The organism is Hydrogenophaga sp. NFH-34 (assembly GCF_021401345.1).
In the GTDB taxonomy this organism is placed as follows: Bacteria; Pseudomonadota; Gammaproteobacteria; order Burkholderiales; family Burkholderiaceae_C; genus Hydrogenophaga; species Hydrogenophaga electricum.
On sequence record NZ_JACBGE010000011.1, the window covers coordinates 110,783 to 164,292 of the forward strand.

Below are 53,510 nucleotides of genomic sequence, written 5' to 3' on the forward strand. Positions count from 1 at the left end.
CTGTTCGGTACACGTGAAAGGCAAGTCAGCAGGTAGTCGTGATTCGTGATGATGACGCGAGCAGTCTTCAGCGAATCCTGGACCTTGTAGTAGGGGCAGTCGTCGAATGCCGGACAGTTTCGGCTGGTGCATGTCAAGGCGTTGTTGGCGATCTTGCGCCAAGTCGCATGGGGTAGTGCCTCGTCCAAAGAGTCCCGCACCCCGTCCCATTCGCCAGATTCAAGCCGGCGATGGAGTCGAACGACCTTCTCGCATTCTTGGGCGCCTTGCTCACTCTGGAACATGTCGTTGGCAACCTCCACCACGCTTTCGAGGCTCATCGGGCATGCATAGCGTTCGCGGCCCTTGGCCACGGCAACCGTGACCGACTTGATGGAAACACCTTCGTGAACGACCGAGGAAATTGCCTGGATTGCAGCAGGTATGTCTCGTGCCGCAAGCTGGTCCTGGAGGCTGGCCGTAGCCGTCGAGATGATCAGCACTCGGTCCTGCAGCGCGGCTGTGATGATGCCGGGCAGAAGGTAGCCCATGCTCTTGCCTGTTCCGGTGGGTGCGTCGATGATGCCTGCCGTTTCGCGTGCAAAGAGTGCCGCGGAACGCTTGATCATCTGCTTTTGCTGCTCCCGGGGCTTGAAGCCAGGCATCACGATCGGGAGCGCGGCATACGCCTTGGCGATGAAGCCGTTGATCAAGGTGGAATTGGTGGAGGTGTTGTGCTCGGACATGGTCATTCCCATGGTCCCAGCCAACCGGGGAAAATCAAGCTGGAGTGCTGTGAGTTTGGATCGGTCAATCACTCAGGCTCGCTTCGTCGCCTTCGAGGCCAAGGAAAGATGTCCAATCCCTCGTGAACGATGGAGCGCCCAAATTCGAGCGCTCAAAAGCGGAGCTAGTGGGGCTTGCTTTTGTCCACCAAGCGAGATGCTGACGGCGAGAGAATCAATCCAAGGGCAGATTGAATCCGCGATTGCGGGATGTGCACCCACCAGCATCAACGAACTTGACGGATCTGTCTTGAGCCAGGAGGCTGACGACAGCTTCGACGCTGACTCCATTTGCAACACCGATGAAATCGGGAAACGAACTGGAGCAAAAATGACCACATCTATCACCAAGATCGAGAAATCAATCCTCGATGAATTCAAGAGCGAGTCTCAGCATCTGCGTGAGCAGCCCGTGACCGACGCGATGCAAGAAGAGCTTGCGAAGATCTCGTTGCCCTTTCACCTGAAGTTCCAGGAGCTGGGTTACCAGTGGAACGAGAGCCTGCTGTTGCTGCGAAAGGCCTTCGACCACAAACCGCCCCGCAACAAGAAGCCGCAACCGCTTTCGGTCTTCGGATGAAGATCTCCGAGGCTCAAGCCCCTACCAACACTCAGCCCGCTTCAGCGGGCTTTCTCATGGGCTTCATGGGCTTTCCAGGTGTCCATGAGAAAGCCTGACGGCTACTCCTTTCACCATCACCCTTCTTGGGAAGAAAGGAACACACCATGAGCTTGAAAGAGCTTGCCATGGCTGTAGTGGACGCCAGTGAAAAGGGCGATCTCACTGCGGCAATTCAGGCACTCGGCGCTGAACTCAAGCGCCTTGAGCAGACGGGCGGGGACCAGGAAGAAGTCATTCAAATGGCCAGGCGAGCGTACTGCGACGATGACGACATCCAGATCGATGAAGACGCTGAGGTCAGTGAGACCGATGATGGTGCCTGGGTCTCGGCTTGGGTCTGGGTGTCCACCGAGGAAATGATGGACCCCTTCGCTCCCCGGATTGAGGACGTGATCTTTGATGAAGGCGGGGCTGGACCTTACACCCCGCCAGAAGATGACCCTTCGCTCGTGCAAGCCAGCGACTTGGAAATGGACGAGCCAGGCAAGTGGGACGAAGAAGCGTCCTGACAGCATCACCCGCCCCGCAAGGGGTCGGTGAACCCATGCGCGTTTTTGGCTCAGCGCTCATCGGCTCACCGCGGTGACCCTTTCTCAAACACTGCCACGTGCAGAAAGAAAGGAAGTCCATCATGTTCAAGCAAATCACCAGAGTGCTGGCCTTGGCTTTTGCCGCTGTCCTCATGGTCGGTTGCGCCGCACCCAACGGCTCTGCGCCTCGTCCCAGCATCCTGACCAGTGCGCAAGGCACTTCGACGGCCTACAAGGCTGCCCAGCAGATGCAACGGGTGGAAGAGGGCGTCGTCATCTCCGTGCGCGACATCACGATGATCGACCAGCCTGCTTCCATGGGGCAGAAGTTGGGCGGGACTCTCGGTGGAGCTGCTGGCTACTTCAGCGGCAAGCAGTTCACCAAGAACAAAACCGTCCAAGCGGTTCTCGCGGGCCTGGGCGGGATGGTTGGCGCCGAGTACGGTAAGCAAGCCACAGGAACCGTCGATGGTCAGGAAATCGTGATCCGCATCGACGGCTCGAAATACCAGCCCTCGCGTACGGTTGCCATCGCGCAGTCGAGCGCAGACGGTGTGCGGTTTCACAAGAACCAACGTGTCTTGATCATCGGTCAGGGCCGCGTTGCTCCGCTGTGAGCCGATTTCATCCCAATCCAACCCCTTCGGGGGTTTTCTTCTGATGGCAGCAGAAGAAAGCCCCTGTGGCTGTCCTTTTTTCACTCCCGCCAAATGCGGAGAAAGGACAAGCATGAAAATCACCAAGAAGTCGGTACTGGAACTCATGGCCAGCGGATACGTCCAGGCAACCATGGTCGGCGGGCAGTCCATCGAGGACTGGCTCCACATCGTCAGCATGGTCAAGAAGGACTTTCCGGACGCCAAGGAGTTCGACGACAAGATCGAGTTCGACTTCAGCAGACCGGGTGTGTGCCGCTGCATCCGCAAGCCTAAGGTCGCTCGCTTGCGCAAAGGCACTTTCAGGGCCAACTCCAAGACGTACTACTTCGAATGGGAAGGCAAGACAAGCTCGGGTGATGTCGCATCGCTCAAGCTGCTGGAGGACGGATCCGGCTTGGAGCTGGAAATGTTCAATGGCGCTCGCATGCAGTACAGGCCTTTGACTGCGGCAGCTTGATCATCGAGAGCTTCAACAGCATAAGCCCCCTCGGGGGCTTTCTCATGCCCGCTACCCGTTGGCAGCAGAAAGCCTCTGGCTTGCTTCATTTCAACCACGGCAATTGCCGGATGAAAAGGAAGCATCATGTCCAAAGTTCAATACCTGCGCGACTGCACTGCTGTGAAGGCCCAGCAGTTGGATCTGCGTGTTCACGCTGATTTCCTTATCGACGAGGATCTCGAAGAAGCCATCTTCGAGATGGTCCAAACGATTGGCGACAAGGGCCTGCGCATCACCATGCCCGTCAATGATGGCTTCAGGTTCGTGTGCAACGACACCGGTCAACCGATCGAGCAAGTCACTGACGTGGCCCTGGAAGTCACCTCATCGACCGTCGCCATGAGCGGGAAGCTCGAAGGCGACATCTGGATTCGCTCTCAAGAGATCGACATCCAGCAGGTCTTTGCCGATCTGCACCCTCTGCAACCGTATATCGGCCTGAACGCCAATGGCGAGATGGTGGATCTGGGAATGCACCGTGACTTCGAAGGTGCACGCTCAACTGCCTCCGTCGAGGTTGTCTATGCCGCCGACGAGGAAGAGGCCAAAAAGTGGCTTGAAAGCCTGGGAGAAATCCTGGGCGCGAAGGTCACCTACGGCTGATCTCTACAAAACCCCACCCCCCTCGCGGGGGTTTTTCACTGGATCCGTAGTGCTCGGAATCAGCGGCAAGCCCCTTTCTTACAACACCGCATATTGCGGAGAAGGGTATACGTCATGGACCAGTTGGAAATCGGGATCACTGGCTCGGGTTACGCCGATCTCATGAATCTCATCGCCATGAGTTCGTCCCATCCGGTTCTGGAGTTCAAGCGAACCAAAGGTGAACGGTCATGAGCAACCTACCGGATACAACCTATCCGCAAGGCTTTTACCTGGTGCTTGACATCCTCCCCCGCTTGAAGGCAGGGGGTTCCTACCACGCTCATCCCGGGGAGCCAGGAAGAGTCGCTTCGTTGGGTTCCTGCTTCGTTGAGCCTGCACCACCGGGGTGGTGTCTGACGTGCTCTCCACAGGCTATCCGGGCCTGCCCAGCCCTTCTAATGTTCTCGGCGGCGTTCTTGTCCGCCTGATCCGCGTGCCCGCAGCGAAGGCACTCGAACTTGTCTGGCGACTTCCGGTTCCCGGGATCGTTGTGACCGCATACGCTGCACGTGGTGCTCGTGTGGGCCGGATCCACGGCAACGACCAGACCCCCACGCCACTGGGCCTTGTATTCCAGGAGCGTGCGCAGCATGAACCAACCCTGGTCGAGGATGGCTTTGTTGCGCTGGCGAGGATTGACCTTCGCCGCGGTCATCACCTGGACCTTCAGGTCTTCGATGCAGACGACGCCGTAGTCGCGGGTCAAATGGTTCGACACCTTGTGCAGGAAGTCCGAGCGGGTGTTGGCCACGCGCTGGTGGCACTTGGCGAGGCGATACCTCGCTTTGGCCCGGTTCTTCGAACCCTTCTTCTTGCGAAGAAGACAGCGCTGGTAGTGTTTGAGCCGGTGTTCGGCCGTGCGGTAGGCGTTCAGCGTCTTGACCATCGCGCCGTCCTGCCCAAACAGCAGCGCCCAGTCCTTTCGCGCTCCCATGTCGATGCCGATCTCGCGCTGCTGCTCGCGGTGGACGGGGATAGCCACCTCTCGGGCCGTCTGGATGCTCACGTACCAGCGGCCCAGGCACTCGGTGACGGTGATGTTGCGGAGATCACCCAGCACGTTCCGGCTCTTGCGGTACCGCACCCATCCGACCTTGGGGATGTAGACACGGGCGTTGGGCTGATCCAGCTTGAACTGCTTTGGGTCGGGAAACCGCAGGCCTTGCCCGCGACCGCGTGCCTTGAACTTAGGAAAGGCGCCGCGGCCGGCGAAGAAGTTGGTGTAGGCCCGCTCCAGATCCTTGAGCGCCTGCTGTTGAGCATGAACCGGTGCGAGTTCCAGCCAGGCCGTCTCTGGTGCGTGACGCCATTCAGTGAGGGCGCGACACAGAGCCGCGTAGCCCAGCTTCTTCTCGCCTGCCTCGTGGCGTTCCTTCTGAAGCGACAACGCCCGGTTGTAGACGAAGCGGCATGCACCCGAGAAACGGCCCAGCAGGCGAGCCTGTCCACCATCGGGCATCAGCTCGAATTTGAAGGCTTGCAGGCGCTCACTGGACATTCATCCATGATATTGCCCAGCATTGAAAGTTCAAGTCGGGCTTCGCCCGGCGCTATCCTTCCCCGTCCTCAAGGACGGGGCTTGCCACGCACCGGGTCAAACCGATGGAATGAGGTTCTTCATCAGTGAGGACATCGACCATCGGAAGTTCGAGAGGGTTGCAGACCGAGCACTCAACGACCGCGTTGGCTGGGACTATTGGGTTGACCGCTGTCTCGGTCTCGATGTCACCGGATCGCCAGCCTGGGTGAACCTCGATTGGACGGACGCTTTCCTCCATAGCTGTGAAGTTTTCAGCGACTGAGGAAAAACCCTCGGAAAGAGAAGGCCGCTTCGGCGGGTTTTCCTCTGGGCCATATCTGATCCAGAGGAATGCCCAGCCCAGGCCAACCTGAAAGCCGCACGGTTCCAGCCGGCAATTGGGCACCGCGAGACGCCAGCGAAGGCGATCATCCGTTTACTGCCCCGCGCAGTACCCAGCCGCCTACCAGCCCCGCAATTGCGGAATAGGGCGGACACACATCTCAGCCTTCCCCAGGGCCTTCCTCCTGACACCCGCAGGTCAGCAGAAAGCCTCTCGGGCCGTCCTATTCATTTGAACCCAAACTGGGGAGAAAGGACGCATACATGACGATCAACATCGCTCACTTCTCGGACCTGCACTACTGCGCCGAGAACCTGAAGGAAGCCGATGCCTGCTTCAGTGCTGGCGTCACCGCTGCCATCTGCTCCGGCGTTGACTGCGCGATCATCACCGGAGACAGCACCGACCATGTGATGGACGCGCACTCGCCGGCCGTCAAAGCACTGGCAGAGCAAGTCCGCCGTCTGAGCGATCACTGCCCTGTTCTGATGCTGCAGGGTACTTTCAGCCACGAACCGCAGGGATTCCTGCGCATGCTCTCCATGGTGGATGGCAAGCACCCGATCTCGGTGGCCGATGGCATCAGCCAGTGGTCATTGCAAGGTGGCGCTTTCGTGCCCTACAACGAGGTATCGATTCCACGACTTCTGGTGAGCGCCATGCCCACGCTGAACAAGGCCCACATAGCGGCCCTGGTCGCGGATGTGGCTGATGAGGCATCCATCGAGGCTCGCGGGATCATCTCCCGGGTCATCCAGGGTTGGGCACCGCTGAACAGCCGGATGCGAGCGCAAGGTATCCCGACCGTGGTCCTGAGCCACGGGACGGTGTTCAACAGCGTATCGGAACACGGCGTTCCCATGGCGGGCAATGATCATGAGTTGGGTATCGATACCCTGTTCTCCGCCGGCGCCGATGCTGTCATGCTGGGGCACATCCACAAGCACCAGCACTGGAGCAATGACATGGCGTACCTCGCTCAGAGCGTGCGCCAGATCATCGCCTACGCTGGATCCATCGGCCGGTTCCATTACGGTGAGCAGGGCGACAAGGGCTGGCTCTTGTGGGAACTCGGCGGCTATGGTGCTCAGTTCGAACTGGTGCCAACGCCGTCTCGTCGCAACGTTGATTTCGTCTTCGAGGGGCCTCCCGACCTGGACGAGATCAAGCAGCGGATCGACGAGTGCGATGGTGCGCATGTACGCATCACGTACACGATCGACGAAGAGCATCGTCATGTCGTAGACCGGTCTGCCATCCGAAATCTGCTGGCTAACGCCGCAGAGGTGAAGATCGAGGGCAGAACGTGCATCGTCCAGCGACAGCGAGCCGCCGGGATCTCCCAGGGTTCTCTGGCCGAGAAGCTGGCCATTTGGGCTCGTGTGACGGAAACCCCGAACGTCAATGACCTTCAAGAGCGCCTGGAGATGATTTCTGCAGACGCCCCGGAAGTCGTCGCAGAGAAGTTGGCTGCAAGACTGAACGCTGCCTGAAGCAGCACCAAAGCCTTCCCTTCGGGGATGGCTTTCTGAAGCGATTGTCACGCTTCAGAAAGCCATAGGCCTATCCCTTCTATCAACCGTTTTTCGGAAGGGACATCATGCACAGATTGAACCTGAATGTTCTGGACAACCCGAGGGCCACCCTGTCCAGTGAAGCCGCGATGAGCAGCGATCTCCATTTCATCCGGGTCATCACGATGGATGGCGCAAAGGTCGCCAAGATCACTGCTTCTGACAACCAGGAACAGGATCTGGCCGTGGCAAAGCTCCTGGCTTCTTCGGCACGCCTCAAGCGTGCTCTCGAAGCGCTGGTCGCAAAGACGGACATGCTCATGGCCACCCGCGTCAAGGGATCGATGGAGTTCGCTCTTGCCGAGCAGCTTCTGTACGAGCTGGACAAGGTTCCCGGCATGAAGGCGATCTGCTGATCGACACCACAAACTTTGCCCCTTCGGGGGCTTCCTTCTGACCGACCAAATTTGGGCGCTGACAGAAGAAAGCCGCCTGGCTGTCCTCTTCACAACCCCGCAGATGCGGACAGAGGAAACATCATGAGCAACATCATCATCAAGGGCAACCTCGTCAACTCGGTCATCGTCGGCGGAAAGGTATTCGTCGATGGCGAAGCTGTCACCGAGAAGAAGGGTGACGCCAAAAGCGTCGTGCTCAGCAGCAAGTCGAAGAAGGTCACGATCAAGAGCGGCAAGGTCACCGTGACGGTGGGTGGCTGCTCCGACAAGGGTCTGAAGGCCGCTTGCAAACACTTCTGCCGCGGCTAGGCCTCGCAATCCATCCAGCCCCGCCGGGGGCTTCCTGATCGGTGCTCCAACCAAGCGCCCGGCCAGAAAGCCCCTGGCTTGCTCCTTCCCAACCACTGCTCCATCTGGAGCATTTTCAAGAAGGATCATCACAATGGCACATCACCTCAGCCTCTTCGCAGGTACCGCGGAAATGGCCTATGCCGGCGAAAAGCCCTGGCACGGCCTGGGTCAGGAAGTCACAAAGGGCGCGAGCCTGGAACAGTGGCTGGAACAAGCGCATCTCCAATGGAAGTACAACGAATCGGTGGCCCAGTTCACCAACGGCAGTCTCCACGACTACCCCGACTACAAGGTGCTTTACCGGTCGGACAACAACCGGCCCTTGTCTGTGGTCAGCGACCGCTACAAGGTCGTTCAACCCAAGGATATCGTGGAGTTCTTCCGTTCGCTCGTCGAGCGTGAGGGTTTCGAGATCGAGACGATGGGCGCACTGAAGGAAGGTCGCCGGATCTGGGCGCTTGCTCGGACGAACATCGAGAACGACGTGATCGGCTCCGATCGCCTGAAGGCCTACGTCCTGCTTATCACGAGTTGCGACGGTTCGCTGGCGACCACCGCCAAGTTCACCTCCGTGCGCGTGGTCTGCTGGAACACCCAGGCGATCGCACTGCACGATGTGGGCGAATCGGGACGCGCAGTGAAGGTTCGCCACAACACGGTGTTCAACCCCGATCTGGTGAAGGACCAGATGGGGCTGATCGGTGCCCGCGCATTCGACACCTTCCTGGGCAACATGCGTGCCCTGACGAAGGTGAAGATGTCGGACAACGATGCGCAGGGCATCGTGGCCTCGATCCTGCCGGTGAACCCGGAAGGCATCGATAAGACGAAGGAGTCCCGTGCCTTCCGCAAGATCATGGATCTGTTCCACGGCGCAGGCCGCGGCAGCTCCATGGAAGGCGTCCAGGGCACCGCCTGGGGGCTCCTGAATGCGGTGACCGAGTACACGGACCACCATGTCCGTGCCCGCTCCACCGAGAACCGCTTCGACAGTGCAATGTTCGGTACCGGCGCCAACCTCAAGGCCTCGGCCGAGAGCGTGCTGCTCGAACTGGCCTGATCGCAAACCACTGACCCGAGAGGGTCTGCTTCAACATCCCGCCGTGCGGAAGCCCTCCGCGCTGGCGGGCTTCCCATGGCATCCTCGCAAGGAAAATGCCTATGGAATTCGAGCACTTCGTTGTGCTTTCACCTGCAATTCTGATCGCTCTCGGTCTGATCATCGGATTGGCCTGGAGGATTGCCAAGGATGTGGTGAACAACTTGCCACTGCTTCGAGTACTGCAGGACAGCTTCGTCGGAGCATCGTGGATGGGTGCCACTTTCGGTACCTACTTCGGCCTCAAGAATTCGGACTTCTACATGTACCTGCTGGTGCTTACCTGGTGGTACTTCATGACCTGGGGTGCATATCGGTTTGCTTCCCGCATCCATCAATTGGAGCAATCCGTGATCCCCGAATCGACTTGTTCCAAACCTGATCCCTCATTAAACTGCAAGGATGGAAACCGTGAAAATGCTGATTGATTTCATCGTGGCGGATGATCCCGCCGGGCGCACGATGCAGCTCTTCGCCCTTGTTGTTGCTCCGCTTTGTGCACTCTTTGCTTGGATGGTCACCAAAGCTGCCAAGCTCGATGATCAGAAGAAGAAGGGGGCCTGACCACTTCGCACGCTAAAACCCGCTTCGGCGGGTTTTCTTCTGGTCTATCACCTGATTCAGAAGAAAGCACAGCTCAGGCCAGCCTGAAAACCGCACGGTTCCAGCCGGCAATTGGGCACCGCGAGACGCCAGCGAAGGCGATCATCCGTTTACTGCCCCGCGCAGTACCCAGCCGCCTACCAGCCCCGCAATTGCGGAATAGGGTGGCTCATCAGCAACACACCCGTCCGGGGTCTTCCTTCTGGCTTCAACCAGCAGAAAGCCTCTGGCTTGCTCCTTTCAACCAATTACTCCGACTGGAGAGAAAGGACGCACACATGAAACCCATCAAACTCACGTTGAAGGGCTTTGCCGGTATTGCTTCCGGCCAAGGCAAGAATGAGGTGGTGGTGGATCTTGAATCCCTCGTCCCCTCCGATGCTGTCACCGTAGCCCTCTATGGGCCGAACGGCGCAGGCAAGACCACGGTGATGGACAACCTCCATCCCTACCGGCTCATGCCTTCGCATGCCAGCAAACCGACCCCCGGGTCATTCTCCATTTACGAGCACATCGTGGACGGGGAAGGGAGCAAGGAACTGATTTGGGAGCACCTGGGCATCCGCTACATGAGCACCCTGCGGTTCCGTGCCACGGCCAAGACCAAGAAAACGGAAGCCTACCTGTTCGTCGTGGCCGCTGATGGCAGCACCTCACCCTGGAAGGATCCGAAGACGGGCGCAGAGTCGGATGGCAAGACCGACACCTACGACAAGGCTATCGAGACCATCCTGGGCAAGCCCGAGGTGTTCTTCAACGCCCAGTTCAGCGCCCAAGGTCGTGCTCCCATAGGTTCGATGTCGGCTACCGAGGTCAAGCAACTGATCGCGGAGATGATCGGGGCCAGCAAGTCGGCAGAGCTGTCCACCAAGGCCAACGATGTCGTCAAGCTGCTCAAGCCGCGGCAGGCGATGAAGCAGGAGGAACTGGCCAAGCTCAAGGCAGGCATGTTCAACGAAGAGGTGCTGTCTGCCAGAATGGTCCAGGACACTGCGGACCTCGAAGGCTGCCGTAAGGCTCAGGAGGGGTCCAAGGAGGCCATCACCGGTCTGCTTGCTCGTATCGCTGCGCTCAAGGGCTCGCAAGAGCAACGGCAAGCGGTTCTTCTTCAGCACCAAGCCCTTGACCGCGAGGTCGAGGCCTTCGAATCTGACTGCAAATCGGCAAGGGATGCGATGGCTACCGAGAAATCGGGTGCCGAAAGCCAAACCCGCAAGGCATTGGTGGACGCCGAGCAGCGCAAGCTGACATCTACGAACCTGGTTTCCTCGCTGGCGGATGAAGTTTCGCGGTTGCAGGCTTTGGTCGACACCGAGGTGAAGGTCTCAGAAGCCAAAGCCGACCTGGCCAATTTCCTGGCGCAAGTCAAGCTGCATCAGCAGGTGGTCGATGAGGCCACGCCCAAGGTACTCGCCCTGGAAGAGGTGCAGCACAGCATCGCCTCGATCAGCGCGAAGCTCGCAACCGCCAAGAACGACGGCGAGCACTTGGCCGAGGCATTGGCTCAAGCACAACAGACTGCGGCGTTGCTGCTTGAGGTGCCCTGCCAGGGGACCGACATGAGTGGCATGTGCAAGCTGCTGGCCCAATCCAATGAAGCGGCGGGCAAGGTCCCGGCCATCACGATTCGCCTGGACGATGCGCGCAAATCGTATGGCGAATTGCGCGGGCAGGGCAGGGCGATGCAGGAGCGGCTTCAAAGTCTGCGGGATGCGAAGGAGAAGAGTGAAGCGGCAAAAACTGCCATCTCCAACCTGAACGTCCGTATCACCAAAGCTCAAGCCGTTGCAGATACCGAGCGTCTCGTCAACGAAGCGAGGTCCACGCTGGCAGGGGCCAAGGTGCGACTGCAGGAGGCGCTGAACGATCAGGCGCAGGCATTCCAGGCACACAACGATCTGAAGTCCCAACTGCAGGAAGTTGACGCCACCTTTGCAGCAAAGCGTGATGAGCTTGAAAAAGCACTGACCGCCAAACGCGAGAGGCTGCAGGCGATGCGCAATGCGCTGCCGCATCTCGGAAATGCAGAGGACGAGAGCGAACTGGCACGCCAACTGGAAACCGCCCAGAACACGCTCAAGAAGCTTGAATCTGAAGCGGTACTCCTGCAGCAGTCGATTGCGACCACCGTCGCCAATCTGGAAGTGCTGACCAAACAGCGTGAACAGGTGGCGCTTGTGGAGCGGGAAATCGAGGCAGTGGCATCCGAGATCAGCAAGTGGGTTCTGCTTGCGAAGGCCCTGGGCACCAATGGCATCATTGCCATGTCCATCGACGACGCTGGCCCGGACATCTCCCGGATCGCCAACGAGCTGCTGGAAGACTGCTACGGTGGTCGTTTCTCCCTGAGCCTGCTGACTCAACAGCAGACGCAGGCCGGCATCACCAAGGAAGACTTCATCGTCCAGGTGGAAGACAACCACAGGGGCGAGACGAAGACCCTGGAGCGGACCTCTGGTGGCGAGAAGGTGTGGATCAATGAGTGCTTGGTGCGAGCAATCGCGCTGTTCATGGCACAAGTGGCCGATACCCGAAGCCAGACGCTGTTCAGCGACGAGTCCGATGGTGCACTGGATCCGAAGCGCAAGCGCGAGTTCATGGCCATGAAGCGGGCTGTGATCGAGCGAGGCGGCTACGAGCGCGAGTACCTGATCACGCATACCCCGGAGCTGCTGGAGATGTGTGACGCGGTGATCGACGTGACGAAGCTGTAGAAGAAAGTGAAGGGCTGCATGCAGCCCTTCCAACAGGCCTGGCTCCAGGCTTGCTGGAAGGGTTGAACCCTCCCTGGTTTTTCAACGTGCCCCATGTCTGGGGCAATTACCAGGAGAGAAGCATGGAAGACCTTTTTGGTCAGCAAGTGGCTGTCTTCCGCGGCCAACCGACCGAACGCATCGTCTTCACCGAAGAAGACGAGGAAACGGTCATTGAAGAGGTGTTCTACGGTGGGATGCTGATCGAGCAATTCGATTCCGACCTGCAGAAGGTCAGGCGTCTCAGCTCCAGTGGATCCACCGTCATCAACCAGGCCAGGCGTGACGCTTGGTCCGGTCTGATGTGGTGCTACGACCTGTGGGAGCACCCCGCCGCGATGACATTCGATGCCGCCTGCGCCTTTTGCGGCGCCGACTCTGAAAGGATAAGGAATGCAGTGAGCATCGAGTTCGCGGACGAGATTCGTCTGATGTTCTCGGTGGTGAGTGCGCGACTGCCCGAACAGGCGCAGCGAATCCAGTCTCGGCTTTCGCACTACGTCACGCTGAACCACTGATCACAAACCCTTCCCAACCCTAGAAAGGAAATCCCATGATCGTCCTCGATCTGCTGACTTGGTTCGTCTTGCTCATCATCAGGAAACTGATGCTGGTCATTGCCTACCCAACCATCATCGTCCCGATGGCCCTGCTCATCGTTGGCTGGAGGAAGCTTCGGGGACACATGCAGAACCGAAAGGAGGAAATCAGCCAGAAATCGCACACCCTCGGGTGATTGCTTGAAGCGGCTTTGGCCGCTTCTCCTGTGTGTATCACGGTGCTCACAGGAGAGGCGTGCAACGCGCCAATTGGCTTATCAACAACCCAGCACATTGGGGAAAGGAGCCAATACATGCAAAGAAATGAAGAGACGCTGTTCGGCCAATCTCTGGCCTTCAACACCGCAATCGTCGTCGGTCTGCTGGTCACGGCCGTGATCGGCGTCATCCCCTGGGTAATCGGGATCATCACCAACACTCCGGTGCTGTTCAACGCCTGGGGGATGATGGCCAAGCATTTCGCGGTCCTGATGGTTGGCAGCGAATCCCCGCCGAAGATCAAGCACAAAGCCCCTGCAGAAGTTCCTGTCGTAACAGCGCGAGTCAAGGCCCACGACTACATTCAGCGCGAGCTGGATGGTGGCCGGCTCCTGTGCATCATGGTGAAGGAAGGCCGCAACGGCAACATCGGTTACCAGCGATTCGTGCGTGAAGCAAAAGGTGAACTGACTGTCATACGGCAGGATCTTTCGCCGATCGTGCCCGGCGAGCTGGAAGAACTCGGTTTCGAGGTCAATCTCGAATCCGCGTTGGACTACACCCTCAAGCAGATCAGGAAGGGCGTTCTCAAGGGCCTGGAATCGCTGGCCGAAGGGAAACCCTCGGCCATGGCGAAGCCTGAAGTTCCTGCAAGTCCCGCGGCCCAGTCCGCACCGGCATCAGTACCGCCTGCAGCCACCCACCTGGATGGCAATGGCGCGGGAGTGAATCCGGCTGACCAAGCAGAAGGGAAGGCGCAGCAACATCGCCAATCCGCAACAGGCAAGGTCGTGTCCGCCGAAGTGAAGACCGTCAGCCCCCAAGGCCGGCGTTCATACAAGGCCTTCACTGTCACCTTGATCGATCCGAAGGCCGGCGAGGTCAGCTTCTCTGGCGTGGATCTTCAGGAGCGATTCATCCGTGGCGACTTCGCTGTCGGTGACACGATTTCCGTGAAGAAAGGACGCGAGCACTTCACCGTCACACACGATGACGGCTCCGCAAACGTTCGGACGAAGAACGTCTTCGAGATAACCCGCATCGCCTGATCTCCGTGCAAATCCAACTGGCGCACCTGTGCCATTTACCCATCCTGGGGCGCTTGAGCGTCTCATCATCACTCCCTGAAAGGAAATCACCCCATGGCATCCGTCAACAAAGTCATCCTGGTCGGCAACTGCGGCCGTGATCCCGAAGTCCGCTACCTGCCCTCGGGCCAGGCCGTGGCCAACGTGAGCATCGCCACCACCAGCCGCCGAAAGGACCGCAACTCCGGCGAGACGATCGAAGACACCCAGTGGCACCGCATCACCTTCTACGACCGCCTGGCCGAGATCGCCGGCGAGTACCTGAAGAAGGGCCGCCCGGTCTACGTCGAGGGTCGCCTGAAGTACGGCAAGTACACGGACCAGTCCGGCGTCGAAAAGAACACCGTGGACATCGTGGCAACCGAGCTGCAACTGCTCGGCAGCCGTGATGACAACGGCCAGTCCGGTGGCAACTCCGGCGGCTACCAAGGTGGTCAAGGCCAACAGCGCTCGCAGCAAAGCCGTCCGCCGGCCGCTCAGCAGCCCGCTCGCGCACCGGCCCCGCCGCCGGCTCCGAGTTCCGGTGGCTTCGACGACATGGACGACGACATTCCGTTCTGAGTGCGCCGTTGTTCCTGACGTTTGAGCCCAGCTCGCGCCTGCTGCTCTGGCCTTAACTAAAAGCGTTCACTCGCTCAAGCCCCTCCAAAGGGCTTGTTCCTGCGGTCAGCAAAGGCCTCAGAAACAAGCGCTTTCGGCGCCGTGGTTTTTCTCAGCCTCGCCAATGTGCGGAAAGGAAACACCACATGAGCAATAACAATATCGATTTCTCATCCATTGACTGGTACGCCATCCTGCCTCGTCTGGGTGTGCCGCTGGACCTGATCGAGAAGCCCAAGAAGTTGGGTCCTTGCCCCATCGAGTTGGACGGGAAGACGCGCTTCCGCTTTGACAACAAAGGAGGTCGCGGCACCTGGCTGTGCAATTCCTGCGGGGCCGGTGACGGCGTGCGACTCGTGGCGCTCGTCAATGGCACCGATGACACCGGAGCAGTCTGGCTGATTCGTGAGGTCATCGAAGGCGGACGGGCCGAAGGTATCTCCTTCAAGCGAAGCACCCCTGTTCCCAAGGAAAAGCGTTCGCGTGAGGACATCGACAAGGCTGTCAGGCGTCTGCAGGAGGCATTCGACAGGTCAGTTCCGATCGAGGGAACTCCTGCCATGGAATACCTGAAGAACCGAATCAGGGGCCTCAGGGCGGATTGGTTGAATATGGATGCCTTCCGCTTCCATTCCAACCTCTATCACTTCGACGAGGAAACTTCGAAGAAGTCCTGGTTGTTGGGGATGTTGGCGTCGGTGGAGAACGCGGCCACGTGTGAGGGGACCGTGACCTATCAGCGTTACTACATCACCAAGGATGGACAGAAGGCCAAGGTCAGCCCCAGTCAGGCGAAGAAGATGATGAGCGCCAAGGTCGAGAAGTTGCATGGCGAGTCGATCCGAGTGAACAACGCTCCGGCAGGCCCCGTCATCATCGTCTCCGAAGGACTGGAGAACGGGTTGCCCTGGATGATGGCCACGCAAAACCGGATACCGGTCTATGCAGCCTTGAGCGCCAACAACCTGGAGCACTTCATCTGGCCCGAGGGTACCGAGGCGCTGCTGATTGCTGCCGACCACGATCACGTTAATCCAAAAACCGGACTGCGTATTGGAACGCACTGCGCCAAACTGCTCAAGAAACGTGCAGTGGAAGCTGGTCTGAAAGTCGTGATTCGAGCCCCCAGGGTGCCGGGTATCGACTGGGACGATATGTGGAACGTCGGTGAGTTCCCGTCCGTTGAATGGCTGTTCCAGCCTTCGCAAGAACGGCACGCAGAGACGGAATCGGCATAAACACCAAGCCACTGACCCGCAAGGGTTTCCATTCAAACCCGCTTCGGCGGGTTTTCTTCTGGGTCAACACCTGATCCAGAGGAAAGCCCAGCCTAAGCCAACCTGAAAACCGTACGGCTCCAACCGGCAATCAGGTACCGCCATGCTCCACCCAAGGCGATCATCCATTCACTGCCCTGCGCAGCACCCAGCCGCCCACCAGCTCCGCAACTGTGGAATAGGGCGGACACACATCTCAGCCTTCCCCAGGGCCTTCCTCCTGACACCCACACGTCAGCAGAAAGCCTCTGGCTTTTCCTTTCTCAACCATCGCCCCCAGTAGGGCATTTTTGAAAGGAAACTCGATGTCCAAAGCAACGAACTTGACGGTCGGCATCCTCAAGGACGCCATCAAACGCTGCATCCTCGCTGCCAGCACCAAGGAGGCCACCATCACCATCGGCAAGACGGTCTACGTCGAGGCCAAGGGTCCGGAAGCCTTCGCGAAAGTGACTCTGGCAGTCGATCCCAAGGATGTCGGCGAACCCGGTTCCGCAACGATCATGGCCGGCGCCGCCAACGCGGTACTGGGCCACGATGCACCCGACGCGAAGCTGACCCTCACGCCGGCAGAAGATGGACTGGTGGCGCGTTTCGGCGGATCTCGTCTGAAGTTGCGCAAGTCGGATAACCCGGCCGAACTCTTCAGCACAGCCGCCGACAAGCACGTGAGCAAGCATCTGCTGGCAACCACGGGCGACAAGCTCAAGGATGCCTTCGGCGCCGCGCCCATCTTCGCCTCCAAGCATGACGCTGGCCGCTTCTACCTGTGCGGGGTGAACGTGTCCTGCGTGGAAGGCAAGCTCACGGTCACTTCGACCAATGGCTACTCCATGCACCAGCGGAAAACGGAGCTGCAGCTCGTCGATGGCGGCAACGACCTGGACATCATCATCCCGATCAAGGCTGCCGAAGCCATCAACGGCGTGTTCCGCAACGATGACGAAGTCGTCGTGAACTTGCTCGGCAAGAACCTGATCGAGTTCGCCACGGCGGACATGATCTGGATGAGCAGCCTCATCAGCCACCAGTACCCGGCAACGGATGCTCTGGTCGCCGGTGAACAGGTCTCGGGTGATCATGTCGTGGTCAGCAAGGACCAGGTGATGGTGGCGATCAATCGCATCCGTGCGATGGACAACCAGCCCTTCCTGGTGGTCGAGTTCAACGGCGATGCGCTCACGTTCTCTTCCTCGGACGGCGAGCAAGTCAGCAAGGTCAAGCCCCAATCCGCGGTCGGCAAGGCCGTCAAGTTCGGTGCGAAGACCGATCTGATTTCCGAACTGGTTGCGTCCCTGCCCAGCGAGTCCATTGTCATGCGCAAGGACGGCAAGGAGGCCAACAGCCGCATTTACTGGCGGCCCATGAAGGAAGGCGAGCCCTCCTTGGACTGGATGGCGTTGCTGATGCCTTACAAGATCTGACCGTCGTCACCAACCTGGCCACAATGGCTGGGTTGTGCTCATGCTCACCTGCGAGCCCATCCAACCGCCCGGCCATGTGCCGGGTTTTTTTTGTTCTACTGATCTGGAGGAGTCAGTTGCATATGGTTAGGCCGCTACTCTTGATTCAGCCACCGTGGTTGACGTTGCCGCCATATATTTGGAAAACTCCCCATTTCCGGATCGAACTTGACGTCCAGATCTACGCTGTTTTCAGTCCGCCTTCTTGCCTTGTTTCATCAAATTGGCCAACGATGCGTTTATTTCATCGCCCGTGATGACCTCATCTGTTTCTTCATAGCCCTCTGGCTTGTTGTAGTCGTATTCGATGTTGAACTTGCCATCGGGATACAACGTGAAGGTCAGGCCCCAGATGCGTTGACCTGTGGTGCGAAGGAGGTCGTCGCGGAGAAATCGAATCGCCTCAAACGCCTTGCTCCGGAGTTCTTTTCTTGGGGGGTCCCCTTTTTTGTCTGTAATATCGCTTCTAATTACACCCCATCGACCTTCGACCATCGAAGCAAGGATGGTGTGTTTTGCCCATACAGCATCCCATGAACGACTACCAACAAAATCCATTGCCGCCTTGGCAATGGACTCATACGCGACCTCAACATTCATTTCGGTCCTCATTGTTTAAATTCCCTAACAACCGATTCTCCGTCTACATTAATTGTGACCTCAAATTTGTTAGGCCTGACCCCACCCCCTGCTGGATATTCCACTTCAATCTTAACATTGACGTTCTTGCCTTCCTTGAGGTAACCGGCCAGTTCGTTTTCCATGGCCTTCCACTCCCCTCGGTTGAGGGTGGATGCCTGGGGCACGATATTGACACGATCGCCAGCCCCACCAAGCGCAGATGCAATCAGGTGCCCTCCGTCATCGCCGGCACACCCACTGGCACCCGCACACCCCTGCTGGTACTGATTGCGATCCATCTTGTTCAGGGAAAGATCGCCCGTCACCTCCTTAACCCGACCTCCGGCATCGGTGACGAAGGCATGTCCATTGTCTAGCACGTAGGCGGCATTGGGAGACAGGTTGCTGGTGGTGCCGGTGTTGATGCGGGGGTCCCAGTTGCCTTTGGTGCCTGCAGGCACTTGGATGACCTCGCTGACATCTGCCCGGGACGCCAGCCGCTGAACCGCGGCCAGATCGGTGAGCTGGCCCGCGACATTCTTGATCGTTCCCGCACCACCGCCCATCGGCAAGTTCGTCAACGTTTCGCCGATCACGCCCGCGACAGCGGCCCCATTGCCCGTCTCATAGGCCGACGCCAGTTGCTCTCGCTGCGCAGGCGACATCGCCCCCACGAGCTGTGGCCAGTTGGCGGGATCGCTGACGAAACCCCAGCCATCACCAAGGGTTTCCTTGACCTTGGCCTGGGCTTCTTCGTTGCCAAGCACCGCCTGAAAGCCCGTATACGCCCCCCCGGCCAGATCCTTGATGCCTTCGGCGACACTGCTGGCGGCTCCCTTGACCACGTTCCAGACTGTGAAGTCGCCCATGGTCTGGCGGGCCAACATCTGGGTTTCGTTGGACTCACCGCTGAAGTAGTAGCTGAAACCGTCCTTGAGATCACTGCGCCGCACGTACTCGGCCGCCGCCACGCGCACGTCGGTGAAGGCCTTCTGGCATCCGGCGGAGCTTGATCCTTCGCAAGCCTTGAGTTCTTCGTTGCGCTGCCTGTCCACTTCCTCCAGCCGCTTGATCTCGGCCTTGCAGGTGCCCGAGCACTGCCCGGTCATTTCCTGGTCCTTCAGGGCCTGGAGCTTCTTGGCTTCGTCGTACTTGAGGTAGTTGTTGTTGATGGCGTTCTCGGCCGCGTACTGCCCCAGGTTGAAGTTGGACTGAACATTGCCGCTGCTGCCACCAGCCAGCGCAGCCGTGGTGCCGCCGACCAGCCCGCCCCAGAACGCCACGTTCTCATCGAGCGTGCGCCCCGGCACCGCCGCCGCCATCTGCGCGAGAGGGTTGGTGCCTTCGGCCATGGCCACCTTGATGCCATCTGCGGCCATGTGCCCCGCCACGGCACCCGCCGCCGCGGGCAGGCAGCCGTCGCCGCTGCCACTCTTGGCCGCGCCCACGCCGCAGCCCAGCGCCGCATGCGCGGCGTACTTCTCGACGCTGCCCACGTCCGTGTTGGCGCCGATGGAGTTGGCCACGTTGGCCGCGATGACATCCACCCCTGCGTTGATGATCCCGGTGACCAATGCATCGCTCAGGCTGCCGCCGTAGGCCATGTTGCTCAGGGTGTCGGTGAGGGTGTTGTAGACCGCCTGCCCGGCCTGCTGGCTCACCCCCAGCGTCTCGCTGATGCCCGCAGCGTTCAAACCCGATGCCGCCAGCGCGGTGTTGACCACGATGCCGGCCAGGCCGCCTTTGAGCGATTGCTCACCGGCCTTGAGCGCCTGGCTCAGGCTGCCGCTCTGGATGCCGGCGCCGACCACCGCACCTGCGTAGGCGCCGATGGCCGAGCCTATGGACACAGCCGCCACGCCGGCAGCGCTGATGGTGCCGGCCGCCGTGGTCGTGGCCACCATGGTCATCCCGGCTGCCGTCGTCGTGGTCGCCGCTCCTGTGAGCCCCGCTGCCCACACGCTGGCCGCACCCGCGGTGAAGTAGACCACCACCGCCGCCACCACCACGCTGACCAGTTGCTTGAAGAAGTTGGCCTTCTTGGGCGGCTCCAGCGCCTTTTGCAGCGCCACGCGGTAGCGTGCCTCGGCCAGGCCCCGCGCTTCTTCGTACTCGGGCGTGCCCGCCGTCAGCCGCCCGGCCTGCAGGTCGCGCAGCAGTTGTTCACCTCGGGCATCGGCCTTCTTGTCGTAAAGATTCAGTTGGTCGAACAGCTCCTGGTCGCTGTACCTGCTCAGGTCGGCGTTGTCCGCCTGCCACTTGGCTGACTCCCTGGTGTACCTGAGCTGTGTCTCGTGCTCGGTGTGGTACGCATACGCCTGCCTGAAGGCGTCCTGCGACAGCGCCAGCGCACGCGCGTAGTCCGGGTGCCCCGCCGTGATCTGCCCCGTCCTCAGCCCGTCCAGCAGGTACCAATCACCCTTGTTGACATGGCGGTACAGGTCCAGGCCCTGCATGAAGATGTCACGCTCTTCGTTGAAGTAGCGGAAGTCGACGCTGGCCGCAGCTTCCTGCCCTTTGTTGTGCTGCTCGGCCGCCCGCCTGAGTTCCTGTCCCAGCAGCTCGTTCAGGTTGGGGGTGGGCAGGTAGCTGTCGCTGTACTGGTACTGGCCCTGCTGCAACTGGCGGAAGTGCGGATCGGTGGCAAGGTTGAAGTCGTGCGCCTGGCCGTCGGGGCGGATGTAGCCCACGGTTAAGCCGTTGCCGTTGACGCTGTAGTTGCTGCCGTTTTGGGGAATGCTGCCCAGCGCCTGGTCGAAGGCCGCCCCCGGGTCGATGCGGTTGCCTTCCCAATCGGTGCTCGCTCCCCAGTTCTGCGGGGTGGGCAGCTTTTGCTGGCTGAAGAAGATGGACGAGCCCAGCAGAGCCGCGTTTTGCTGCTGCAGGTGGCTCAGGTGGTTCTTGGCCTGCGCCCCTTGCAGCGCGAAGAAGGCCGTGGCCCCGCCGTACGGGTCTTCAGCCGCCACGAACACCGGCTTGGTGTGGTACAGGTTCAGGCCCCGGTTGGCAATCTCGGGGCTGGAGCTGTCGTGTGTCTTGGCGATGTAGGTGCCGTCGGCGATCGGCGCGTAGCCGCCGGCCTGCGCGTCCAGCAGCAACTGCTCATACGCGGCGGCGTTGCTCACCGTGGCGTCGTTGGGCGGCGCCAGCGTGTAGGGGTTGGCCGGCGGCGCGGTGATGTACAGGCGCGAGAGCGCCAGGCCCCCGGGCTCGGGGCTGACGGCAATGGCCGCCTCGATGTCGGCCAGCGATGGCTGTGGAAAGGCCGGGTCCGCGGTGTTGGTGAAGCTCACCGCCCCCGTGGTCCACAGCGCCGGGTTGTTCATGTCGTGCAGGATCTGGTGCGGGTTGCCCACCATCTGCCCGCCCTGCACGTACACCCCGCTCCTGGTGAAGCCCGTGTACGGCGCTCCCCCTTGCCCGCGCACCACCTGTCCCACCGCCTGGCCCAGGCTGGCGATGTTCACCGTGAACATCAGCAGCCACGCCACTGATCGCTTGAACCAGCCAACCCGGGCAGCACCGGGCTGCTGGCTCAGGTGGGGAGCGCTGATCTTTTGCCCGGGCTCGGGGCCTTTGAGTGGGGTCGGAAACGGGGTTTGCATAGTCTGGCACCTCCCAGGCAATTGTTCGATTCGATCAACGAGCTGTCTGTGACTGCTTCAAGGCGTCTTCGAGCACCGGCTGGATGCGCTGCAGGATCACCGGCATGCGCTGCGCCACCAGTTGCGCCGATTGCACGTTGATCGTCTGCATCTTCTCCATCAGAGTGACGTAGGCCGGGTCCTGGTACAGCTTGGTCAGGCGCTCGACCTCGGCCGGCGAGAGCTGTGCCTGGTAGAGCTTGACGTAGGGCTCTTTCAGCCGTGCCCAGCCCAGTTCCTGGCGCATCACGGCGCCGATGCCGGGCACCGCCTTGTCCACGGCCGCTTGCTGCTGGGCGCTCAAGGCCTGGCCGGCGTTTTGCTGTACCAGCGAGGCGATGATCTGCTGGCGCATTTGCGCCTCGATGCCGCCCACAGCGGTTTCCAGGGCTTTTTGCGCACCGTTGAAGGCCAGCAGCTTTTCAACGGCGGCAACGCTGGCTTCGGATGATTTCACAGCGCTTTGTGCCGCTGCAATGCTCGACAGCGCCATCGCACCCGCGACCAGACCTGCCCGGGCAGTCCACTTGATGAAATTCGACTTCTTCATGATGTTGGTCTCCACGCCAAAACTCAGTTCTTGCCACCCATGTGCTCGCGAACGGCGATCTCATCGGATTCGTTGTATTTGGTCTTGCTGCCGTCCACATCGGTGAAGTCCACCAGCAGGCCCTGGCCCTTGTACACGCGCTCCTGCGTGGTGATGGGACCCGCCCACATCAGGTAGTGCTCCTGGTACTGGGCTTCGTGGTTGGCTACCTGGGTGTCCAGGATCTTTCGGCCCTCGCGGTCGAAGGCGACGATCTCGAAGCTGGTCTCTGCCTTGACCGTTTCCTTGTTGTAGATGAAGGCATCGAAGCGGCTGCGCACAGTGCCGAAGATGTCCACCGTCACGTACACCAGCACTTCGGCCGCGGGATCGTTCGGGGTGGTGGGGAGTACGCCGTTGTGCAGCATGTAGTTGCGCACCAGCCCCATGAGCAGGCTGGCGTCGCTCTTGGGCACGGGGAAGTTCTGGTATTCGCCCAGGCCCCGGTATTGCAGCGTGGCCATGTGCTCGCGTTTGGTGCCCTTGGTGACGGTGGTGCTTTCGGTGGGCGCGGGCGTGATCTCCTGGCGCTGGCTGTCGTAGCCGCCCGAGCTGCGGCTGGAGCCGGTGTTGCGGGTGGTGCTGACCGTGCTGCTCTGGCCGTTGTTGGTGCCGCCGCCGGTGCTCTGGGACGAGGTGGCGCTGGTGCCAGAGCCGCTGGAGGCACTGGTGCCCGAACCCGTGCTGGTGCTGCTGTTGGTGCCCGAGCCCGTAGACGTGCTGGTATTGGTGCCCGAGCCGTTGGTGGTGCTGCTGCCGCTGTTGGTCGTGGTGCTGGTGTGGGTGTTGCTGCCGTCGGTGGTGCTGGTGCCGTTGTCGCTGCTGTTGTAGCTGGTGTTGGTGGAAGTGCCCCCGGTGTTGCTGCTACTGCTGCCCGAGCCGGTATTGCTGGTGGTGGTCTCGCTGGTATTGGTGCCCGAGCCGTTGGTGGTGCTGCTGCCACTGTTGGTGGTGGTGCTGGTGTGGGTGTTGTCGCCGTTGGTGGTGTTGGTGCTGCTGTTGCTGCCGTTGGTGGCGCTGGCGCTGGTGTTGGTGCCGGTACTGGTATTGGTGCTGCTGCCGGTGCCCTCGCTGGCGCCATAGCTGGTGTTGCTGCCGCTTTGCAGCGTGTTGCTGACGGTGGTGGTGCCGCCGCCGCTGGCGCTGTTGCTGTAGTTGCTGCCCGCGTCGGCCAGGTTGTAGACTTGGAAGGCGTTGGTTGTGGTGGTCACGGGGCTGCTGACCGTGCCCACGCTGAACAGCAGGCCGGGTGACCAGCGACCACCGTTGAGGCTGCCGCCGCCTTCGTCTGCCACCAGGTCGAAGATCAATGCCACACGCTTGCCCCGCAGCGGCGTGACATCGATCTCTTTGAGCGAAGACCGAATACTGGCCGAGACCAGTCGCTGTTCGGTGGCAAAGCGCTTCCCGCCGCCATGGGAGGGAATGCCTGTCAGGGTACCGCAGCCCGTCAGGGTGATGGTCAATCCGCTAGCGAGCAGCGCCGCAGGCAGGCGCCAGGAAGACTTCGACACGATTTTTTCCCTCCAAAGTATTCAATAACAGGTGAAAACCTGCCGAACATAGAGGAATCGCCTGTCTTCGATCTTTCGACCCCTGTTAGATCTGACAGGGTGGATCATCAATTCGTGAGCAATTTGATCGCTTTGTTGTGATCAAGAGACAAATCGCTATGCATTCGTGGATGCATATGACCAGTGAAATGCGAATGTATTGCAACTCAGTCTGGAATTCGAGTGGTATAACCCCACGCTTCATCAACCATCCAGAGAGAAATCGTGAATAAAGCAGAACTCGTCGAGATCCTGTCTACCAAGAACGAACTGTCCAAAGCTGCTGCAGGCGCAGTGCTCGATACGCTGATCGACACCATCCAGACCGCCGTGAAAAGGGGCGATACCGTCCAGCTCGTGGGCTTCGGCACCTTCAAGTCCGTGAAGCGTGCAGCCCGCGCCGGCAAGAACCCGGCCACCGGAGACAAGATCAAGATCCCTGCGACCACGCTGCCCAAGTTCGTGCCCGGCGCCAAGTTCAAGGCCGCGGTTGACCCCAAGGCCGCAAAGCGCAAGGCTGAGAAAGCCGGCAAGTAATCGACTGCGTTCAAGCGCCCAAATTTGGGCGCTCAGCGGTCACTCGCATCTGCTTGCGCAGTGGGGCCTCTATCCACCAGGCCGGCCCTGGGGGTGTTCTGGAAATCTTCCAGGATGCCCCGACTACAACGCCATTCGGCGTTTAGTCGTGGGAGTATTCACGGTGCTGGCCTGATCTGACACCGCCCAGGATCAGGCTTCAGAACTGCGAGCATTCGAGCGCCCAAATTTGGACGGCTTCCTGCAAGTGCCGTACACCATCTGGCATTTATTGCTGAGCAAGCAACCGAAGTAGACGCATTTAATGGGCGATATGAATACCAAAGCCAGAACCGCTCATGAGGAACTCATCATCGCTGTCTACGCTATAGCACAAGCATCGACTGCGGTTCTTGAGCAGCACGGGAAAATCAGGCGCAAGTTGGGCGCGGCGCAAACTGCGGACATTCTGGATGACCTTGAACACGCCAAGCTGTATCTCATCGCCATCCAGAGTCTGGCCGGGCTCGTGATCAAGGACGGCCAACAGGGCGTGGAGTCTGTGATTGCAGAGGCTGAAGAACTCATCCGGGCCGATGGCTATGACTGGCTTGGGTCTTCGCTTTTGATCAAAACCCAACCATATGAGGACTTCCGCTCCAGTCTTGTTGAACGGCTCATTAAAGATATTCGAGCCAACTTGCCAGAGCCTCGCGCTGGTTCGACAGAATGACGACTGGTAGGTTATAGACACCCGCTTCCAACAGCGCTTCCAGTACATGAGCATCGCCGACGACGGCAATTCTTGTCCCGCCGTAGAAGTACAGGCCCGGGAGATCTTCTTCCAGATTTGTCGATGCAAGCCGCTGTTTCGCTGTGGCCACCTTGTCTGGATGGGCAACTGAGTCGTTGGCTTCTTCCAGAGCTCTCTGGGCTTGCTTGTTGCTGATGAGCGTAATCTCCAGTGGTCCCTCACACCCCATCGGGAAGTTCCAGACGTCTGGAGGGACTCTGAGACGCACTACCTTCTGATTCGGAAGCGCAATGCTGATGTGGCTGGACATGCCCGTCTCCATGAGAAAAGCGTAGATTTTGCAACGCCTTTCGAGCGCCCAAATTTGGGCGGTCCCTTCCGGTCATCTCTGGCCGGACGCAATGCTCTGGGCCGGCTCGTCCAGCTTCCTCAAGTGCCTGGACTTGGCCAAGACTCCTGGCAGCAAGTAGTCACCCTGCATCAGCGGAATGTTCAGCCTGGTGAAGGTGACTTCCAGGTTCTTCCCAGCATCCCTCCAGGCCTGCCAGATGAGTGTGGTGCAGTAGGTGCCGTCCTCCGATGCCATCATGCTGAAAGGACGGCCTACCTGCTTCAGTGCAAAGGACACCGCCGACTCGCGCTGTAGTTCGGTAGCTTGAACTTGGAACACGGCATGCCGTCGTGAGCGCGCTGGATCCAGATAGAACCTGAGGTCGTCCAGAACCACGCTGTCCGGCCGGCCAGCTACTTCCGAGGGTGTTGCATGCACTACCTTCCACTGGCCTGCATCGCGCACGAGCATGCCCACATGGCTGAACGTCCCTCGATCGACGGCGAGAACGGCTGCGCTGACGACTTCCGTTCCCTCCCGAAAAATCAGGTCACCAATCTTGGCGCCAGTAGGTAACTGGTCACCAGCGTGAGCGCAGGTTGAAGCGAATAGGCTGATGACCAGCGAAGTCGTGGCAGCTCTCACTTCAAGGTGATTTTCCATTTCCCGTCGTCTTTGACGACATTCACGGTGTCCGTTTTGTCCTTGCCGTTCTTGAAGAGCAACTTGGTTTTGACCTTGGCCGAGTTCCCGTCTTCACCGACAACGGATTCGATGATTTCGACCTTTTCCAGGCCGTCGTTCGAGGATGCTGTCTGCTGGATTCGGCCAACCACCATTTGCACCTTGCCCTTGGCCATCACCATTTCTTCTGCCTTGAAGTTGGCAAAGGACACGTACTCCATGGCCTTGTCCACTTCGCCTGCAGCGGATGCCTTGTAGAAGGCGGCAGGGGCATTTTCTGGGCTTCCTCCAGAACATGAGGCCAGAAGTGCGGTGGCTGAGACTGCCAGAAAAAGTGCGACCTGTCGTCGAAGCATGATTCCTCCCTGTTGCATGCGGTTTTGAGCTTCGGGCTATACCCCGAGCCGCCATAGCATAAGCGATTCAAAAGGAGCGATTTTTTCGTCAATGAGTAAGGCCGAATGCGCGAGAAGATGGATGGAGGGCAACTGTCTTCGGTGCTCAGCGCCCAAATTCGGGCGCTCGAAAACCGATGAGTCGTGCGCCACATTCACCCGCCCAGGCAAGCACCTCCACGTCACCATCAAGAGGTCAACGTGGAGCTTGTCATGCGTATCTCGTCTGTTTTTCGAACCCTCCTGCTGTCTGCCTCAGCCGCTCTTCTGGCGGCTTCAGCGATGGCACAAGCCCCTTCGCACATTCTTCCAGGCGGCGGCTGGTACATGGACCCCAGCGTCCATGGGATGCTGGACACCTTCCAGATCCGTCGAATCGAAGGCTGCAACGAGCCTGGTGGTCTGACGGAGATCACATCCTCCGATGAGCCCGGTGTCAACGCTCCCTACTGGTGTGGGCCTGCGCCTTTCTGCCTCACGACTCCGGCCGTGGCTGCGGGCGAGAGGTGCTCGATCCTCCCGTACAGCACCCGCAACCCTCGGTACAGCGCAGCAGGTGCCCCAGGTGCCAATGGCGTGCGAAACCCTACCGATCTGCGCTGCGACAACACCGGCCTGGCACCGATCAACTCGCGCTGCCCCGTCATCCCGACCGCGGCCATTTCGCTCAACAACTCGACCAACCTGACGGTGACCACCGGCACACGGGTGACCCTTCGTGTGACCACCACCAATGCCAGGCCGGAATGGGGCGGCTCTGCAACGCTGAGCTGTTCCGGTGCCAACGCCGGCCGGTCACCCTTCAACACTACGAACCTGAGCAGCTTCCTCAACGCCAGCAATGTCCAGGTGGGCAACAACACCCTTCCCACCGCGGGGACCATGACCTGCACGCTGACGGTGACCAACTGGCGAGGAACTGTGACGGCAACAGCTCGCGTTGTCGTGAACAACCCACCATCTTCGGGTGGTGGTGGAGGTGGTGGGGGAAATCCTCCGGAACCAGTCTTGGGTAGTTGCCCGGCCCTGGCTGTCCAACGGCTGAACCCAACTACTGGTGCCTCTAACTACCGTGGTATTGCGCTGGGTAATGGTGTTGTTGATAACGGATGCCCAGTGAATCTTGGACCACTGGGAGCAACCGCCAATGGAGTGACTGTGAATGTTACTCCCCAAAATCTTGGGTCTACATGCAATATCTTCGTCGTTCGGTTCAGATGCACCAATGGTACTTGGAGCCGTTCTGGCGGGGGTTATGTGTCGTTCAACTACCTCGATTGACCGCACCCACAAAGAACAAACCCGCCAATTGGCGGGTTTTAGTATTTCTATGCAGGGGACTTTCGCTTCAGATAGCAGCTAGTCGCTACACGGTGTCAGGATACTTCTCCATCAGTCGAATCAACACTGCCGCCTGGGCGTTGGGCTTGGCCCGTCCTTGATCCCAGTTTTCCAAGGTGCGTAGATTCGTGCGAAGGTAGCCAGCGAACACCGGGCGCGATAAGTGGAGCCGCTCGCGCAGTGCGAGCAACTCGGCCGCCGTCACTCTTGGAGCAGCTTGCGATGGCACGTCGTGCGTGCGCAGCTTCTCCTTGCCGGCGCAAGCCTCATCCAAAGCAACGAAGCCCTCCCTCAGTTCTCCAAAAAGATTGCGCTTGCTTGAGATCATTTTTGTCTTACGAAGCCGACACACGAGTAGCTATGCGAAACTATTGACTGCCTGGGTTGCCAGTGTGCATTAGATGCTGATTTGACCCTCTTGAAAGAAGCTTGAGAGAGCAATGGCCCCATAGTACCAGTTGATGCAATATGCTGGCCAGGCTTGCAATATTGTTTCAGCAGTTCCCTTGGAGCATTCTCCGAGACATCTTTCAATACTACATCGCCTGATTCATTAAATACCACTCCTTTGGAACTCCTATCGCAGACGTCCATGCCGCGGTGATCCTTCGTGGCTGGGCAAGAGAATGCCCATATTGGATCATACGGTTTGGAGCCTGAAGTCATAAATGAGCGTTTTTCATTTGATGCGGATGAGGTGCCTATTTTTGATGATGGTTTTGTGCTGGAGCTTTGCTTGTATTGGACCTCTGCTACGTGCCTTTTATTCGAATTGCCATCTGAAACAACTGCAGTATATTGCTTTGTATCTTCAGGCTTGGGCGCGCTGTATGTCGACCATAGATTAGCTATTCTATCTGGAACTCCCAATCTTTGAATCGAATAGATGATGCCGCCCCATAGTATAATTGGAAAAAATATTGCGGAAAGTGCCCAATTCCATTCTATTCTACCTGGTTTTGGTTCAATTCTCGGAAGTAATTCGGATTCGAGGGTGTTCCTCTCATCTACAAGACCATGAATCTTCGTGGTGCCTTCGTTTGGATGATGTTCGTGAAGCCACAGCATGTGATGCATTTTTGCATCTTCGCGATGATCTAGGTACCTCAAAATAGGTGGTGCAAGATTCGAGATTGAATACTTAAAGCCTCGCTCCGATGCGCGAAGTTCTTGCCTAAAAAACATGTTAATTTCGGCCAGACTCGTCACTACACGAGTATCTAGGCCGAATGGAATATTGGTATCCTCAAGATTTGGAAGTATTACAAGTGGTCTGACTCTAACGTTCTCGCCAACAATTTTCTTAATTGCTTCGACCTTCTTGCGACATTGATCAATTGGTGAGCCCAGCACTTTGCCATCTCTGGTATTCCCAGTGCCATCGTCATTGATCTTTCTCCAACCCTTAACCTCAATGACATATATCCCGGCTTCCGTTACGAGTAACTGGTCTAGTTCTTGACTAGACGAATTATGCTCATTTGGAGGGAAAACGATTGCCTTCAATCCATCGTCACTAGGTGTCCATGTCTTGAGATGGCCTGCAGCTTGTTTCCGAACTGCCGCAATCATCTCATTCGCTTTTTCTTCTGCTTGGCTCCCCTCTTGTAAAATGTTCTCGATGGCTCCTTTGGATGAAAGAATATATCTTTCATTCTTTTTGTACCAGTGGTTATAAATGTCAGTTGCAGTTCTGGGTGCAAGCTTCTTCGCGGCAATCTCTATGAATGCCTGTTTTCCTGATATCCACCATATGGGATTTTTGCGATATGGCTTTATGGCCTGAATATTCTCCGCTATTTCTTTTCTTCTTTTGGCATCGCCTTTTAATAGTTCGCTGTGGAATTGGGCGGTATTAAAGTAGATCCACGGCTTGCGAATATCTGCGATGGAATTACTGCGACCATGAAGCTTCCTCCATCCGATGATAATTATTGCTGTGGGAAGGATGAAGATTGGGAAGGCAATTATATATGCTATCTTTCTGAGAATAAGCAAGACGAACCAAGTAATTAAATCGAGAATGAGCATGGGTTCGGCTTCTATATAAACGAATACTGAAAAAGGAAAAGCCCGTGGAAACGGGCTATATCTCCAAAGATGTTTCGAAGGTTTTGGGTGCTCAATTACCCAAAAGAAGTGTGATATACCCCTGGCTAGATCCCTTGATGCATGCGGCGCCGATCTCCGATTTGCTCGGATCCATGATTGCGCTGCAATGTGAGCCACTGGAAAGCCAATTTTGGACAACACGATTGGGGATATTCCCCGAAATATTGACCATCGCGAGGTTTTCGGCAACTCCACCTTCGTATCCGAACTGCGCGACACGATCGGGAGCAGAGCTTCCATCACTGCCTGTGTGTGAGAAGAAGTTCTTGCTGGCCATATCCGCCGAATGCTTCACCGCCGCCTCCTGGAGCTTGGTGTTCCAGTACGCGATCGCCGGCACCGCGGGCATGTTCTGACCACCGCACGAACGGGCCTGGGCACGTGCCTTGTTGATCTCTGCCAGCAGCGCCTGCGGGAAGTTGCCGATGCCGCAGGTCTGACCGCCAGACATCGAGGCGCTGCCAACGTCCACCGTGCCGTTCTGGCCCACCACCGGGCCGGAGCCGCTGCCGCCGTCACCATCGCCACCACCACCGCAGGCCACCAGAGCCAGGGCCATACCAGCAGCCGCCAGCAGCTTGAAAGAAGTCGTCTTGTTCATGTTCGTTCTCCTGTTTGTGAAAGGTAGGCTGCAACCACTGCATCCATACATCCAAGATACACGTGGATTCCGGCCAATCAAGTCGCGGGTTTGAGCTGCTTCAATGTCGATTTCAGAAAGTCCATCTCGACGTAATTGCAGTCGGCAACTGCCCATATGGACGGTCTGAAATGGAGATGGGGGCTATCCGTTCCTGGCGCCAAGAGCCTTCTCGATCTTCTTGTCGGTCTTGTACTGACCAAGCGCGTAGACGGCCCATATCGCAGCGGGTATCCAGCCGATGAGGGTGATCTGCAGGAGTAGGCAGACGAGGCCGGCGAAGGGGCGGCCGATAGTGAAGAAGGCTGCCCATGGCAGGAAAATGGCAAGCAGCAGTCGCAAGGTGGTCCTCCTTGTAGTTGTTGGTCTAGAGGTGCTTGCTGGCCGCGCAAGACCTTCCTGTCGCGCTATTGGGGCGCGGTTACATTCTGCCGGATTTTGGATGGCCGGCTTGCTTGGCGCTTACAAGGAAGCTGACTGGCCTTGACGACGTCGTGTGAGGCAGGGCGGGGCGGTGAGGTCATTGCGCCCCCCACAGCAGGTGAAAGCCCTGCCCAAAATCAAAAGCGTGCTGTTTTTATGCGTCTTTTGAGCGCTCAAATTTGGGCGCTGCCACCGCCGACCAAGAAAAAAGCCCCTCAGGCGGCTGCCGAGGGGCTTTCAGTGGTGGTCGAGACGCTCAGATCTTGAAGTCCTCGATGCTCTTGCCTTCGGCCAGGACGGCACGCACCCACTCGGGCTTGCGGCCCTGGCCACCCGCCCAGAGTTCGCCGTTCGGCCCGCGGTACTTTGGCTCGGCCTTGGACTTGCTGCTACCGGCCTTGCGACCTGCGCCGCCCAGGTCGTCAACGGTGATCCCATACTCTTTCATCTTGGCGCGGATTTCGGCCACGACAGAGGCGATCTCTTCCTTGCGGGCCTTTTCGGCCTGGACCATCAGATCCCGGGCTTGCGCCATCAACGTCGAGTAGTTCGACATGCAGACTCCAATAAAAAGTAATGTTTGTGATTTTATTCCCTTGCGCACTCGCTATTGGGAATTGAAAGCCTGGGTCTTGGGATCGACCGAGATCAGCTTCTGGCCATTGGGCAGCGTTTCACCCACGCGGATGGTCTTCACTTGTGGGCCGGAGCGTACGAGCAAGCTGTTCTCCATGTACCGCACCACGCTGAATGCGGAGGAATCCTTCGGTTCATTCTGCGCAGCCTGAACCGGGGGCTCATCTGCCCGTTTCGTTGTCGCACTGCGGTCGGGCAGAACCACGCTGACCCCGGTCTCGGGTGTCGCGGGGCGCGATGCTGGCTTGGCTGCCCCACTGGCATTCATCCGCTCTCGGGCCTTTTCCACCGCAGCCGAAAGATCGGTCGCAACAGCTTCTTCCTCGATGATGCCTTCTTGGGGCGAACTGCCGGCCGAAGCGGATTCGGCCTTCAGCCGAACGGCTGGGGGCCTGGGCTTGGTAGACACCGATCCCAGATCCGCAATCGGTGTCGGGATCATGGGCGCTCCGACCTCGATTTCTGCAGGAGCCACAGTGGCTTGGCCAGCATCGACGGGGAAGGCTGGAACCACCACTTCGTTGACGACTGCCGCAGCGGGCGTGGGCACCTTGGATGCGACCTCACCGTGGTTGCCGTCATTGCCCGGCTGCAGCAGCTTGATCAGAGACTGCCGTGCGCCAAGTACAGCATCATCGATCATGCCCGTCTGGGACACTGCGGCGCCGGCCAGGCAGCCCAGGACGAAGAGGCATAGGCCGATGATCGAACGCCCCTTGCTGGAGCGCCAGAAGTTCTTGCGCACGCGAATCCTCGCTTCCTCGATCGCCATCTGAGCCCGATTGATGCCGTAGTGATGGATGCCCCGGACTTCGCGCTCCAGAGCCGCCATCCTCTCGTCACGCCGGATCAGGGACGCGCTGGTTGGCACCATGACCGCTCCCATCACACGGTGCCCACATCGGCCGCGGCCGGGAGCATGGAATGACCGAAGGCCGTGTCGATGTCCTCGCTGGTATGGGCGCCCTTCTCAACGTAGCGGACGATCTTGATCTCGCCGGCCTCGCTCGCGATGGGGCTGACCAGAACATGGCCGCCGGCGCGGATCGTGCCGACGAACCGGGCCGAGTGCGACACTTCGACGTCACCCTTGGCGATGACCTCGCCGCTGAAGTCGCCCGTGATCAGCACGTCGTCCGCCTGGATGCAGCACGAATTGCAGTTGCCCAGCGGAGTGACCACCACCGGCTTGCCTTCAGTGGAGATGATCGTGACATCCTTGAGCGCCGCATCGATCTGCAGGCTGCCCTTGGAGAGGATGGTGCCGCCATGGAAGGCCAGCGTGCGCTGCAGCACTTCATCGGGCTGGTCGATGGCGGCGGCGGTAGTGCTCTTGCGCTCGAAGCTGAACAGAACGCTCTTGTGGGTGTTGTCTGTCATGGTGGTTCCTTTGTGTGGTTGGTTGAGTGCAGGGGTGGGAGAAGGATGTGCTGAGCTATTTCAGAGGGATTGACCACTCCGATTTCTCGAAGGATGTGTCGCGATGGGAAAGCAGCCGCGAAGCGGCGACGAGGGCCATGATCAGACTGAAGGCACCGAGGAAGCCGCCAAAGGACGCCGTTGCACCTTGCCCTTGCGCGGCTGCCTTGAGAACCCATCCGATGGCGGCCAGCGCCAGGTAGCCTGAAGGCACCAGGAAAGACCACCACTTCAGGCAAGCGTGCCAGTGGACATATGCCAGTTCAGGTGGCACCTTCCGAAGCTCGAACACCTTGCGCATTCCGGTCCGGGCGAGGTTGACCTGGAGCACGAGGTCGACCAGCAGGAGCGCGTTGAGCATCCACATGGCCGCGGCGCTTTCGCCTACTTCACGCCCTTGTTCTTCCGGTGGTCCACCAGCATCGTCAGAAAGACGGTCCCCAGGCCGAACGAAAGCATCCCGTACCAGCCAAGGACGAGCAGCAGCCAGTGCGGGTTGGCCGGAGTGTTCAGCAGCAGGAAGAATGCGAACATTCCGAACAGCATCCCCGCCCGCACCTGGGCCGGGTCCGCGTTCAGCTCGGTCATCATCCTGTCCAGTTCCTTGATGGCGTCTTGTTTGAAGCTCATGGTTGTTTTCCATAGTGGTCTCGTTTTCTTCATGATGTCAGTCGAAATGTCGAAGTCAAACGCGGGCTACCTGCATCAGTCTTCAAGGGCATCGCAACCCGTGAGCCAGTACCCTCGTGCGTTGCTCATGACAGGGTTGGGCAGGGTCATCACCTCGCACTCGGGCAGGTGAGCCCGCAAGGCCGCTTCATAAAAGCGAGCCCCGCCGCCGGCCAGAAACACGCGCTGCAGGTTGCTGCGTCGCAGACCGATACGGGTCATGAAGACGCCGATTTCCTCGCTGGCCAGCAAGGGCACTCGTTCCATGTGCCGAGTCATGTCGATCACCTTGTACCCAAGGTTGATCTTTCCGGTCTCCAGCCCGCGCTCCACCTGGTCAAACTCAAGTGAGCCTGTGCCGTGGTCGAAGCCGACTTGCTGGCTGACCTCTCTGAGGATGCTCGATACACCGCCGTCGTAGCTTCCGCTGAGCTTGATCTCGGGCTTCATGCCTGCGCTCACCAGCCAGTCGAGCGTCCGGTAGCCGGGGTCAACCACCATCGACAGGACATTGCTCTTGAACACTGAATCGGACGATGGAAGATCCTGCGCGGCCAGGCGCATGGCACCGTACGGCTGGGGCACCACGATGCACTGCTTGACGGACACATGAACCGTCTTGGCGCCGGCACTTGCTTGCAGGAATTTCGGCACCGGGATTTCTCGCGTTTGTTGGCCGATCTCCTTGAGCCGATCCTTTTGCGCGGTGAACCCGGACACTGGCAGGCCAAGCACCAGCACGTCGATGACTTTGAACACTGCACGCGATTCACGCATGGCGAAATGGATCGCAGCCCGCAGCAGAACCTCGTGCAAGTCGGTGTTGATGTAGTCGGGCTGGATCACCCGACCGACCACTCCCGAGGTGGCCATGGGGCCGGCATAGTAGCGGCGCCCCTCGATCTCAATCAGCACGCGGTCGGGATTGTGTCCAAAGCCCGCGGCGTCCTCATCGACGACAGCCGAAGGTGCGATCGAGGGGAAGACCAGCTCGGTCCATCTGCTGCGCAGGGCCTTGTCCAGGCCGTGGCCACACACCATCTTGGTGTTGCCGTAGCCGACATCGACGGCGAGAACTGAGGGGGTCGTTGCTTTTGTCATTCGATTCTTGTCCTGGGTGAGGGCGCGGTTAGAGGAATGCGTCGAGGTTGTTTTTGAATCGCCTCTTGAGCGTGGCCTGGTCAATAGGCTGGTCTTCTTGGTCCACTTCCAAGGGCTTGAGGGGGGCGAGGCCCGGCAATGGAGTCGATGGCAGCACGAGCGAAGGCTTTGAGGACTCCGTGCTTCCGGCCCCGCCACCAAGGCGGTGCTTCTCGCAGGCCTTGCCAATCAACTGTGTGATGTGCAAATCCCTCTTGACCTGCGACATTGGCAGCAACTCGGCGATGAGTTCTTTCAGGGCTGGGTTTGCTTCGGCGATCGTGAATCGGATAGCTTTTGCCCTGGAGGTGCTGAACTCCTTGCGCTCCATCGCGAGGAACCACCGAGGCAAGGTACCTGCTTCAGATGCGAACTGGACCAGAGCACTCAGGGCTCTACTTGCCTGCGACTCGTTGGCCAACGCATTCAAGCGCTCGTTGACCTCGATCAGCTCGTGTTGCGACGGATGCATGATGAAACGCATCCTCACCAGAACACCTCGCTCACATGGGGAGGGCGCTGGGTGCACTGCGATGCCTTGGCATCAATCTCGGAATATTTCCGGGCTCGTGCCAATTTCTGGCACCAGACTGGAATATTTCCGATCTCGTGCCAATTTTTGGCACCAGCCCGGAATTCTTTCGACTTTTCCATGCCGGCAAGTCTGGGTTCTGCGTGAAATGAGGTCGGAACGAATGCATGACCACACTTGACCGCATTCGCCTTGCCCAGAACAACGTCTGGGATGTAGAGTCCAACCCACGCGGGCGCAATGCCCGCCCAGATCACCAACGCCTCACTTGAGGAATAGATCTGATGCACCGCCTGGTGCCCATACCCTGCCAAGAATTGGTCCGGCCTTTGGGTCGAGACCATTTTTTTGTAGCTGCAATCGCGGCGCAGGGGTAGCTCGCTCTTATAGGTCTGTATGGCCGAGGAACCCAGAGTGTCCTTTTTGGCACATGAATTCCCATGGAGATCAATGGTTTAGCTGCGAAAAGCGGAGGCCAGAAAGCACACAGAATGAAATTCCGTGTGTAAGGAAGCTGCTCACGAGGCAGTGAAAGGGACAGGAATGAGCCGGATATGGGGGTTAGTCGCCCTGGTTTGTCTGATGCGCGAGCAGTCGCGAGTAGGGCATTGGTGATCCGGGACTGTGGTGGCTGTAGCGGCTGTGACAGGGTGATTGGTGGATATGAATGAGGGGTTGCACGCCTCTCAGACCGGCCGACTGGCTGGGACGTGCACGCCTGGGGGAACGTCAATTCCCTACGCTGGGTGAAGGAGCTATTTGCTCGCATCCAGTCACCTGTAGCCGCGAGGCGCGGGGGCTATCTGAGGTTGGACACACTCAGGTAGTTGAAGCATAGATTCGTTTAAGTCTCGTGTCTGCGAAGGTTGTGCCGATCGGTTGACGCTGCGAACGTGGTGGAAGCTGATGGGTGGTGGTTGTCGGCCTGGGCATTGGGAGTGGCGTGCGCCGCGGCCCCTTGGGGGGTGGTGACGTCGTTGCACCTCGAAAGAGCGGGCATTGGGCAAGTTGGCCTTGGAGAGTCAAGGGAGCCGAAAGGAACAAGCAGATGGATGGAGCCAAGACGAAGGCGCTGATTGCCTCAATGGAAGCCGTGTGCGAGTCGCACGGGCGAGTGCGCTTGAATGGGGCGATGGCGTCGGAAAGGACGTACCGGATCCAGATGGAGGTGATGAAGAACTTTGCGCGAACGCTGCACGATGCTGGGTTCATGCTTGAGGACTGCCGCAACCTGGGTGCAAAGCACGTCGATGCGGTCTTCGATGCCTGGGTAGCGAAGGGGAACGAGGCCAAGACGCTCCAGAATCAGAAATCCCGGGTGAAGCAGTTCTTGAGGTGGCTGGTCAAGCCCGAGCTGGTGAACTACGTCGCGCAGATCGAGAAGCGCTACCCCGAGCAGTGGCCTGAAGGCTTCAAGGTTCGGACGATTGCTGACAGGTCGAAATCGGAGCGCGGCGTAGACGTTGATGTGAACGAGCTGATCCGGAGGGCATTGAGGAACGACAGTCGCCACGGGGCCATGCTGATGATGGAGCGTGCCTTCGGGCTGCGCAGGAAAGAGGTGATGCTGTCCAAGCTGTGGAAGGCGGACAAGGGCGATCGGCTGGAGCTGATTGGCTCTGTGACCAAGAATGGACGCCCCCGGGTCATTGAGCTAGAGCCGGGTGAGTACGGGCGAAAACAGAGGGAGTACCTGGACTACGCCAAGTCGCTGATCAAGAGGACGGAATCACTGGCCTGGCCGGACCTGACGCTCAAGCAGGCAGAGCGCCGGTACTACGGGTGCAATGATCAGATAGGCTTGACCAAGAGTGTTCTCGGAATCACGGGGCACAGCCTACGGGCAGGGTTCGCAGAGGACCTGATGCTTTTGGCCGGCCTGCTGCCGGCGTCGTTGGGCGGGACGAAGGAAATGAGCGACAAGGAGGTCAGGCGGCGGCAAAAGCTCAAGACCTCAGAGGCGCTGGGTCACAGTCGGCTTGTGATCACCCATGCGTACTATGGCCAGGATCAAAGGCTTGCGAAGGCAGGGGAACTGCTGGGGTACAAGTTTGGCCCCCCGATCGTTGGCCATGGGATAGATGGGCGCGTGGTTCTGTGGGTGTCGGAAAGGCCTGAGCCCGCGGATGATGTGCTCGGGCAATACCGGCTACCTGGAGAGAAGGCTGAATTGGCGGTGGTGACGGCGCAGTTTCTGAGGGGCGACGTGGAGACCGACAGGATGAGCGTCAGCCAGTTTCTGCAAGCGCATGAGGGCGCGGCGGCGGAACTGGAGATGCGGTTGAACTTGCTGGGGCTGACGCTCATTGATGAAGAGGGCAGGAGCGCATAAGCCTGAGTTGTAGAACGTGATCAGCTCTTGGGCGAGTTCTTCCCTGAAGAACTGGTGGCTTTGAAGCCCATGGCAACGCCCTGATCGAGTGTGTTGGCAAGGAAGTCGTCACGGCAGGAGAGCATCGGCTCCTTCGTCGCCCGGATGACCAGCCCCTGAAATACCCGTCTTGCCAATCGCCGGGCCTCGAATCGATCTTTGCTGGAGATAGGTGACTGCAGCGCACGACCATGGATGAATGCGCTTCGCAGGTTGAACAGTCGGTAGTATGTTTCACCTTCGCTGCATGCGCCCAGAAGGCCGCTCACCCGTGAGGTCATGCGAATGGTTGCCCCCTTTCCTTTGTGCGAGGTGCGCATCTTGGGGGGAAAAAAATCGGTCTCGGTCCCAAGCGCTGCCTCGATCATCGTGAGGTGGGCCAGGAACTCGTCGATGCCGTCGGAGAGAAAGGCGCGGACCATGAAGTGCGCCACAGGCGTTTCAAACAATGGGGATGAGAGCGATTCCTGAAGCCGCTCCCAGGCGGATTCGCTCAGCAAGTCTGGCAACTGAGCAATGCCGTCTTTCAGTGGCAGCTCCATCGGGGCATCCCATTCGGCGACATCGCCAAAGGGTGTGTGTCCTCCATGTAACAGCCAACTCAAGCTACGTGCAGACTGTGGGAGAGGGGGGCGGACAAACAGATCGTCGCAGTAGGAGTACACCCATGGGAGGGTGAACCCGCGCCATCCGAACTCGGGCATCTCGATCCAGTCCTCCCATGGCGCTAGTAGGAGGAAAAGTAGCGCATTTTCAACAGGGGCGGGAAGATGGCTTGAGTGGGGCTCAATCCGCGCAGGATCTCTTTCGTTGAGTATGGTTTCGATGACAAGCTCTGTTCGGGAATACAGATCCTGCTTCAAGGCAACAGTCTTGCGAACCACCAGCCACTGGAATTGCGAAAGTTCGTGAAGGCTCGGAAGTGCTTGAGCATGGTGGCGTTTCAGACGCTCCCAGTTGAACAACTGCCCAAGTTCTTCGCTGCTGAAGCGCTTCATCTCGGTCGTTCCGAACTTCAGCGGTGGCAGTTTGGAGGCACGATCCAGCGGACAAAGATGAGTCCAGGTTGTGGTGTTGGCATGGAATGCCCGGTGAAGCTCGTGTGCTGCGTGCTCGGGACTTGTTTCCCCATGGGCCTCTTTTGTGAGGCAAGGCATGCCCAATGAGCGAAGGGCATGGTACAGAGCGAACTTCATGGGTTGAACCCAGTTCTCATTCGGATAGCTGGGCTGGCAAGCTTTTAGGAGTCGGACATACGACGGCTCCTTGAACAGCTCGGAAGGCTCAAGTGGGCGTAGCCGCCACAGATCAGTGCATGCCGAAACTATGGATTCAGGGGCTTCAGATGCATGCGCAGAATCCATCTCAGGCATGTTCCAGGATAGGTTCTTCGGGCTGCCCAAGCAGCGATGATGCAGGGATGCCCAGCGTCAGCAGTCGTCGGGCCATGTGGATGGTCAGGGCGCGTTTTCCGCTGAGCACCTCGTAGACACGATTTTTGGGGCCGATGTAGGGAACCATGTCGGCGACCGATAGGCCGCGTTGCTCCATGTGGAACTTGATGGCATCGACGGGATTGGGTGGGGCGACGGGGTAGTGCTTGCGTTCGTAGGCCTCGATGAGCGTGAGCAAGGCCTCGAAGTAGGCGCCTTCCTCCGATGCCGGGTCAGGCTCCACTGGGGCATCGAAGATCGCTTCCACTGCCTTGAGTGCAGCACGATAGTCCGCCTCGGTGCGGATGGGATGCAGTTTGAGCTTCATGATGGATCCTCCACCGATTGAACGTCGATCAGGTCGTACTCTGCGTGCGTGCCCACGAACTTGATGTAGACGGCGCCGAACAGGTAGGCCACTGCCACCACCAGGCGATAGTCATTGCCCTTGATGTTGAACACCACACGCCGGCCGGGCAAGATGCTCGCGCTTCGGAACTGGGACTTGATCTGTGCTGGGGTAGTCCAGTTGGCAGCACTGACCGCATCGACCCATGCTTCCAGCGGCTTGCGTGCATCAGGGTGGGACTCCCAGTAGGCGCGGAGCGTGCTGACGGCGATGATGCGCATAGGGTGATTTTAGTCCCAATTTGGGATCACGCAAGTGATGTTGACTACTTCCCCACCGAAAAGCTCGGGAACACCCAAGTAGACAGGGTGGAGTTGGAGACATTCTGCGACTCTGCCTGCGGCGCCTCGAAGGCGAGTGCTGCCCGAGCGATGTTGATGGCATCCCGCACGTCGTCAGCATTCGTTCCTACCTCCACCACATTCACCAGGCGCTCAAGCGCCTCCCAAACCGCCTTGGGTTTGGAGCCCGCGATGCCATGGAATGCACCACAAGTTTCCCTCACACGGTCAGCCTCCGCGTTCCACTCAGCAACGCGGCTCGGCCCCCAGTTCAAGGGGAGCGGGTTGCGCTGGGCGAAATGAGCGTCGGGACGCACATAGAGCATGAGGGCATCCGTGTAGCCCGACTGGTCGAGCACAGTGTAGGCCTGGAACGGATAGCAGCCACGGCAGTCCGTTGCGACCACTGGCACGTCGCCCAGGCCTTGGTCAATGTACGCCTGGAGCTGCTTGTGCAGCTCGGCAATCGTGATGGTGTTCAGTTCGATGGCCATTCGGTGCTCTCTTCGACTCTGGTTCGTTTTGGGTTGTGATACCCCCATACTGAATTACCTTGAACTGGATTCAAGCTCGATCGGAGATCAGGTGCAAACCTTGGCGGTGTCCGCCCGGGCTTCATCCGCCGCCTGCTTCAGAACCTTGAAATGGGTCACCGTGGTCTGCGCTGTGCCCTTGAAGACGTCGTGGCCCTTGACCTTGAAAGTGGCCTGTAGAGAGCGACCGACACCGTCTTCACGGATCGCTGCGGGACAAGCGCTTGTCTTCCACAAGAGCACGTTTCCCACATCGTCCCGCATGAGCACCAGGTCCGAAGGGCCGTAGTAGGTCTCGATCCGAATGACACGCTCGATCTTCACGGTCGCGGTCATCTTCTGGCCAGGTGTACCCACATGGACACTTGGAGGGCTGGGCTCAGCCTTCACCGCCTCCGTGCGGTTGAACTGCGGCACGGCCGCGGCGGCGACAGCAAGGTGTTTGCTGTCCAGCTTCAGGTAGCCACCCTGCACAAGCAGCTTCAGGTTGTGGTCGAAGTCCGACTGGACAGGCTTGGCCTCCACCCATGCGCGAATGGCCTGGGCGCGTGCGTAGTGGTTTTCGAACTGTTCTTTGTATCTGCGCCGGAACTCGTAGTCCTCGCGCTCAACGCCATCGATGAGAGACGATGCCCAACTCCATGTGGGCTGCGCCCCAGTATCGCGGGACTTGACGCTGGAGACGAAGCCGTAATTCGCGGTCAGGAACGACACGATGGCCAGAAAGAGATTTGTGTCCACAGCGTTCCCCCGCCCGCTGCTCCCGAAGGACTCCAGATCGCCATCTGAAAAGCTTGCCAGCGTGGACATGCGGGCCAGGAAGAGGGCGGCTGCAGGGTCTATGCCCGTGAAGTCCTTGAGGCAGCCCTTGCCAACCTGCATGTAGGCACCGCTCTCATGTTCGCGTAGGACGTAGCTCTCCAGGCGCCGACGCTGTTTGCGGCAGTGGTCGCAGTGGATGTCGTGCTCGACCCGATCCCGCAGCGCCTGCGCGTCCTCTGGATTGCCGGTTGCGCAGAAGCTCATGTTGCCGCCGTCCAGCGCCTCCAGTTTGCCCACTACCTGCCAGTTCCCCAACTTGATGATGGGGTACTGGATGTGGATGTGATTGAGGATGACCAGCCTCGCAATGCGGTCTTGGTCGCCGTCCCGCGCCGGCACGAGGAAGTAGCGCACTTTCTCCCCGTCTTCATCGACGGCCTCGGACTTGAGCCTGTATCGCACAGACGTAGTGCCCAGGATCTTGATGGGCTCCAGGCCGAACTTTGCCGCCTTCTTGTTCAGGGCGGCGAGGTGCTTGTGAAAGGCCTCCATCTGGGAAGGCTCGACCTTGACGATCGCATCGTCGAGGGGCTGTGAGTCGATCTGGAGCCGATGTGTTGTGGCCTGCATGAACTCATGCTACGGGCTTGAGAAGGGGGTTCAAGCTCGAAAAATTGGCCTATCAACTTCCTGGCAACCGATTCGCTCCGAACCAATCCCGGATGTCTGCGTACTCTGCGTTGAGCCCGATGACTTCCAGAGAAATGGCGCGCAGCAGCGTGACATCTAAGTAGGGCACCGAGATATTGCATCCCTCGATCAGGCGGCAGAGCAGGTCGTCAACGTCCATGTTGAAATGCACTCGGCAGGCCAGCGGGCGCGAGTCGTAGATGCTGCACTCACCGTCCTCCAGGAACGGACAAGGTTCGCCCGTGTAGCGGGGTTGTATCCCTTCGGCCTGGGTTCGCGCTACCTCTTGCAGTGACTGGGCAGCAAGGGGCTCCATCATCTGTTGGCCAGTCTCACGGGCGATCTGGGCGGCCTCGGGCCTGGATACCATCACATCGATGTGGCAACAGTGCGAGCATCCACGCCGGCATGCCGCATTTGCACTGGCCACGTTCTCTGCCGCGGCCGACATCTTGCGTAGCCAGAAAACCCGCTTGGCTGTACTGAGGCTCTGCTTGGCCTGTCTGCCCAGGCGCATGATGTCGTGCAGCGGCAGCTTGATGTTGGTGGCCGTCGAAGCGATGATGGCATCCATCTGACTCACACGTTCGCGCACGCGCTTCATGTGTTCATGGTCGGTGGACGAGATCATCGCGGTGTGTCCGAAACGCGATCCAGAAGGGCCGGTGCAGAGGCGAGATCCATGTTGGCCAACACGAAGAAACCCAACGGCATGAGTCGCTGTGGAGAATTGCCCACTGCGTTGTAGAAGACACCCCGCTTGGGCTTGAAAAAGCCGTGTGGAACCCGCTCGTCATTCCCCAGCCACATGCGTGCCCGCAAGTCGATGATGTGTCCGTCTGGCATCAGTATCCAGTGGTGACATGGGATTGTTCCTGCACCTTCAACCGACAAGCTCCCAACCATGCACCGATGCTCGATGCTGTCGCGCTCAAGAACGGCCGACATCACCTTTGTCATCCCGTCGCATTCAAGGGGAAGGTCATCGAAAGCCAAGGCCCCATGAGCGAGTTGGAAATGCATGCCTAAGACACCTTGCTACTGAGCTTTGAGGAGGTTCGAAGGATTCTGCAGAACTTGTCGTAGTGCATGAAGCAAGAAACGGCAGTTCCCAGCACAAGGACTGCAGAAACCAGTGTAACCAGCACCTTGAAATACGGCAGAAGCATGATTTCAAGCGTCAGGAAGCCAGTCGCCTCGGGTGTGTATGCCAAGACTTCGGAAGTCACCATCCCGAAGAAGGCAAGGGTCATCAGAAAATAGATGGTCAACAGCGCTGCGAATTTTATCTTTGGCATTTCAGGCTTTCTTGGTGTGTTCAGGTGTTGGGCCACGGTTGAGGCTGCCAGGCGACCAGCTTGGGTTCGAGGTGTTTGAGCTGGTACTTGCAGGATTCGATCTAACGCCTGAACTCATCCACGAGTTCGCGGAACGCCTTGGTCCACTCAGGCTCATGGAGTTGATCAGCGCGGATTGGGCTGCATGTGGTCGATGTTCCGGGCGATGTTTCGGTAGTCCTCCAGCAACAGGGCATCCCCAGTGTCGGGGAAGGCCAAGCGACGGGTGAAGGCCAGCAGCTCACTGTAGGTAGGCAATGCTGCATTGCTGGTGTGCGCGTCGGCGACTGCTACGGCTTCGATTTGGGATTCGTTCGCGAAGTGGTTGGGCATGATTTCGAGCCTTGTTCGTTTGTAGAAACCATCATCCCGCCAGCGGACCATATTTCAAGTTCGAAAAGCACGATCTACCAGTTGAATTCCTGGTCGTAACCGAAGTAGGTACGCAGGTGTTCGGCCCAAAGGATGTGGATGTGGCCCTGATCGTTCTTGAGCCGGACGAAGGGCGGGTTCGCGATCGGGTGCATCGACTCCACTTTGTAGATCTGGCCTGCAGTGAAGGTGATTTCGCCGCCATCCTCCATCACCATGACGCAACGGTAAGTAATCGCCCGGCCGGACTGGAGCGACCAGACGAGGTGGTCACCCGTCCTGCTTGTTGAGGTCTGGGAATTCATCCCGGATCTTGCGTGCCACTGTTGGAAGGATCGACAGCCATTCGGCCCCGGTGCGATCTATGGCCTCGGCAAGGGTGTAGTCCATGCTTTTCAGCCAGTCGGCGCGGTTGAGCACCAGGGCGACCGCCACCTTTTCGCCTGTGGACTGGACCGCCCAGGCGTCACGCCCGCCGCGGGCAGCGTCTCGGGCCTTGGTCAGCAGGTGATTGAGTTCGTAGATGTTCATTATTTTCTCACGCAGATGGGCCGTACCTTTTCAACTTGAAACGCTGTACCCACAGGCCTCGCACTTGAGCACGTTGATGATTCGGCCGGGACCACCGGGTGACTCGGTGAATCCAGCCGTATCGCCAGGAAAGTCTGGGCTGCCAGCGTTGTAAGTCTGGTCCATGGCGATGCCGTTGCGCATGCGACCGCCGCACTTGACGCATAGGCGAACCTGCCTCACCAGGCACTCGCGCTCTTCCCAGGAATCGAGCACCAGGGGCTTACCAGGCATTGCCGTACGGTGGACATTCCCCGAGTCTCTGTCGATCAGTTCGAAGGCGATTTGAGGATCGTTCATGTCACTGATGACTTCTTGAGCACCGTAGCCTCCGTGGCTGCGGGCAGGCGTCTGGGTGACGGCATTGGGTGCTGAGAGTTGAGGGATCTGATCGGAGACCGCGCTCACCGGCCAGCGTTCAAGCGCCGTATGGAAAATCGGGTCCATCCACACATCCTCGTCCTCAATGGCGCCTTGGTTTGCCAGGTAGTTGGCCAACCACTCCATGGCCTCGGACGTGTTCTCGCCGATGTGGTTGGTGGGTGCATCCGTCATCTGCTCCAGGATCTTGTTGGCCTGGGCGAGGGAAACCCTTGCCAGCGACAGCGCCAGAGCATGAACGACACGGCATTGGTCGTGAGCTTGCTTGGCATCGCCTTTGAGCGTGTTCGACTCCTGGATCAGGAAAGGGGAAAGGGCGCCATCGATCATGGAGTGCTCCCAGGCCTTTGGTTGACCATCCTCCATCCCGCTTTGCCAGTTGCTTGGCCCTTTGCCTGGTAGGCAATCCGACCTTGCTTCCTGAGCGCCTGGAGCCGGCCGTCGATGATGCGCCATTCATCGCGTGAAGTCAGCAAGGCGAGACGTGCCGCCTCCAAGACAACAGGGCGATGGTAGAGCGGCTTGTAGCCGTTCTCGATAGCCTTCAGGATCAGAATGTCGATAGCTTCGTACATGATGAATTCGCCATAGCAAGGCGATGCACCGGTGCAAGTTCAACCGGTAGCTGCATCCTTACCTGTCGATGGCTTCCCTTGTTCCTTGTCTGCTGCTTGTGCATTTGAGGTGGCGAGCATTGAGGTGAGGCCCTCGGCAATGTCTTCGAGGATGTTGCGCTGATCGCTGGCATCCTGATAGATGGCAGCATCGGCCATCTGCGCATACCGTTGTGCCACATCCAACCACCTCTGCAGGTTGCTCGCGGCAGCGCCAGCCTTGAACGCCCTTTGCGCAAGCTCTTCCAGGCTGCTCTCGCTGATGGGTTGTGTCGTCACCCGTCCGTAGCTGCGGTTGACGAAGACCAGATGGTTCTCTTTCGCCCACTGAGATAGGGTGCTGCGGGCCGTTTCCAACGGATTGGCTGGACCGGTCGTGCCACCGATCTGGGGTGTAGGGTTGTCCTGCATTGATGACCTTGGTTGGGGTATTCCCAGTCTGATCCTGAGGCGGGCGATTTCAACTCCCAATGCGGGATAAAAATCCCGGTCTTTGGAAGGCGGCGGACGGACCGCTCAAATATGGGCGCTCGAAAGCAGGGGAGAAAGAGGCGGAATTCAGGTCGGGTTGCACCGAGCGAGCAGAAACGGGCGCTAGGATTGGTTCGAGCAACCTGACACCTGACCGATGGGTGAAAGCTGCTTCTCGGGGACGACAAAGGGCATGGCGCCTGGAAAGCGGATCATGGCGTAGCCTTCGACCCGGGCCATGACGCGCACCTTTTTGCTCCGGCTCGGGCACTTGGACAAGCTTGCCCTTTTCAACCCGAACAGCGATCCGTGTGAACATGGCAAAGTCACTATTGGCCACTAGGTGCTCCTTGCAGCGTCGATGATCACTCGGGCTGAGCCCTGTATGCCCGCTGGCGCATACAGCGCCCACTTGTTCGTCTTGCCGTCTTTGCAGGCCCCATGCTTGCGTTCGAAATCGTCTGGCTCGCAGTGGAAGATGTTTTGGTCCAGCCAATTCAGGCGCTCTCGATCCGCCCTGAGGCGAGCGAATCCTTCTTGGAGGCGTTCCACCTGAGCCACGAGCGCAAGCTCGCGTTCGGCCGACATGCCCAGCAGCCGGGCTTGTTCTGCGACCTCGGCTTCCAGTTCTTCAATTCTGGGGTTTTGCATTCAACCTCCATCGGCGATGGTTGCGCCAGAAGACGATCGAAAGGGCAATGGCCATCGGCAGCATCCCCCAGGTCTTTGAAAGAACGATCCACACGAACCAAAGAGCCTGGCCACTGAGCCCCAGAAGCCAGGCTCGTGGATGGTTGTTACCCACCAGAATGTTCATCCAGATAGTGATGGCCGACAGCACCCACGGCAGGAGTTCTACCATGGGAATCACGCTGGCCCCGCCCACTGAGTCGGACTGTCTTCGAGTTCGCCGCACACTTCCATGCCGCTGGTGATCTCCCATTCGCCGGCCAGATCTGGCGGGGCGAGGTTCAGACCTTGGGAGAAGTCGCACAGTGGATTGGGCACCTGGACAATCATGCCATTCTGGAATGTGTAGGCCTTGCCCAACCCACGCCAGCTCACGGGCCGGAACCAGTAGGCGTTGTTCCCTTTGAGGGTATTGAGAACATCGAGAAGGGAAAAGGTCGTTTCAGATGCTGCTGATTTCTTCGCCTGGGCAAGCTGGAGTTCAGATCTGAGCAGCGCAAGATCCTGACGGCAACCTTGGGCGGTTGCCGAGTCGTAAGGGACGGCCAGCAGCTTCAGATCGGGATTGAGCAGCGCATCGAGGCGGTCAAGCGCATCGCCGATGTAGGAGTTCAGTTTCAACGTGTTCATGTGCCTGTTCCGTGAAGTCTCAGGCCACCAACTGCTCCGCGAGATCGTTGCCTGCCCGCGTGAGCCAACAATGGCCATTGCGGCTGTGCTTGATAACGCCCAGTGTCACCAGGCGCTTGAACGTGTTGGGGCCGTTTTCATTGCCTGCCTCGTGTCGCAGAAAGCGGTGCTCTGCGTACCCGTAGTGGATTTCGTGCTTCTTCGGGCTGGTTTTGGGGTAATCCTTGTTCCAGGCGGCGAAGGCACGAACCATGGACAGATCGGCGTCGGTCAGTTCCACGGTGATGGTGAGGTTGGTGGTGGTCATTGGGGTGTTTTCCTCGAATGGATGCGCGGCCTCGAACTCTCTTGCCGTGGTATCAGCTTCCTCTACGGGGGCAGCTTTGCAACTTGCTACACGCGCCCTGCGAGCCATAGCAATGAGGAAGATGGCAAGGACAACACCGAGTGCAGAACAGATCCCTGTAGCGATCCATGTGTACTGCCAACCTCCAGCCCAAAGTGCCAGTGCCGCCAATGCAGGAGGACCAGAGAACTGGCCCACCGAGTTCATTTGCTGCATCCAGCCAACCGTGGTCGATACTGTCTCCCGTGAAGGGGCCAGGATTACGCACAAGCCGAAAAGCGTGCCGGCCACCAACCCCCCGAAGATGGAGAAGACCAATACGCCCACATACTGGAGCGCGGGATGCCCGATCAGGCCGAACGCGAGCAGCGCACCCAACCCCATGCCGACAAAGCCCGGGACCATTGCATATGCAGGAAATGAAAGACGCGCTGCCACGCGACCAGCACAGATGCTCCCGATCACGTTGATACCGACTGCAAACGAACTGAGCGCACCGACAGCCCAGGGCTGCAGGCCAGCATCGCGGTAGATGGTGGGCAGAAAGCCGACCACAGCCAGCCATTGGCCCGAGTAGAGCAAGAAGCTCACCGCCACCAGCCAAGGCCCCGGCGAACTGAGGGTCAGCTTCACGCGATCGAAATACCCCGTGGATTGGTGAGCGGGCTGTCCAGGTGGAATGAGCCACTGCAAGAACACGGCGCACAGGGCGGTCATGCTCCCGAGCAGCAACCAGTAAAAGTGCCAGTCCAGGGTATTGACGAACCAGCCTCCAATGAGCATCGCCAGAGCCACGCCTGCGGGCATGTAGGTGCCCCACAAGCCCATCGATCTCATGAGGTTGCGCGAGTCAGTCTCGACCTGGCGGATCAGAGCAGGGGCGGGCAACACGGACAGAAGAAAGCCCAGGCCTTCGCCCAGGCGGCTGAAGAGCAGTTGTGCGATGCTCGGTGATGCCGCGCCCACAAAGCTCGACAGAGAGAGGATGACAAGGCCGAGCAGCATCACCTGCCGCGGACCGTGCCGATCAGCCAGAAGGCCTATGCACAGACCCAGCACCATGCCCGCAGCTTGGACTGTGGAAAGGAGCCATCCTGCCTGTATGAGGGTCAGCCCCATCTGCTCCTGCAATACGGGGATGGTCACCGGAAGCTTGCCCACGTGCATCGCGCACACGATGCCGATCAGGACCACGAAGATGGCGTCGGGGATTCGGCCAATCTTCTGTTGAAGTGGGTGAAGGGAGTGGCCAGGCGCGGATTCGCTGGCGTCCTTTGAGTCTTGTGAGAGATTCGCGGTGATCAAGGCAAGCCCGTTGTGAGTCACTGGCGAAAGCAGCCAGCATCAGCAATCAGGCTATGGCGAGGAACACTCTTTTCAAGATCGAAAGGGGACGCTGCGCTGGCGACTATCTGTCGCGTGGGCACCCTGTAAATGAAAGAAAGAGCCCGGCCACCGGGCTCTCGGTAGGAAAGAAGGCTGTCTGTTCTACGCGGCAGCAAGCCTCTTTGCCGCTTCGCGCTTGCCAATACCCCGTACCGCTGCGATGCTTTGAAGCTGAGCCGCCCTCGGCGCCGCCTTGCCGGATTCCCACCTGGCCACAGAGAGCGCAGAACAGCCAAGAAGTTTGGCCATCTCGGCTTGTGAGAGGTCGAGCTTTTCACGAAGCGCGGCAAACTGGGCTGGGCCGAATGCGCGTGGGCGCCGGACTTTCTCGACCGAGTCTTCATGCACCGGAGCTACTTTCTCTACCACCTTACCCTGCGCTTTGAGCTGGCCTCGAAGATCCTTGACCTCACGCTTGAGGGCAGCGATTTCGGAACGATGGGAGTGCGCCGCCTTTTTCAAGGGCTCAAGTTCCGACTTCAGGAGCTTGCGGGAAAGGCGTGTGATCTCGGACTTTAGAACGTCGTTCAGTGTGCTCATGCGGCGCATCGTAAAGCACATAAGTGGAAATCACCAAATCCATCGAATATGACAAGGCCCACGAAGCGCGTGCCTCGTGGGCCAGATTCTTTATCATTTCTGAGGGAAAGTGGTCGTCTTTTACTCCGGGGGAGATCGGTTTCTCGGGCGCTCGGCGTTGTGGTCCACAGAACAATAACCTGGCGCATAGACCGATAGCGCAGGCACTCGGAATCCCTCGCGCAGGCCTGCGAGGGGGCGGTTCATCGCACGCGCCAAGCAGGCGGCCAGGCCGCCAAACAAGACACAACCCGGAACAGATCTCCGGCCGGCGATGCCTTGCTCAATTGGACGATGAATGCGATGCATGCACCCAGCTTACGACCGAAGCTGCGTGAATCAACTTCAGAATGACGTGCTGGATACGTCGTCTCTTATGGCACGCGCCTGTCCTCGAAGCACGCTGCACAGCCAAAAAAAACCCGACACCTTGAGGGAGTCGGGCTGAGACTGCCGGCGAATAAGGGAGGGAGAAAGTTGCCGGCAGGGAATCAATACTAGCAGGTCCTGCTGGGTATGGATGCTGCAATTTGTGCTTCTACTGGGTTTTGGTCTGAGCTTCAGCTTCTACCTTTGGCCTTGGAGATGAAAACAGGAAGGATAGCGCCCATCCTGCAAGCATCGCGGTGATCAGAAATAGTGGAGATAGCAGCCAGTCCTTGACCGCAGCACCCTGGAAGACGTTTATAAAGATGCGCGGAAAACCCCGTTCTTCAGGGCGGGGATCCACGCTCTCATAGTCGAAATCGTCATCGATACTTCCGTTGACGAGTATCACGCCATCGTCGTAGTAAGGCGCGTCGGGGCCGTCTTCCGGCCAGAAGCTCAGGTCGTTGGAAAAGCGCTTGATCTCAGCGCCGGTGCATTTTGCTGCCATGGTCAAACCTCGGCTTTCAGCTTTGGACAGCTTCCGCCACTTTTCCAGCCCACGAAGCGAAGCTGGAGAGGTACAAGCGCTCCTGTTTTCCACGTTGCTCATAGAGCACTCCAGGCTCTTGCGGCGGAGGTTCCGGTGAAAGCTAGGTTTCGGGCCGATGCTCGTCGCCGATGGCGATCACAGTTCGTTGGGTGCGGCCAGCGCCGCGGTTGACGTAGGTCTTGCCGACCTGGATGTCTTGTGGTTTCATGGATGAAGTCTATTTGACGTGGGAGGGGCTTCAAGCTGGAAGGTTGCCGTACCTCTTGCGCAGACCGAGCGCCCATATCTGAGCGCTTGAATCGTGATCGATATTGAGCGTTTCTCGCGATTGAGATTGGCATCGAGAGAATCAAACGGGATACTGAAGTCTGTCTGCTTGGTGCGATAGTGGGGAGATTCGTTCGCTATTCAGAAGAGGCCGGGCTGCCTTTCAGTCTCAGTAGTTGGCTGGCGATCGGCGGTTTGAGACTTCGCTGTGTTTTTGCTGGCGGCGGGCCGGCACTTTGTGTCGATGAAGTGCGCGGCACCATCGATCACGACTATCTTGCGGTTGACTCGAACCACCAGGCCGCGTCGGTCCCCGCGCTCCAAGCTGCCATCTTCCCAGGCATCGACCTGTTTGAGGTACGAGTAAGTCGTGCCATCCCAGTCTTCGAGTGGCCTGTATGTCCATCCTTCGCACGAGGCAAAGTCCTTCGAGAACATCTGCCCGTCGTTGATGTAGTTGATACCGTTGTGCTCGAATGCCTGAACCGAGGCGATGCCATCGCTCGATTCGCAGAGCTTGCCTGCGCAGCAATGTTTCTCCCAGACGCTTCGGCTCACTTCGAGCACCGGCATGTGGTCCGAATAGCTGTCCATGAAGAAGCTGCTTCGGTGCAGGTAAAAATACGATGACACGTGGTTTGCACCCTGCATCAGCACAATGCTGCCAACCCCTTCGATATGTACACCGCAGTCTGAACCAGTCGGGATGGTTCTCCGCTTGTACTCGACGCCAGGGATCATCGACATGTAGGTGCTCGCCTCCACCAAGTGGGCCTGCAACTGGCTGCATTCTTGTTCGTTGTCCCAGATGGACGCACCGTGCATTGCCCAGCGGTGCTCGTCGAATCCATTTCTTCGACTTGACACCTCATTATCGGCGGACTCGATGCCTTTGGTGAAGGCAGATCGTAGCGGCTCGGGTAGTTTGGAAATTTCCCCTATAGCCTGAGCGATCCGGGCGCCGTACTCTGCGCACGTGTACTCAGGCTCCAGCCAAGTACCAATCGGAGACACCTGAAGGACAGGCGCGAGGACGGGGGCGAATAAATGAGGTTGCATGCGGGATGACAAAGCGAAGCCAACTGCCAGCTTCGCATGTGTACCGTCCAGTGCAATCTGGAAGGAATTCCGATTCAGGTGCCATTCGTTTGGGCTTTTGTCCATGCCATGAGGTTGCCCGTAGTGATGATTCAGCATCGAGTCCATGAAGTTCGGTGCCCAATGTCCAGTCAGCAGCAGCACTCCCTTGTGCAAATCGCTGGGGAACAAGTCCAGCGCGATCTACAAGAGTTCAATCCGGTCCACTGGCAGGTGTTGCTAAAGCGAGCCAAGGACGGGGGAATAGAGCCGACGTGCCTATGCCGCGGGTCGGGTCGGCCGCTTCCGATGCACATTGCTCGGCGTGGACGCACCTATGTGCTCAAGAAGATGCCCATGGGAGGAGACCAACATCATCCAGCGTGCCTGTCCTACGGTACGGTGGCCGGGCTGGGCAGGGGGAAAGAGTCCACTGAAGCCTTGCAGAAGGGCAGTGATGGCAGACTGGACATAAAGCTGGACGTTCCCTTGACGACCGTCATCAGCTCGAATGCAGGTTCCAGACGAGATCGGGTTGCCAGTGAGGGCACCACTTCACGCAACGCCGTCACTGTGCTTGGCTTGCTGCATGTCCTGTGGGAGAAAGCGGGCCTGAATCGATGGGAGCCTTTGAATGGAGCACCACCTGTTCGCCGTCTGACAGCCGTCTACCAGAAACTCGATGAAGAGCTGCAGGACATTACCTTTGGCCGTATCTCAGGGGAGCAGTTGATCTTCGTCCCTGACACTCGAATTGATCCGGCGGACTTGCGCTCCAAGCACGATGCGCTGCATGAGCAGAATCGCTTGCTATGCGGATATTTCGGTTCTGATTTGCGTCCCGTCCTCTTCGTCATCGGTGAGCTTCGAAGCGCCTTCCAAAGCCGATATGGGGTGGGACTCAGGCTCAAGGGTCTGGGCGACGACGCCACGATCTGGATGGGTGAGAAACCTGCGCAAGCACTCCACGGCCAGATCACTACGGCCGTCAACCGCATGGGCCGTCTCCAGGGGCACACGATGGTCCTGGCTGGAGTTCAGTTCAGCCCAAAGGGGTCCCTGAACTGGAACGTGGGCGCCTTGATGAGCACGTCGGACGTCTTCATTCCCGTGGAAAGCTCCTACGAGGCACTGGTAGCCGATCGCCTGGTGCTGCAGGGTAGATCCTTCGAGAAACCCCTTCGATTCACCAGCGAGGACACCGTGCACCCCGACTTCATCTTGAGGGACGCACAAGATCCGGTCTACATGGAGGTCTTTGGAATGGACTCGCCAAAGTACCTTCAGTGCAAGCGCGACAAACTGGCCGACTACGCAAGTAGGGGAAGGGCACTATGGTGCTGGGATGCCGCCTCTGGGTCCAAGATGCCAGGGTTTCCCAAGAAGGGCGTGCATTTGGGCACCTTTTGATGCCACCCCAAGACCCTCTCTACTGAAAATCGAGGTTCACATATCGCCTGTTGGCGGAAGTTGTCTCAGCGAGCTTTGCTCGCACTCGAATCAACCCATTTGGGGGCTTTCTCATGCGCGATGCGGTATGAGAAAGCCTCTTGGCTTGCACCTTTCTCATTTCCCCTGGCTTCAGGGAACTTCAAGAAAGGATAGGTTATGAAAGTCAAAACCTCCAGCCTCTCGGGGATGGCTCTGAATTGGGCGGTGACGCTCATCGAATTGGAGCGCCAAGAGCAAGTGGGCGAGCACGTCAAGGGGTGGTTGGCGAACGATATTCGCGCCGGCAGATGCATCTACCCCTACAGCACAGACTGGTTGTGGGGCGGGCCGATCATCGATCGAATGAAATTCGAATTCAAGTTCAACAAATCAGACCAGCTATTCCGGGTCTTGGAC

General features: G+C 58.7%; 66 protein-coding genes (2 of these 66 running past the window's edge). 24 read left to right on the plus strand and 42 right to left on the minus strand.

Features of this window, described 5'->3' with window-relative positions; translation table 11 throughout:
- On the minus strand, nucleotides 1–725 hold the start of the coding sequence (locus tag L0977_RS12400) for a helicase C-terminal domain-containing protein (RefSeq protein ID WP_234265164.1). Its footprint begins 1,294 nt before the window's first position; 725 of the gene's 2,019 nt are visible here — the first part of the coding sequence; it begins with the start codon at nucleotides 723–725; its stop codon lies off the left edge, out of view.
- Between L0977_RS12400 and L0977_RS12405 the strand changes: the two genes are divergently transcribed.
- From L0977_RS12405 to L0977_RS12425, 5 genes are all read left to right on the plus strand, one after another.
- Entirely contained in the window at nucleotides 724–1,344 is a 621-nt protein-coding gene (locus tag L0977_RS12405; protein ID WP_234265165.1) for a hypothetical protein, read from the plus strand. The two genes, L0977_RS12400 and L0977_RS12405, sit on opposite strands and share 2 nt — an antisense overlap.
- A gap of 146 nt (nucleotides 1,345–1,490) precedes the next feature.
- Nucleotides 1,491–1,895, plus strand: coding sequence for a hypothetical protein (locus tag L0977_RS12410; RefSeq protein ID WP_234265166.1), 405 nt, complete (start codon nucleotides 1,491–1,493; stop codon nucleotides 1,893–1,895).
- A gap of 122 nt (nucleotides 1,896–2,017) precedes the next feature.
- Nucleotides 2,018–2,533, plus strand: a complete 516-nt coding sequence (locus L0977_RS12415) for a hypothetical protein (protein ID WP_234265167.1) — start codon at nucleotides 2,018–2,020, stop codon at nucleotides 2,531–2,533.
- A gap of 112 nt (nucleotides 2,534–2,645) precedes the next feature.
- Nucleotides 2,646–3,032: a hypothetical protein gene (locus tag L0977_RS12420; protein ID WP_234265168.1), complete on the plus strand. Its 387-nt coding sequence runs from the start codon at nucleotides 2,646–2,648 to the stop codon at nucleotides 3,030–3,032.
- 126 nt (nucleotides 3,033–3,158) lie between these two features.
- The gene (locus L0977_RS12425) at nucleotides 3,159–3,677 is read left to right on the plus strand and encodes a hypothetical protein (protein WP_234265169.1); all 519 of its coding nucleotides are present in this window, start codon (nucleotides 3,159–3,161) and stop codon (nucleotides 3,675–3,677) included.
- A 322-nt stretch (nucleotides 3,678–3,999) separates the two neighbouring features.
- On the opposite strand, the gene L0977_RS12430 is transcribed toward L0977_RS12425, so the two are convergent.
- Nucleotides 4,000–5,217, minus strand: a complete 1,218-nt coding sequence (locus L0977_RS12430; RefSeq protein WP_234265170.1) for an RNA-guided endonuclease InsQ/TnpB family protein — start codon at nucleotides 5,215–5,217, stop codon at nucleotides 4,000–4,002.
- Between the two features lie 627 nt (nucleotides 5,218–5,844).
- Between L0977_RS12430 and L0977_RS12435 the strand changes: the two genes are divergently transcribed.
- The 13 genes from L0977_RS12435 to L0977_RS12495 all read left to right on the plus strand — a co-directional run bounded on the left by L0977_RS12435 (nucleotide 5,845) and on the right by L0977_RS12495 (nucleotide 17,506).
- A complete protein-coding gene (locus L0977_RS12435) occupies nucleotides 5,845–7,074 on the plus strand; it encodes a metallophosphoesterase (RefSeq protein ID WP_234265171.1) in 1,230 nt (409 codons plus the stop codon).
- Nucleotides 7,075–7,181: 107 nt separating this feature from the next.
- Nucleotides 7,182–7,511: a hypothetical protein gene (locus L0977_RS12440; RefSeq protein WP_234265172.1), complete on the plus strand. Its 330-nt coding sequence runs from the start codon at nucleotides 7,182–7,184 to the stop codon at nucleotides 7,509–7,511.
- 123 nt (nucleotides 7,512–7,634) lie between these two features.
- Nucleotides 7,635–7,862 carry a hypothetical protein gene (locus tag L0977_RS12445; protein WP_234265173.1) on the plus strand — a complete coding sequence of 76 codons (228 nt, stop codon included), beginning with the start codon at nucleotides 7,635–7,637 and terminating at the stop codon, nucleotides 7,860–7,862.
- Nucleotides 7,863–7,995: 133 nt separating this feature from the next.
- Nucleotides 7,996–8,964 (plus strand): DUF932 domain-containing protein, encoded by a 969-nt coding sequence (locus L0977_RS12450; RefSeq protein ID WP_234265174.1) that lies wholly within the window; start codon nucleotides 7,996–7,998, stop codon nucleotides 8,962–8,964.
- A 101-nt stretch (nucleotides 8,965–9,065) separates the two neighbouring features.
- Nucleotides 9,066–9,431, plus strand: a complete 366-nt coding sequence (locus L0977_RS12455) for a hypothetical protein (protein ID WP_234265175.1) — start codon at nucleotides 9,066–9,068, stop codon at nucleotides 9,429–9,431.
- Nucleotides 9,415–9,567, plus strand: coding sequence for a hypothetical protein (locus tag L0977_RS12460; protein ID WP_234265176.1), 153 nt, complete (start codon nucleotides 9,415–9,417; stop codon nucleotides 9,565–9,567). The genes L0977_RS12455 and L0977_RS12460 overlap by 17 nt, the downstream gene beginning before the upstream one ends.
- A 317-nt stretch (nucleotides 9,568–9,884) precedes the next feature.
- Complete coding sequence (locus tag L0977_RS12465) at nucleotides 9,885–12,320, plus strand: hypothetical protein (RefSeq protein ID WP_234265177.1); 2,436 nt, start codon at nucleotides 9,885–9,887, stop codon at nucleotides 12,318–12,320.
- A 122-nt stretch (nucleotides 12,321–12,442) separates the two neighbouring features.
- On the plus strand, nucleotides 12,443–12,877 hold the full coding sequence (locus L0977_RS12470) for a hypothetical protein (protein ID WP_234265178.1): 435 nt from the start codon (nucleotides 12,443–12,445) through the stop codon (nucleotides 12,875–12,877).
- Between the two features lie 35 nt (nucleotides 12,878–12,912).
- Nucleotides 12,913–13,095 carry a hypothetical protein gene (locus L0977_RS12475; protein ID WP_234265179.1) on the plus strand — a complete coding sequence of 61 codons (183 nt, stop codon included), beginning with the start codon at nucleotides 12,913–12,915 and terminating at the stop codon, nucleotides 13,093–13,095.
- A 117-nt stretch (nucleotides 13,096–13,212) separates the two neighbouring features.
- Nucleotides 13,213–14,166 carry a hypothetical protein gene (locus L0977_RS12480; RefSeq protein WP_234265180.1) on the plus strand — a complete coding sequence of 318 codons (954 nt, stop codon included), beginning with the start codon at nucleotides 13,213–13,215 and terminating at the stop codon, nucleotides 14,164–14,166.
- A gap of 93 nt (nucleotides 14,167–14,259) precedes the next feature.
- Nucleotides 14,260–14,766 carry a single-stranded DNA-binding protein gene (gene ssb / locus L0977_RS12485; RefSeq protein ID WP_234265181.1) on the plus strand — a complete coding sequence of 169 codons (507 nt, stop codon included), beginning with the start codon at nucleotides 14,260–14,262 and terminating at the stop codon, nucleotides 14,764–14,766.
- A 185-nt stretch (nucleotides 14,767–14,951) separates the two neighbouring features.
- Complete coding sequence (locus tag L0977_RS12490; protein ID WP_234265182.1) at nucleotides 14,952–16,043, plus strand: DUF7146 domain-containing protein; 1,092 nt, start codon at nucleotides 14,952–14,954, stop codon at nucleotides 16,041–16,043.
- A gap of 344 nt (nucleotides 16,044–16,387) precedes the next feature.
- A complete protein-coding gene (locus L0977_RS12495) occupies nucleotides 16,388–17,506 on the plus strand; it encodes a DNA polymerase III subunit beta family protein (protein WP_234265183.1) in 1,119 nt (372 codons plus the stop codon).
- Between the two features lie 231 nt (nucleotides 17,507–17,737).
- Here the strand turns inward: L0977_RS12495 and L0977_RS12500 are convergent, their stop codons facing one another.
- From L0977_RS12500 to L0977_RS25585, 4 genes are read right to left on the minus strand one after another with little or no spacing between them, the layout of a single operon-like run.
- Nucleotides 17,738–18,145, minus strand: a complete 408-nt coding sequence (locus L0977_RS12500) for an antitoxin YezG family protein (protein WP_234265184.1) — start codon at nucleotides 18,143–18,145, stop codon at nucleotides 17,738–17,740.
- An 8-nt stretch (nucleotides 18,146–18,153) separates the two neighbouring features.
- Nucleotides 18,154–21,771: a DNA/RNA non-specific endonuclease gene (locus L0977_RS12505; protein WP_234265185.1), complete on the minus strand. Its 3,618-nt coding sequence runs from the start codon at nucleotides 21,769–21,771 to the stop codon at nucleotides 18,154–18,156.
- Between the two features lie 34 nt (nucleotides 21,772–21,805).
- Nucleotides 21,806–22,360 carry a DUF2059 domain-containing protein gene (locus L0977_RS12510; protein ID WP_234265186.1) on the minus strand — a complete coding sequence of 185 codons (555 nt, stop codon included), beginning with the start codon at nucleotides 22,358–22,360 and terminating at the stop codon, nucleotides 21,806–21,808.
- 23 nt (nucleotides 22,361–22,383) lie between these two features.
- Nucleotides 22,384–23,913: a hypothetical protein gene (locus tag L0977_RS25585; protein ID WP_326491065.1), complete on the minus strand. Its 1,530-nt coding sequence runs from the start codon at nucleotides 23,911–23,913 to the stop codon at nucleotides 22,384–22,386.
- Nucleotides 23,914–24,174: 261 nt separating this feature from the next.
- Here L0977_RS25585 and L0977_RS12520 point away from each other — a divergent pair, with 261 nt between their 5' ends.
- Nucleotides 24,175–24,489 carry an HU family DNA-binding protein gene (locus tag L0977_RS12520; RefSeq protein WP_326491067.1) on the plus strand — a complete coding sequence of 105 codons (315 nt, stop codon included), beginning with the start codon at nucleotides 24,175–24,177 and terminating at the stop codon, nucleotides 24,487–24,489.
- Between the two features lie 313 nt (nucleotides 24,490–24,802).
- Nucleotides 24,803–25,201 carry a hypothetical protein gene (locus L0977_RS12525; protein ID WP_234265188.1) on the plus strand — a complete coding sequence of 133 codons (399 nt, stop codon included), beginning with the start codon at nucleotides 24,803–24,805 and terminating at the stop codon, nucleotides 25,199–25,201.
- On the opposite strand, the gene L0977_RS12530 is transcribed toward L0977_RS12525, so the two are convergent.
- The 3 genes from L0977_RS12530 to L0977_RS12540 form a co-directional block, all read right to left on the minus strand.
- Nucleotides 25,149–25,532, minus strand: coding sequence for a hypothetical protein (locus tag L0977_RS12530; RefSeq protein ID WP_234265189.1), 384 nt, complete (start codon nucleotides 25,530–25,532; stop codon nucleotides 25,149–25,151). The genes L0977_RS12525 and L0977_RS12530 overlap by 53 nt on opposite strands.
- A gap of 72 nt (nucleotides 25,533–25,604) precedes the next feature.
- Nucleotides 25,605–26,216, minus strand: coding sequence for a YiiX/YebB-like N1pC/P60 family cysteine hydrolase (locus L0977_RS12535; protein ID WP_234265190.1), 612 nt, complete (start codon nucleotides 26,214–26,216; stop codon nucleotides 25,605–25,607).
- Nucleotides 26,195–26,593, minus strand: coding sequence for a DUF4878 domain-containing protein (locus L0977_RS12540; protein WP_234265191.1), 399 nt, complete (start codon nucleotides 26,591–26,593; stop codon nucleotides 26,195–26,197). Before L0977_RS12540 ends, L0977_RS12535 begins: the two co-directional genes overlap by 22 nt.
- 252 nt (nucleotides 26,594–26,845) lie before the next feature.
- Here L0977_RS12540 and L0977_RS12545 point away from each other — a divergent pair, with 252 nt between their 5' ends.
- The gene (locus L0977_RS12545) at nucleotides 26,846–27,913 is read left to right on the plus strand and encodes a hypothetical protein (protein ID WP_234265192.1); all 1,068 of its coding nucleotides are present in this window, start codon (nucleotides 26,846–26,848) and stop codon (nucleotides 27,911–27,913) included.
- Between the two features lie 85 nt (nucleotides 27,914–27,998).
- Here L0977_RS12545 and L0977_RS12550 read toward each other — a convergent pair whose 3' ends face one another.
- The 12 genes from L0977_RS12550 to L0977_RS12605 form a co-directional block, all read right to left on the minus strand.
- The gene (locus L0977_RS12550) at nucleotides 27,999–28,301 is read right to left on the minus strand and encodes a helix-turn-helix domain-containing protein (protein WP_234265193.1); all 303 of its coding nucleotides are present in this window, start codon (nucleotides 28,299–28,301) and stop codon (nucleotides 27,999–28,001) included.
- Nucleotides 28,298–30,004 (minus strand): nuclease-related domain-containing protein, encoded by a 1,707-nt coding sequence (locus L0977_RS12555; protein WP_234265194.1) that lies wholly within the window; start codon nucleotides 30,002–30,004, stop codon nucleotides 28,298–28,300. Before L0977_RS12555 ends, L0977_RS12550 begins: the two co-directional genes overlap by 4 nt.
- Before the next feature lie 91 nt (nucleotides 30,005–30,095).
- A complete protein-coding gene (locus tag L0977_RS12560) occupies nucleotides 30,096–30,686 on the minus strand; it encodes a CAP domain-containing protein (protein ID WP_234265195.1) in 591 nt (196 codons plus the stop codon).
- Between the two features lie 183 nt (nucleotides 30,687–30,869).
- Nucleotides 30,870–31,067, minus strand: coding sequence for a YqaE/Pmp3 family membrane protein (locus L0977_RS12565; protein ID WP_234265196.1), 198 nt, complete (start codon nucleotides 31,065–31,067; stop codon nucleotides 30,870–30,872).
- A gap of 337 nt (nucleotides 31,068–31,404) precedes the next feature.
- The gene (locus L0977_RS12570) at nucleotides 31,405–31,704 is read right to left on the minus strand and encodes an H-NS histone family protein (RefSeq protein ID WP_234265197.1); all 300 of its coding nucleotides are present in this window, start codon (nucleotides 31,702–31,704) and stop codon (nucleotides 31,405–31,407) included.
- Nucleotides 31,705–31,755: 51 nt separating this feature from the next.
- Complete coding sequence (locus L0977_RS12575; protein WP_234265198.1) at nucleotides 31,756–32,658, minus strand: hypothetical protein; 903 nt, start codon at nucleotides 32,656–32,658, stop codon at nucleotides 31,756–31,758.
- Between the two features lie 11 nt (nucleotides 32,659–32,669).
- Nucleotides 32,670–33,164 carry a polymer-forming cytoskeletal protein gene (locus L0977_RS12580; protein ID WP_234265199.1) on the minus strand — a complete coding sequence of 165 codons (495 nt, stop codon included), beginning with the start codon at nucleotides 33,162–33,164 and terminating at the stop codon, nucleotides 32,670–32,672.
- Between the two features lie 55 nt (nucleotides 33,165–33,219).
- Nucleotides 33,220–33,570, minus strand: coding sequence for a hypothetical protein (locus L0977_RS12585; protein WP_234265200.1), 351 nt, complete (start codon nucleotides 33,568–33,570; stop codon nucleotides 33,220–33,222).
- A gap of 17 nt (nucleotides 33,571–33,587) precedes the next feature.
- Nucleotides 33,588–33,833: a hypothetical protein gene (locus L0977_RS12590; protein WP_234265201.1), complete on the minus strand. Its 246-nt coding sequence runs from the start codon at nucleotides 33,831–33,833 to the stop codon at nucleotides 33,588–33,590.
- A 75-nt stretch (nucleotides 33,834–33,908) separates the two neighbouring features.
- A complete protein-coding gene (locus tag L0977_RS12595) occupies nucleotides 33,909–34,973 on the minus strand; it encodes a ParM/StbA family protein (RefSeq protein WP_234265202.1) in 1,065 nt (354 codons plus the stop codon).
- A gap of 28 nt (nucleotides 34,974–35,001) precedes the next feature.
- Nucleotides 35,002–35,496 carry a hypothetical protein gene (locus L0977_RS12600; RefSeq protein WP_234265203.1) on the minus strand — a complete coding sequence of 165 codons (495 nt, stop codon included), beginning with the start codon at nucleotides 35,494–35,496 and terminating at the stop codon, nucleotides 35,002–35,004.
- A gap of 2 nt (nucleotides 35,497–35,498) precedes the next feature.
- Complete coding sequence (locus tag L0977_RS12605) at nucleotides 35,499–35,888, minus strand: hypothetical protein (protein ID WP_234265204.1); 390 nt, start codon at nucleotides 35,886–35,888, stop codon at nucleotides 35,499–35,501.
- 704 nt (nucleotides 35,889–36,592) lie between these two features.
- Between L0977_RS12605 and L0977_RS12610 the strand changes: the two genes are divergently transcribed.
- A complete protein-coding gene (locus tag L0977_RS12610; RefSeq protein WP_234265205.1) occupies nucleotides 36,593–37,876 on the plus strand; it encodes a phage integrase N-terminal domain-containing protein in 1,284 nt (427 codons plus the stop codon).
- Nucleotides 37,877–37,896: 20 nt separating this feature from the next.
- Here the strand turns inward: L0977_RS12610 and L0977_RS12615 are convergent, their stop codons facing one another.
- The 21 genes from L0977_RS12615 to L0977_RS12715 all read right to left on the minus strand — a co-directional run bounded on the left by L0977_RS12615 (nucleotide 37,897) and on the right by L0977_RS12715 (nucleotide 51,827).
- On the minus strand, nucleotides 37,897–39,111 hold the full coding sequence (locus tag L0977_RS12615; RefSeq protein ID WP_234265206.1) for a hypothetical protein: 1,215 nt from the start codon (nucleotides 39,109–39,111) through the stop codon (nucleotides 37,897–37,899).
- Between the two features lie 169 nt (nucleotides 39,112–39,280).
- On the minus strand, nucleotides 39,281–39,676 hold the full coding sequence (locus tag L0977_RS12620; RefSeq protein WP_234265207.1) for a helix-turn-helix domain-containing protein: 396 nt from the start codon (nucleotides 39,674–39,676) through the stop codon (nucleotides 39,281–39,283).
- Complete coding sequence (locus L0977_RS12625; protein WP_234265208.1) at nucleotides 39,673–39,978, minus strand: type II toxin-antitoxin system HigB family toxin; 306 nt, start codon at nucleotides 39,976–39,978, stop codon at nucleotides 39,673–39,675. The genes L0977_RS12620 and L0977_RS12625 overlap by 4 nt, the downstream gene beginning before the upstream one ends.
- Nucleotides 39,979–40,022: 44 nt before the next feature.
- Nucleotides 40,023–40,532 carry a hypothetical protein gene (locus tag L0977_RS12630; RefSeq protein WP_234265209.1) on the minus strand — a complete coding sequence of 170 codons (510 nt, stop codon included), beginning with the start codon at nucleotides 40,530–40,532 and terminating at the stop codon, nucleotides 40,023–40,025.
- Between the two features lie 87 nt (nucleotides 40,533–40,619).
- The gene (locus tag L0977_RS12635) at nucleotides 40,620–41,963 is read right to left on the minus strand and encodes a hypothetical protein (protein ID WP_234265210.1); all 1,344 of its coding nucleotides are present in this window, start codon (nucleotides 41,961–41,963) and stop codon (nucleotides 40,620–40,622) included.
- A gap of 52 nt (nucleotides 41,964–42,015) precedes the next feature.
- The gene (locus L0977_RS12640) at nucleotides 42,016–42,654 is read right to left on the minus strand and encodes a YkgJ family cysteine cluster protein (RefSeq protein WP_234265211.1); all 639 of its coding nucleotides are present in this window, start codon (nucleotides 42,652–42,654) and stop codon (nucleotides 42,016–42,018) included.
- Nucleotides 42,651–43,046, minus strand: a complete 396-nt coding sequence (locus L0977_RS12645) for a hypothetical protein (protein ID WP_234265212.1) — start codon at nucleotides 43,044–43,046, stop codon at nucleotides 42,651–42,653. Before L0977_RS12645 ends, L0977_RS12640 begins: the two co-directional genes overlap by 4 nt.
- 2 nt (nucleotides 43,047–43,048) lie before the next feature.
- On the minus strand, nucleotides 43,049–43,357 hold the full coding sequence (locus L0977_RS12650; RefSeq protein WP_234265213.1) for a hypothetical protein: 309 nt from the start codon (nucleotides 43,355–43,357) through the stop codon (nucleotides 43,049–43,051).
- A gap of 129 nt (nucleotides 43,358–43,486) precedes the next feature.
- Nucleotides 43,487–43,693 (minus strand): hypothetical protein, encoded by a 207-nt coding sequence (locus tag L0977_RS12655; protein ID WP_234265214.1) that lies wholly within the window; start codon nucleotides 43,691–43,693, stop codon nucleotides 43,487–43,489.
- 74 nt (nucleotides 43,694–43,767) lie between these two features.
- On the minus strand, nucleotides 43,768–43,950 hold the full coding sequence (locus L0977_RS12660; protein WP_234265215.1) for a hypothetical protein: 183 nt from the start codon (nucleotides 43,948–43,950) through the stop codon (nucleotides 43,768–43,770).
- A 52-nt stretch (nucleotides 43,951–44,002) separates the two neighbouring features.
- Entirely contained in the window at nucleotides 44,003–44,263 is a 261-nt protein-coding gene (locus L0977_RS12665) for a hypothetical protein (protein WP_234265216.1), read from the minus strand.
- 30 nt (nucleotides 44,264–44,293) lie between these two features.
- Nucleotides 44,294–45,013 carry a hypothetical protein gene (locus tag L0977_RS12670; RefSeq protein WP_234265217.1) on the minus strand — a complete coding sequence of 240 codons (720 nt, stop codon included), beginning with the start codon at nucleotides 45,011–45,013 and terminating at the stop codon, nucleotides 44,294–44,296.
- Nucleotides 45,010–45,258 (minus strand): hypothetical protein, encoded by a 249-nt coding sequence (locus tag L0977_RS12675; RefSeq protein WP_234265218.1) that lies wholly within the window; start codon nucleotides 45,256–45,258, stop codon nucleotides 45,010–45,012. The genes L0977_RS12670 and L0977_RS12675 overlap by 4 nt, the downstream gene beginning before the upstream one ends.
- Nucleotides 45,259–45,297: 39 nt before the next feature.
- Nucleotides 45,298–45,708 (minus strand): hypothetical protein, encoded by a 411-nt coding sequence (locus tag L0977_RS12680; protein ID WP_234265219.1) that lies wholly within the window; start codon nucleotides 45,706–45,708, stop codon nucleotides 45,298–45,300.
- Nucleotides 45,709–46,107: 399 nt separating this feature from the next.
- Nucleotides 46,108–46,419 (minus strand): hypothetical protein, encoded by a 312-nt coding sequence (locus L0977_RS12685; RefSeq protein ID WP_234265220.1) that lies wholly within the window; start codon nucleotides 46,417–46,419, stop codon nucleotides 46,108–46,110.
- A complete protein-coding gene (locus L0977_RS12690) occupies nucleotides 46,400–46,630 on the minus strand; it encodes a hypothetical protein (RefSeq protein WP_234265221.1) in 231 nt (76 codons plus the stop codon). Before L0977_RS12690 ends, L0977_RS12685 begins: the two co-directional genes overlap by 20 nt.
- Nucleotides 46,631–46,635: 5 nt before the next feature.
- Entirely contained in the window at nucleotides 46,636–47,088 is a 453-nt protein-coding gene (locus L0977_RS12695) for a hypothetical protein (RefSeq protein ID WP_234265222.1), read from the minus strand.
- Between the two features lie 19 nt (nucleotides 47,089–47,107).
- A complete protein-coding gene (locus L0977_RS12700) occupies nucleotides 47,108–48,739 on the minus strand; it encodes an MFS transporter (RefSeq protein ID WP_234265223.1) in 1,632 nt (543 codons plus the stop codon).
- A gap of 183 nt (nucleotides 48,740–48,922) precedes the next feature.
- Nucleotides 48,923–49,360 (minus strand): helix-turn-helix domain-containing protein, encoded by a 438-nt coding sequence (locus L0977_RS12705; protein ID WP_234265224.1) that lies wholly within the window; start codon nucleotides 49,358–49,360, stop codon nucleotides 48,923–48,925.
- 577 nt (nucleotides 49,361–49,937) lie between these two features.
- Complete coding sequence (locus L0977_RS12710) at nucleotides 49,938–50,378, minus strand: hypothetical protein (protein WP_234265225.1); 441 nt, start codon at nucleotides 50,376–50,378, stop codon at nucleotides 49,938–49,940.
- A 348-nt stretch (nucleotides 50,379–50,726) separates the two neighbouring features.
- The gene (locus tag L0977_RS12715) at nucleotides 50,727–51,827 is read right to left on the minus strand and encodes a hypothetical protein (protein WP_234265237.1); all 1,101 of its coding nucleotides are present in this window, start codon (nucleotides 51,825–51,827) and stop codon (nucleotides 50,727–50,729) included.
- On the opposite strand from L0977_RS12715, the gene L0977_RS12720 reads away from it, so the two are divergent.
- Nucleotides 51,807–53,072 carry a DUF1173 family protein gene (locus L0977_RS12720; RefSeq protein ID WP_234265226.1) on the plus strand — a complete coding sequence of 422 codons (1,266 nt, stop codon included), beginning with the start codon at nucleotides 51,807–51,809 and terminating at the stop codon, nucleotides 53,070–53,072. The two genes, L0977_RS12715 and L0977_RS12720, sit on opposite strands and share 21 nt — an antisense overlap.
- A gap of 198 nt (nucleotides 53,073–53,270) precedes the next feature.
- A protein-coding gene (locus L0977_RS12725; RefSeq protein ID WP_234265227.1) for a phage protein NinX family protein crosses the window boundary here: on the plus strand, nucleotides 53,271–53,510 show its 5' portion. 120 nt of this gene lie beyond the right edge of the window; the window shows 240 of its 360 coding nt (coding positions 1–240); it begins with the start codon at nucleotides 53,271–53,273; its stop codon lies off the right edge, out of view.

Excerpts from the sequence above, each read along its gene's own strand:
- L0977_RS12670 (WP_234265217.1), bottom strand. The coding sequence starts at position 45,013 with ATGATCGATGGCGCCCTTTCCCCTTTCCTGATCCAGGAGTCGAACACG.
- L0977_RS12575 (WP_234265198.1), bottom strand. The coding sequence starts at position 32,658 with ATGGTGCCAACCAGCGCGTCCCTGATCCGGCGTGACGAGAGGATGGCG.
- L0977_RS12655 (WP_234265214.1), bottom strand. The coding sequence starts at position 43,693 with ATGCCCAACCACTTCGCGAACGAATCCCAAATCGAAGCCGTAGCAGTC.
- L0977_RS12625 (WP_234265208.1), bottom strand. The coding sequence starts at position 39,978 with ATGCGCATCATCGCCGTCAGCACGCTCCGCGCCTACTGGGAGTCCCAC.
- L0977_RS12420 (WP_234265168.1), top strand. The coding sequence starts at position 2,646 with ATGAAAATCACCAAGAAGTCGGTACTGGAACTCATGGCCAGCGGATAC.
- L0977_RS12685 (WP_234265220.1), bottom strand. The coding sequence starts at position 46,419 with ATGCAAAACCCCAGAATTGAAGAACTGGAAGCCGAGGTCGCAGAACAA.
- L0977_RS12560 (WP_234265195.1), bottom strand. The coding sequence starts at position 30,686 with ATGAACAAGACGACTTCTTTCAAGCTGCTGGCGGCTGCTGGTATGGCC.
- L0977_RS12585 (WP_234265200.1), bottom strand. The coding sequence starts at position 33,570 with ATGTGGATGCTCAACGCGCTCCTGCTGGTCGACCTCGTGCTCCAGGTC.
- L0977_RS12570 (WP_234265197.1), bottom strand. The coding sequence starts at position 31,704 with ATGTCGAACTACTCGACGTTGATGGCGCAAGCCCGGGATCTGATGGTC.
- L0977_RS12660 (WP_234265215.1), bottom strand. The coding sequence starts at position 43,950 with ATGGTGATGGAGGATGGCGGCGAAATCACCTTCACTGCAGGCCAGATC.
- L0977_RS12470 (WP_234265178.1), top strand. The coding sequence starts at position 12,443 with ATGGAAGACCTTTTTGGTCAGCAAGTGGCTGTCTTCCGCGGCCAACCG.
- L0977_RS12425 (WP_234265169.1), top strand. The coding sequence starts at position 3,159 with ATGTCCAAAGTTCAATACCTGCGCGACTGCACTGCTGTGAAGGCCCAG.
- L0977_RS12720 (WP_234265226.1), top strand. The coding sequence starts at position 51,807 with ATGTCCAGTCAGCAGCAGCACTCCCTTGTGCAAATCGCTGGGGAACAA.
- L0977_RS12430 (WP_234265170.1), bottom strand. The coding sequence starts at position 5,217 with ATGTCCAGTGAGCGCCTGCAAGCCTTCAAATTCGAGCTGATGCCCGAT.
- ssb (WP_234265181.1), top strand. The coding sequence starts at position 14,260 with ATGGCATCCGTCAACAAAGTCATCCTGGTCGGCAACTGCGGCCGTGAT.
- L0977_RS12605 (WP_234265204.1), bottom strand. The coding sequence starts at position 35,888 with ATGGTCTCGACCCAAAGGCCGGACCAATTCTTGGCAGGGTATGGGCAC.
- L0977_RS12620 (WP_234265207.1), bottom strand. The coding sequence starts at position 39,676 with ATGAAGCTCAAACTGCATCCCATCCGCACCGAGGCGGACTATCGTGCT.
- L0977_RS12500 (WP_234265184.1), bottom strand. The coding sequence starts at position 18,145 with ATGAATGTTGAGGTCGCGTATGAGTCCATTGCCAAGGCGGCAATGGAT.
- L0977_RS12445 (WP_234265173.1), top strand. The coding sequence starts at position 7,635 with ATGAGCAACATCATCATCAAGGGCAACCTCGTCAACTCGGTCATCGTC.
- L0977_RS12465 (WP_234265177.1), top strand. The coding sequence starts at position 9,885 with ATGAAACCCATCAAACTCACGTTGAAGGGCTTTGCCGGTATTGCTTCC.
- L0977_RS12675 (WP_234265218.1), bottom strand. The coding sequence starts at position 45,258 with ATGTACGAAGCTATCGACATTCTGATCCTGAAGGCTATCGAGAACGGC.
- L0977_RS12695 (WP_234265222.1), bottom strand. The coding sequence starts at position 47,088 with ATGAACACGTTGAAACTGAACTCCTACATCGGCGATGCGCTTGACCGC.
- L0977_RS12665 (WP_234265216.1), bottom strand. The coding sequence starts at position 44,263 with ATGAACATCTACGAACTCAATCACCTGCTGACCAAGGCCCGAGACGCT.
- L0977_RS12615 (WP_234265206.1), bottom strand. The coding sequence starts at position 39,111 with ATGAAGTTCGCTCTGTACCATGCCCTTCGCTCATTGGGCATGCCTTGC.
- L0977_RS12440 (WP_234265172.1), top strand. The coding sequence starts at position 7,182 with ATGCACAGATTGAACCTGAATGTTCTGGACAACCCGAGGGCCACCCTG.
- L0977_RS12590 (WP_234265201.1), bottom strand. The coding sequence starts at position 33,833 with ATGAGCTTCAAACAAGACGCCATCAAGGAACTGGACAGGATGATGACC.
- L0977_RS12690 (WP_234265221.1), bottom strand. The coding sequence starts at position 46,630 with ATGGTAGAACTCCTGCCGTGGGTGCTGTCGGCCATCACTATCTGGATG.
- L0977_RS12640 (WP_234265211.1), bottom strand. The coding sequence starts at position 42,654 with ATGATCTCGTCCACCGACCATGAACACATGAAGCGCGTGCGCGAACGT.
- L0977_RS12710 (WP_234265225.1), bottom strand. The coding sequence starts at position 50,378 with ATGAGCAACGTGGAAAACAGGAGCGCTTGTACCTCTCCAGCTTCGCTT.
- L0977_RS12450 (WP_234265174.1), top strand. The coding sequence starts at position 7,996 with ATGGCACATCACCTCAGCCTCTTCGCAGGTACCGCGGAAATGGCCTAT.
- L0977_RS12525 (WP_234265188.1), top strand. The coding sequence starts at position 24,803 with ATGAATACCAAAGCCAGAACCGCTCATGAGGAACTCATCATCGCTGTC.
- L0977_RS12530 (WP_234265189.1), bottom strand. The coding sequence starts at position 25,532 with ATGTCCAGCCACATCAGCATTGCGCTTCCGAATCAGAAGGTAGTGCGT.
- L0977_RS12595 (WP_234265202.1), bottom strand. The coding sequence starts at position 34,973 with ATGACAAAAGCAACGACCCCCTCAGTTCTCGCCGTCGATGTCGGCTAC.
- L0977_RS12435 (WP_234265171.1), top strand. The coding sequence starts at position 5,845 with ATGACGATCAACATCGCTCACTTCTCGGACCTGCACTACTGCGCCGAG.
- L0977_RS12410 (WP_234265166.1), top strand. The coding sequence starts at position 1,491 with ATGAGCTTGAAAGAGCTTGCCATGGCTGTAGTGGACGCCAGTGAAAAG.
- L0977_RS12645 (WP_234265212.1), bottom strand. The coding sequence starts at position 43,046 with ATGCATTTCCAACTCGCTCATGGGGCCTTGGCTTTCGATGACCTTCCC.
- L0977_RS12490 (WP_234265182.1), top strand. The coding sequence starts at position 14,952 with ATGAGCAATAACAATATCGATTTCTCATCCATTGACTGGTACGCCATC.
- L0977_RS12455 (WP_234265175.1), top strand. The coding sequence starts at position 9,066 with ATGGAATTCGAGCACTTCGTTGTGCTTTCACCTGCAATTCTGATCGCT.
- L0977_RS12545 (WP_234265192.1), top strand. The coding sequence starts at position 26,846 with ATGCGTATCTCGTCTGTTTTTCGAACCCTCCTGCTGTCTGCCTCAGCC.
- L0977_RS12555 (WP_234265194.1), bottom strand. The coding sequence starts at position 30,004 with ATGCTCATTCTCGATTTAATTACTTGGTTCGTCTTGCTTATTCTCAGA.
- L0977_RS12495 (WP_234265183.1), top strand. The coding sequence starts at position 16,388 with ATGTCCAAAGCAACGAACTTGACGGTCGGCATCCTCAAGGACGCCATC.
- L0977_RS12480 (WP_234265180.1), top strand. The coding sequence starts at position 13,213 with ATGCAAAGAAATGAAGAGACGCTGTTCGGCCAATCTCTGGCCTTCAAC.
- L0977_RS12630 (WP_234265209.1), bottom strand. The coding sequence starts at position 40,532 with ATGGCCATCGAACTGAACACCATCACGATTGCCGAGCTGCACAAGCAG.
- L0977_RS12535 (WP_234265190.1), bottom strand. The coding sequence starts at position 26,216 with ATGGAAAATCACCTTGAAGTGAGAGCTGCCACGACTTCGCTGGTCATC.
- L0977_RS12580 (WP_234265199.1), bottom strand. The coding sequence starts at position 33,164 with ATGACAGACAACACCCACAAGAGCGTTCTGTTCAGCTTCGAGCGCAAG.
- L0977_RS12705 (WP_234265224.1), bottom strand. The coding sequence starts at position 49,360 with ATGAGCACACTGAACGACGTTCTAAAGTCCGAGATCACACGCCTTTCC.
- L0977_RS12415 (WP_234265167.1), top strand. The coding sequence starts at position 2,018 with ATGTTCAAGCAAATCACCAGAGTGCTGGCCTTGGCTTTTGCCGCTGTC.
- L0977_RS12680 (WP_234265219.1), bottom strand. The coding sequence starts at position 45,708 with ATGCAGGACAACCCTACACCCCAGATCGGTGGCACGACCGGTCCAGCC.
- L0977_RS12510 (WP_234265186.1), bottom strand. The coding sequence starts at position 22,360 with ATGAAGAAGTCGAATTTCATCAAGTGGACTGCCCGGGCAGGTCTGGTC.
- L0977_RS12600 (WP_234265203.1), bottom strand. The coding sequence starts at position 35,496 with ATGCGTTTCATCATGCATCCGTCGCAACACGAGCTGATCGAGGTCAAC.
- L0977_RS12475 (WP_234265179.1), top strand. The coding sequence starts at position 12,913 with ATGATCGTCCTCGATCTGCTGACTTGGTTCGTCTTGCTCATCATCAGG.
- L0977_RS12610 (WP_234265205.1), top strand. The coding sequence starts at position 36,593 with ATGGATGGAGCCAAGACGAAGGCGCTGATTGCCTCAATGGAAGCCGTG.
- L0977_RS12405 (WP_234265165.1), top strand. The coding sequence starts at position 724 with ATGGTCATTCCCATGGTCCCAGCCAACCGGGGAAAATCAAGCTGGAGT.
- L0977_RS12550 (WP_234265193.1), bottom strand. The coding sequence starts at position 28,301 with ATGATCTCAAGCAAGCGCAATCTTTTTGGAGAACTGAGGGAGGGCTTC.
- L0977_RS12505 (WP_234265185.1), bottom strand. The coding sequence starts at position 21,771 with ATGCAAACCCCGTTTCCGACCCCACTCAAAGGCCCCGAGCCCGGGCAA.
- L0977_RS12635 (WP_234265210.1), bottom strand. The coding sequence starts at position 41,963 with ATGCAGGCCACAACACATCGGCTCCAGATCGACTCACAGCCCCTCGAC.
- L0977_RS12540 (WP_234265191.1), bottom strand. The coding sequence starts at position 26,593 with ATGCTTCGACGACAGGTCGCACTTTTTCTGGCAGTCTCAGCCACCGCA.